This is a genomic window from Actinosynnema sp. NPDC050436, from assembly GCF_040655415.1.
Lineage (GTDB): Bacteria > Actinomycetota > Actinomycetes > Mycobacteriales > Pseudonocardiaceae > Actinosynnema.
Map to the genome: position 1 here is coordinate 862,276 of NZ_JBFAJV010000001.1, position 57,462 is coordinate 919,737.

Here is a 57,462-nt window from a genome sequence, read left to right on the forward strand (position 1 = left end):
AGGTCGCCACCCTGGTGGAGAAGCTCGTGGGGTGCGGCCGGTGAGGATCGCCTACCTGCTGACCCAGGACCGGGGCGGCCCGGTGGACGTGGCGGTGCGGCTGGCAGCGACGCTGGCCGCGTCCGGCGAGGCCGAGGTGCGGGTGTTCGGGCCGCCGCCGGCCCGGGGCGCGGACCTGGTCGCGGGCTTGCACGAGCCGGTCACCGTCGCCGGCAAGGGCGACCTGAGGGCCGGGCGGTTGGCGCGCGAGGCGCTGCGGGCGTGGCGGCCGGACGTCGTGCACGCCCAGGACCGCCGGGCGGGCCTGGTCGGTGCGGGGCTGGTCCGCCCCCGGGCGGGGACCCGGGTGGTGCAGACCTACCACGGTCTGCCGGACGACGTGGGCGAGGCGTGGTTCCGGGGCGCGGCGGGCGCGGCCGGGCCGTCGGCGTACACCCGGGCCGTGCTGGCGGCGGACGCGGGTGTGGCGCGGGTCGTGCACCGCACGGTCGTCCCGGCCACGTCGATGGGCGGGTTCCTGCGCCGCCGGCTGCGGGTGCCCGCGCACCGGGTCGCGCACATCGACAACTGCGTCGAGGTCGCCGGGGCGTCACCGCCGCGCGGCCCGGTGCGGCGGCTGGTGTTCGTCGGGCTCCTGGTGGAGCGCAAAGGGCTTCCGGTGCTGCTGGAGGCGTTGACCGGGGTGATGCCGGACGACGCGGTGCTGACCGTGGTGGGCGACGGGCCGCTGCGCGGGGCGGCCGAGGAGATGGCGCGGCGGCTGCTGCCGGGCCGGGTGGCGTTCCTCGGGTTCCGGCAGGACGTGGCCCGGTTGCTGCGCGAGCACGACGCCCTGGTGCTGCCGTCCCTGCTGGAGCAGCAGCCGCTCGTGGTGGCCGAGGCGATGGCGGCGGGCAAGCCCGTGGTGGCGACGGACACCGGCGGCGTCGCGGAGATGCTGGTCGACGGCGCGGGCCTGGCCGTGCCGGGCGACGCGGCGGACTTGGCGCTCCGCCTGGAGCACCTGTTCGCCCACCCCGACCCGGGCCGGTGGGGCCGGGCCTCGGCCGAGCGCGCCCGCGCCCGGTTCGCACCCGAGGTATGCGCCGAGCGCCACCTCGCCCTCTACCGGGACCTGCTCGCCGACCCCTGATCGGACTGGTCGAGCGGCGAGGTGTGGCGCAGGGCCGGGTGCCCGCCGAGGTGGCTCAGAGCGCGGGCGGCGGATTGGTCGACGTGGTCGGTGGTCGGGTGGTCGGCGAGCCGGCGGAGGTCGGCGCCGGCTGCGTCGGCGTCGGCTGCGCGGTGGTCTGCTGCGCGGTGGTCGGCTTCGGCGTGGTCGGCCGGGGTGCCGTGTTCGCGCTCGTCGGCGTGGCCGTGGGCCGGGCGGTGGACGGCGCGGTGGTCGTGGTGGCCGCCGGTTCCGGCTTCACCAGCACCAGGGCGTCGGCGGCGGCCACCTCGGTCGCGGTCGACGCCGGCGTGCCGTCCACGGTCAGCAGCCCGGCCGGCGCGGTCACCGACACCGCCTTGGCGGTCGGGTTCACCGCCACCCAGCCGTTGGTGAAACCGCGCGTCCACGCCCCGGAGGGCAGCCGGTTCGCCGCCTCGACCGCCTCGCCGAGGTCGGTGTCCTGGTAGACCGACCAGTCCGGGTCCTGGTAGTCGTGCGTGGACGCCCCGTGCCAGCAGGTGTAGGGCCCGGCGAGCAGGGCGGCGGTCGCGTAGCCCACGCGCTCCTCGCGGTGGCTCTTGGTCTTGGTCACCAGCAGCAGCCACGACTCGCCGAGCGCGGCCTGCGCGCGCAGCTCCTTGAACTCGTTGCCCTGGAAGGTGACCAGCTCGCCGCCGCCGCCGTCGCCGCGCAGGCCGAAGTTCTCCTCCATCGCGCCGTCGAAGCGCGAGTGCGCCGACCAGCGGCCCGGTGTCAGCTGGGACTCCGAGACGTTGGGCACGAGCATCTTGCCCGCCTTGTGCAGCGAGCTGCCCGCGACCTCCAGGAACCTGTCCATGCCGTCGCGGATGCGCCGGTCGGTCGCGGCGGCGTCCGGGGTGCCCTTGAGCACGGCCTTGGAGTAGTACTTCAGCGAGCTGAAGTCGTTGTCCGCCAGGACGCCGTCCCAGCCCTCGCGGACGACCTCGGCGGTCACCGCGTCGGCCCACGCCCGCTGGTACTTCTCGTCCCACACCGCCATCTGCCAGTGCTGCGGGTACCCGCCCCACTCGACGCGCTGGTCGGCGGTGTCGACCGCGAACCACTCGGGGTGGCGCTGCTGGGCGGCGAAGTAGCCGACGCCGCTGGGCAGCAGCGGCGCGTCCTGGCCGCCGACCACCGCGCCCGGGTAGTTGCGGGTGCTGGAGAAGTCCTTGTACACCAGCACCTTGATCTTCGGGTTGAGCCGGTGCAGCCGCTGCATCGCGGCGGTCTCGGTCGCGTTGAGCACCACCAGGTCGTAGTGCCCGGCGGCGAACTTGAGGTCGGCGTAGGTCGGCGGCTCGCCGATGCCGTACCACCACGCGCACGGCGCGGTCGGTCTCGGCGGCGGGCCGAGCGGGGCGACGCCGGAGGGCTCCCCGGCACCGCGCTCCGCGTCACCCCCCGCCGGGTCCGCCGCGAGCGGCGTGGCCGTCGTGCCGCCGTGCTCGCCGGCCGAGCTGGGCAGCACGGCCAGCCCCGCCAGCAGGGCCACGACGGCGCTCGCGCCGGCCAGCGCCCGCCGGGTGCGGTCCCGGTTCAGCGGTTCCTTCGACACAGCAGCTCACCCACCGTCAGCAACAGGATTCTCGCGTCCAGCCACAACGACCAGTTGGCGATGTAGTAGTTGTCGTAGCGGGAGCGGTCGACAATCGAGGTGTCCCCTCTCAACCCGTGCACCTGCGCGAGCCCGGTCAATCCGGTCGGCACCCGGTGCCGCGCCCAGTATAGGTCGTGGACCGCCGAGAATTCGCGCACGAAACCCGGCCTTTCGGGTCGCGGCCCGACAATGGACATGTCACCCTTCAGGATGTTCCACAACTGCGGGAGCTCGTCGAGCGAGGTGCGCCGGAGGAATCGCCCGACCGGCCCGACGCGCCGGTCGCCGACCACCGACCACCGGCTCTGCGAGTCGTCCTGCCCGGTGATCCGGACGCTGCGCAGCTTGAACAGGACGAAGGTGCGGTCGTCCATGCCGACCCGGACCTGGCGGAAGATCACCGGCCGGCCGCTCTCCAGCAGGACGGCCAGGGCGCACACCGCGATCACCGGGGCGAGCGCGACCAGCGCGAGCCCGGCGAGCACCACGTCCACCGCGCGCTTGACCCACCAGCTCGGCCGGCTGGTCGGCGCGGTGCTCAGCCGCACCAGCGGGTAGCTGCGCAGCCGCTCGACGTCGGGCCCGTCCTGGTACAGCTCGTACATCCGGGGCACGACGAAGATCGCGCAGCCCAGCCGGTGGGCCGTGATGGCGGCGTTGACCAGCGGCGAGTCGGCCGCCCGGGAGAACGCGAGCACCACGCTGCCCGCGCCGAGCCGGGTGATGGCGTCGGCCAGGTTCTCCTCCAGCAGCGGCACCGGCAGCACGTCCGGGTCGAGCGCGGGCGCGGGGTCGACGAACCCGATCGGGCGCAGGCCGTACCCGGGGTGCTGGAGCATCGAGGCGGCGAGCGTGGCCCCGACCTTGCCCGCGCCCACCACGATGGTCCGGTCGCAGCGGTGGAACCGGCGGCGGGCCCAGCGCCCGAAAGCGAACACGAACAGGCGACCAGGTTCACTCCACGCGGTGAACTTGAGCAGGGCCCACTGCACGTCGGCAGTTGTGTCCGGTGCCGTGCCCAGCACCAGCGTCACGGCCGTGACCAGCGCGAACGCCGTGCCGGTCGCGATCACCGAGCGGGGCACCTCGTGCAGCCAGGACAGCCACAGCCGCCGCCGGTAGAGCCGGCAGGTCGCCCGCACGCCCAGCAGCACCCCGGCGGCCCCGGCGACCCAGACCGCCGGCAGGCCCCGGGTCACCGCCCCGACCGCCACCGCGTCGACCACGACCAGCAGCACCGCGACCGCGTTGACCCGGCCGAACGGGTCGCGCCGGTCCTCGACCGGGGTCCCCGGCGCCGGCGGCGCAGCGGTCGTCGCACCCGCCCGGTTCACGACGAGCCGCCCTTCCGGACGACGACCCGGGCTCGTCTCCCCCGGCCCCGCAGGGCCAACTCCAGGCCACACCACATTCCGACGACGTCCTTTCCGCCGGCCGGCCACGCCGGGCGGTGTCCGCCCCTCGGGCCGGACCGCCACAACCGTAAACCGCCCGAGTTCACTCGAACGAGCAATTTGACTACTCACTGCATAAACCGACACTTGAGGCGTCTGCGCTTCACTCTTTCGAGATGCAGAAACCTCCAATCCGGCGATAGAACCAGCGTTTCGTGCGTGTTCCCGTCACCAACGCAGGTGCCCGGAACACAGGGGTGGGCGGAACCCGGGCGGAGTTCCCAGGCGAATAATTCTGGCCCGCTTACCCGCAACGACGGAAATGGGGTCGACTAGTGGCCGTAGACGAACGTGGGGCGCTCTCCGCGCCGGGCTCGATCCTCACCCGAGGACGCGCGCACGTCGTGCTGCCCGCGTACAACGAGGCGGCCTCGCTGCCCGCCCTGCTGCGCCGGATCGCCGAGGTGGCCCGGACCGAGGAGGTGACGGCCTGGGTGGTGGACGACGGTTCCGCCGACGGCACCGCCGAGGCCGCCACGCGGGTCGCCGGCCTGGACGTCCGCGTCGTGCGGCACCCGGACAACCTCGGCCTCGGCCAGGCCGTGCAGACCGGCCTGCGCTCCGTGCTGGAGGTCGCCGACCGCGACGACGTGGTGGTCGTGATGGACGCCGACGACACGCACGACCCGGCGCTGATCACCGCGCTGCGCGGCGAGATCGCGGCGGGCGCGGACGTGGTGATCTGCTCCCGGTTCGTGGCCGGCGGCGACGACGCCACCGCGCCCGCGCTGCGCCGGCTGCTCTCCCGGGGCGCGGCGGTGCTCTTCCGCCGGGTGCTGCGGGTCGACGGCGTGCGCGACTTCACCAGCGGCTTCCGCGCCTACCGGGTCAGCGTGCTGGACCGCGCCGCGAGCCACTGGGGCGAGCGGCTGGTCGAGGAGCGCGGGTTCGCGTGCATGGTCGAGCTGCTGCTCAAGCTCCGCCACTGCCGCCCGGTGATCACCGAGGTGCCGCTGCACCTCCAGTACGACCGCAAGCAGGGCCCGAGCAAGCTGCGGCTGTGGAAGACCATGGCGCAGTACGTGAAGCTGCTCGTCCGCGACCGGCTCGCCCCCGCGCCGTACCGGCCGCTGTGACCCGCAGCCGGCCGGACGCGCCGAGCGGCGCGGGCGGCGCACGGGTGGGGCGCGACGGGAGCGAGGACGTGGGCGGGGCAGAGGAGGCGGACGTGGACGCGGGGTTGCGCGGGACGCGGGTGGTCGTGCTGGGCGGCGGGGTATGCGGGTTGGCGCTGGCCCACCGGCTGGGCCGGGCCGGCGCGGTGGTGGAGCTGGTGGAGGCGAGCGGGCAGCTCGGCGGGCTGGGCACGTTCTTCCCGTGGCGGGACCGGTGGGTCGAGCGGTTCTACCACTGCGTGATGCCCACCGACGACGACCTGCTGGAGCTGCTCGACGAGGTCGGCGCGCGCGAACTGGTGCGCTGGCGGCCGACCCGGATGGGCATGGTGGTCGACGGGCGGCACTTCCCGTTCAACACGGCGGCGGACCTGCTGCGGTTCACGCCCCTGCGGCTGCACGAGCGCGTCCGGTTCGGCGTGGTGTCGCTGCTGCTGCGCCGGCTGGGCCGGGGCAGGGACCTGGACCGGCTGCGCACCGAGGACTGGCTGCGCGGCGTGTACGGCGACCGGATCTGGGAGCTGCTGCTCGCGCCGATGTTCGGCTCGAAGTTCGGCGCGCGGTTCGGGGACGTGCCCGCGCTGTACCTGTGGCAGCGGCTGGGGCGCGAGAGCAACGTCTCGGTGCGCGGCTACCCGGAAGGCGGCTACCGCGCCCTGATCGACGCGCTGCGCACGTCCGTGGAGGAGTCGGGCGGCGTGGTGCGCACGTCCTGCGCGGTGACCGGCGTGAGCGCCGGGGGCGCGGTGACGCTGGAGTCCGGCGAGGTGCGCACGGCCGACCGGGTGGTCTCCACGCTGCCGCTGCCCGCGCTGCGGTCGCTCGCCGACGACGACCTGGCGCGGGCGCTGCCCGACGTCCGGCTGCCGTACCAGGGCGTGGTGAACGCCCTGTTCTTCCTCAAGCGCCCGCTGTCGGGGCACTACTGGGCGCCGATCGTGCGCTCCGGCACCGAGTTCGACGGCGTGGTCGAGATGTCCGCGCTGGCGGGCGAGTTCGACGGGCGGCACCTGGTGTACGTGATGCGCTACACCGACCGGGACTCCGCGCTCTACCGCGAGGACGACGAGCGGATCGCCGCGCGGTGGACCGACCAGCTCGTGGGGCTGTACCCGGACCTCACCGCCGACGACGTGGACGAGGTGCGCGTGTTCAAGGCGCCGTTCGTGGAACCCGTGTACCCCCTGGGCTACCAGGCGCAGCAGCCGCCGGTCGTGGTCGACGGCACGCCGCTGCTGCTGGCCACCACCGCGCACGTCTACCCGTCGGTGACGAGCTGGAACTCCAGCGTGGGCCTGGCGAACCGCGTCGCCGGCGTGCTCGACGACGCGGTCCGGCCCGGCTCAGCCGACGGGCAGCAGCACACCGGGGCGCTGGTCGACCAGCTCCTCCAGGGCGGAGGCGATCCGCACCGAGGGTGAGCCGGTGCCGTACGGCGACGGGAGGGCGGCGAGGCGGGCGCGGTGGCCCGCCACGTCGTCCAGCCACCGGCGGACCTCCGCGCCGATCCCCGGGCCCGGCGGGACGAGCGTGCCGAACGTGCCCTCGATCTCGGGCCGCTCGGTGCTGCGCCGGACCACCACCACCGGCCGCTTGAGGACGCTGACCTCCTCCTGGATGCCGCCGGAGTCCGACACCACGACGGCCGCGCCGGCGGCCAGGGCCAGGAAGTCGGGATATGCCTGGGGTTCCACGACCCGCAGCCGGCGCAGCAGCGCGCCGAGGCCGAAGTCCCGGACCCGCTTGGCGGTGCGCGGGTGCAGTGGCAGCACGACCGGCAGCGGCAGCGCGGCCAGCTCGCGCAGCACGGTCTCCAGGGTCTCCGCGTCGTCCACGTTCTCCGGGCGGTGCACGGTGGCGACCGCGTAGTGGTCGCGGCGCAGCCCGTGCGCGGCCAGCACGGCGGCTTCCGCGTCCGGGCCGGGCAGCGCGGCCTCCAGCGCCTCCACGACGGTGTTGCCGGTCACCTCGATCCGGTCCGCCGGGACGTTCTCGGCCAGCAGGTTGGCGCGGTTGACCGGGGTCGGCGCGCAGCACAGGTCCGCGAGGTGGTCGATGGCGACCCGGTTGTGCTCCTCGGGCATCGCCCGGTCGTAGCTGCGCAGGCCGGCCTCGACGTGCACCAGCGGGACGTCGTTCGCGTTGGCCGCCAACGCTCCCGCGAGCGCCGAGGTCGTGTCGCCCTGCACGACGACGGCCGCCGGGCGGTGCGCCGCGAGCACGTCGTCCACCGCCTTGACGGCGAGGCCGAGCTGCGCGCCGCGCCGCGCGCCGCCGAGCGCGAACTCGTGGAAGCCGCCGGGTTCCGCGACGTCGCGGCGGATCAGCTCGTACATGGCGCGGTCGTAGTGCTGTCCGGTGTAGACGACGACCGCGCGCGGGCCCAGGAGCCCGATGAGCGGGGCGAGCTTGATCAGCTCGGGACGCGTGCCGCACACCAGAGTGACGGGTTCCACCGTGGGGGTTCTCCTTGTTCGACCGGATGACCGGTGCCGGATCGCGCGACACGTTAGGCCCGGCTCGGTGGAATTCCGTTGCACCTCAACCGATCGAGTGAACGAATGTGTCGGATCGGCGGGGCTGCCACTAGGTTGCGGGCGTGATGAGGAAATTCAAGGCCGCGGCAGCCGCCGCGCTGACCGCGGCGGCGCTCGGCGGCGCACCCGCCTCCGAGGGGCCGCTGCTGCCGGACCTCAGACAGGCACCGGTCGGCTGCCCCGGCGGCACCTCGGACGACCCGGCCCGGTGCGAGGCGTGGGACGTGTGCATGGTCGCCGACCGCTCCGCGCCCAACGGCACGTGCCTCCAGTCCGGCCGGGCAGGCGGCGTCCGCATCCGGTTCACCACCTCGGTGGACAACGTCGGCGACGGCCCGCTGCTCATCTACGGCAAGCGCGCGTCGACCAAGACGCCCACGATGACCTCGCGGCAGGCGTTCCAGTCCTCGCGGGACGGGTCGATCCCGGAGTCGTACGACCAGGCGGGCAACCCGATCCCGGCGACGATGTACTACGAGCCCGCCCCCGCGCACACCCACTGGCACCTGATGGACTTCGAGCGCTTCCAGCTCCGCAAGCCGGACGGCACGACCCTGGTCCAGGACCGCAAGAACGGCTTCTGCCTGGGCGACCGGTACGCGGTGCGGGACGCGGACGAGCTGGCGCACGCGCCGCGCAACCCGGACAGCGCCGAGGGCCTGCTCGCGGAGTTCCTGCGGGAGAACCGCTGCCGCCACCACGAGCCGCGCGCGCTGGAGGTCGTGGAGGGCATCTCGGTCGGCTCGGGCGACGACTACAAGTACGACGTCGACTACCAGTGGCTGGACCTGACCGACGTGCCCTCGGGCGTGTACGACGTGGTGAACATGGTCAACGTGGACCGCAGCTTCCTGGAGAAGAGCTACGCGAACAACGCGTCGTCCATCGCGATCTCGGTGCAGTGGCCGGGCGGGCTCGGCCGCCCGGCGGTGATCAGCAAGCCGCCGAAGGTGGAGCTGCTGCGCAGCTGCCCCGGCCAGGAGCGCTGCGCCGAGTCGTGACCGCGCGGGCCGTCGTGCGGCGGGTCCTGGACGGGGGTCCGCCGCACAGCTGCCGGCAGCGTGGTCGGCGCACCGCGCCGGCGACGTGATCGGCGCACCGCGCCGGCGACGTGGGCCGGTGACGCGCGGCGACCGGCGCGGCGGCGGTTCGCGGTGCAGGGCCGCCGTGCCGCTGCGGACCCGGGCCCGGGGCTCGACGTCCGGAGGTCGCGCGGGGCCCGGTCGCGGCCGTGGCATAGTCGTCGGGTGATCGGCCGACTGGTTCTCCCCGCCCTCCTGCTGGTCGTGACGGCGTGCAGCGCGCTGCCACTCCCTCCCGCGCCCACGTCGAGCCCGGCGGCGCCCCCGTGCCCCGAAGCCGGCGTGGAGATCACCGCGCTCAGCGGCGAGGCGGCGATGGGCCTGCGGGTGCTGACCCTGGAGATGCGCAACTGCGGCTCGGGCACCCAGCGGTTCCGGGGCTACCCGGACGTCCGGCTGCTGGACGAGGACGGGCAGCCGCTGGACGTGCGGGTCGAGCACGGCTCGGCGTCGATCTCGCCGATCGCGTCGTTCGAGGTGCCGGCGGCGGAGTTCGCGCTGGGGCCGGGCGACCGGGCGACGGCGGGCATCGTGTGGCGCAACACCTACGACGACACGACGAACCCGCCGCAGGTCGGCGCGGAGATCGACATCGCCCCGCTGGCCGGGCTCCCCCGCCAGGTGTTCACCCCGCGCCTGGACCCCGACGGCGGCACCCCGTCGCCGAACTCGCCCGCGACCACGATCGACCTCGGCAGCACCGGGCGGATCGGCCTGAGCCCGTGGAGCGCGGCCGAGGGGCCGGGCGACCGCCCCCGCCCCTGAGGCCGGCTCAGGCCGGCGCGACCGACCAGTCCCCCCGGCCGCTGACCTGGACCAGCGCGGGGCCCTCCAGGTCGATCACGCCGGCGAAGTCGCCGATCTCGTTCACCCGCAGGTCCGGCGACTGGTAGTCGCGGTCCAGCTCCACCACCCACACCACGAAGTTGCCCCGGCCCGTGAAGGACGCCTGCGCCGTCCGGGTCGGCCGGGTGACCAGGAACACCGCGTCGTCGGTTCCGGTGGCCACGCCGTCGACGGTCGGCACCAGGTCCATCCCGCCGACGGTCATCGTCCACGACCCGGTCACCTCGACGGTCAGCCTGGTGACCGGCGGGCCGGTGACGTCCAGCCAGCGCGTGCCGACGAACGGCCCCACCCGGTTGACCACCAGCGAGTCCGCCCCGTCCGAGCGGACCAGGGTGTGCCCGGAGCACGCCGGGCACTCGAACCGGACGGCGGCGAAACCCGGCGGCCGGTCGAGGGTGATCACGGCGTCGCCGGTCCCGGTGTACACCGACGGCGGCACGGTCGGCGGGGCGGGCACGGTCGTGCGCGGAACCCGCGAGGGGGTCGGCGGCGTGTACGGCGTCGGGTACGTCGGCGCAGCGGTGCGCGCGGCCTGCGTGGGCCCCTTGCGGGAGAACAGGTCGACGTGCGTGGCCGGGTTGCTCTGCACCACCGCCACGCCCACCGCCAGCAGCACCCAGGCCATCCCGACCACCGGCCACAGCCACCCGGGCGCCTGGCGGGAAGTCGGCGGCACGTGGACCCGGATCGGCTCGGGCGGCGGCGAGGCCGGCCATGTCTGGAACGGGGGCGCTGCGAACGGCGGCACCTGGGCTACCTGCGGCGGCACCGGAACGGCCACCGGCTCCGCGGCCACCGGCTCCGCGGCCACCGGTCCTGCGGCCACCGGTCCTGCGGCCACCGGTCCTGCGGCCACCGGCTCTGCGGCCGGAGGCTCGCCCGCAGGCGTCCCGGCGATCAGCGGTCGGTCCTGCCCGTGCTCCGGCTGCTCCTGGTCCGGCTGCCCCTGGTCCGGCGAGGGTGTGGATGGCTGCGTCACGATCGTCCCCAGAACTTCACCCCGGCACCCTACGAAAGGCCGCGTCGAACTCCCCAACCGATTCGGGGCTTTGCGGTGCCGCGCGAGACCGGGATCACGGGCCGCTGTGCACGAGGGTCGCCCACACGTCCGGGCGGTCCGGGAACTCGGCGCGCAGGCGTCGGGAGACCTCGCGGACGGCGTGCGCGGCGGTGTCGGCGGACGGGCTGTCGGGCAGCAGGTCGTAGAACGCCGTCGCGGCGCGGGCCGCCAGGGCGTCGTTGAGCGGCCACAGGCTGGCCACCACGTGCCGGAAGCCCGCCAGGTGGAACGCGGCGGCCAGGTTGAGCGGCTCGTCCGCGTGCCGGCCGCGCGCGGCGGTCGAGCACGCCGACAGGTAGGCCAGCTCGGCGTGCTCCGGGTGCAGCCGGCCGATCGCCTCGACCGGGAGTGCGCCGTCGGCCAGGTGCAGCACCGCCCGGGAGCTGGTGCCGGGGTCGGCGCCGGCGTGGCACGCGAAGTGCGCCCACGTGCACTCGCCCAGCGCCGCCAGCACCTGCCGGGTGGTCGGGTCCACCAGCAGCGGGTCGTCGGGGTGCCGGGCGTGCAGCGCCGCCGCCTCCGCCACCGTGCCGGGCAGCCGGGGCAGGCCGGCGGTGTGCTCGACGGCGACCGTGAGCTGCCGGCGCGTGGTGGGGCGGGGCCTGCGGCGGGCGTGCGGGAGGGTGCGGGCGGTCGGCAGGTAGGAGGACACGAGCCGGTCCAGGGCGTCGCCCGCCGCGTGGAAGGGCAGGTCGCCCAGCGGTCCGAGCGGCAGCCACCACACCCGCCCGCCGCCCACCACGTCGGCCACCGGGGAGACGGCGGCGAACCACAGCCAGTCCAGCAGCGCGGTGATCACCCGGCGGGCCGCGAGCACGCCGCTCGGCCGGGTCGCGGGCACCGCGTCGTGCAGCGCCGCCCGGTGCTCCGCCAGGCCGGCGGCCAGCAGCGGCAGCTCCACGTGCACCAGGCCGTCCCGGGTGGCGACCACCGCGTCCGCCCGGCCGGCGGCGGCGTTGAGCAGCACGACCGGGCCGTCCGCCGCGACCTCGGGCAGCGGCGCGGGCCGCAGGAACCCGGCCAGGCCGGGCACCGCGCGGGCCCCGGCGACGATCCGGTCGTGCTCGGCCCACAGGTGCGCGCGGTTGGTCGGGCCGACGGTGTCCAGCGCGGCGCCGGTCAGGTCGGCGAGCATCGGCTCGGTGAGCCGCCGGTGCACCTCGGCCAGCCGCCGCGCCGCGCGCGGGTCGACCCGCTCCAGCGCGGAGAGGTCGGCGCGGGTGTCCAGCTCGGCGCCGAGGACGATCGCGCGGCCCTGCTCGGCGACCTCGACCGCTCCCGCCGGGTCGCCGGCGGCCAGGTGGGCGGCCACCGCGTCGCCGGGCAGCTCCCGGTGCGCGACCAGGGCCTGCTCCTGCTCCGACCAGCCGCTGTCGCGCCACACCACCGCGCGCAGCAGGCCGACCGCGTGCCGCAGCACCCGCGCGGCGTCCTCCGGGCGGCCCAGGTCGAGGGCGAGCGCGCCGACCTCGTGGCCGGCCTCGGCGCGCAGCGCGGGCAGGTCGTCGTCCAGCGCCAGGCAGGCGGCGATCAGCGGTCCGGGGTCCGGCACCTCGTCGGGGGCCACGCGCCGCAGCCGGCGGCACGCGGCGGCGAGCGCGGTGAGCCGGGCGACCCGGACGCGCGGGTCGGGGTCGTGCGCCATCGCCCCGGTCGCGGCGGCCACCGCGCGGCGGGCGTCGGCCGGGTCGCCCAGAGCGTCGAACCGGTGTGTGCGCGCGCGGGCCAGCGCGACCAGGGAGGCGGCGGACGGCGGCGCGGCCTCGGCCTGGGCGACGATCCGGTCCAGGTCCTCGGCCCGGCCGTGCCGGGCGTGGCGCAGGCGCAGCACGCCGGGCGCGTCCGGGTCGAGCTCGGCAGCCCGGTCGAGGTGGGCGTCCACCCCGGTCGCCTCGAACGCGGCCAGGTGGGCGCGGACCAGCCGGGCGGTGACCAGCGGGTCGCCGCCGGCCAGGCCGGCCGCCCGTTCGTGCAGCGCGAGCGCGGTCGCCAGGTCGTCCGCCGCGCTCGACTCGGCGAACCGCAACCGGTAGACCTCGGCGAGCGCGCTCACGTCGGCGGCGTCGGTGGCGTCGGTGACCTGGTCGGCGAGGTCGGCGGCACGCCGGATGTCACCGGCCGCGCCCACCGCCTCGAACCGGCGGCGGTAGGTGTCGGCCAGCCGGATCAGGACGAGGTCGCGCACCGGGTCGTCGGCGTTGGCCGCGAGCGGCGTCTCGTCCAGGGCGAACGCCACGCCGTTGATCCCGAGCGCCAGCTCGCCGACGTCGATCAGCGCGTCGAGGGCCGCAGTGCCGGCACCCGCCGCGCCGGGGTCGGTCCGCTCCTGGTGGGCCAGCCAGAGCCGGCGCAGGCGTCCGCCCCGGCTGTGCGGCGGCAGGGCCGGGTCGACCAGGGGCAGCGACGCGGCGAACGCGGGCAGCGCGGCGTGCGCCGGGTCGTCCCGGCCGGCGTCGGCGGCCAGCTCCAGGTCGGCGACGTCACCGGTCAGGTCGAAGCGGGCCAGCGCCGCGTGCGCCACCCCCTCGGCCGACCCGATCCCGGTGAACAGCGCGAGCGCCCGGTCCAGGTCGGTGCGGGAGGAGCCGAACCGGAACCGGGCCAGGTAGGTGCGGGCGAGCTGCTCGGCGACCGCCGGCCGGTGGTCGGGTGGCTCGTAGCCGGCGGCGAACCCGTCCAGCACGCGGTCGAACGGGTGCCGGAACCGCCGCAGCCGCAGCCGCCCCCGGACCCGGACCCGCCGCACGGGTGCCGCCAGGGCCAGCTCACCGGTCTCGACGGCCTCCCGGATGTCGCCGATGCCGCCCGCGCCGACCCGCAGGCCGAGGCCGACCGCGACCGCGCCGGTGAACCAGGCCCGGTCGGGGTGGCGGCGCGGCAGCGCGTCCAGGCACGCGCGGGCGCGGTCGAGCAGCTCGTCCACGGCGCGCAGGTCGCCGCTGAGCCGGTGGACGCGCAGGTTGAGCAGGACCAGCACGCTCGCGTGGCGGGCGTGGTCGCGGTGCGAGGTGAGCCGGACCAGGTCTTCCAGCAGCAGGAGCGCCATCCGCGTGGTGAGCGGGTGGTCCTCCACCTCGGCGAACGCGAGGGCCGCGCCGAACTGGCTGTCGGGGTGGGCCTCCGGGCCGGGCAGCAGGCGGCGCAGCAGCGGCGGCCGGGGCAGGTCGGGCAGGGCGGCCCAGTGCCAGGCCACGGCGTGCGCGAGGTCGGTGATCCCGTGACCATGCTCGAACCGCAGGTGGAACAGCGTGGCGAGCAGCCGCCGCACCGCGTCGGACCCGTCCTCGCCGAGCCCGTCCTCTTCGGCGCTCTCCAGCAGCGCCCAGGTCTCGGCCTCGGCGTCGCCGGCGAACAGCGCGGACGGGTCGCCGGTCCGCTGGAACGCCTCGACCCGCTCCGCGAGCGCGGCGGCGGGTGGGGGTAATCGCACGGGTCCGACCCTAGAGGGTCAGTAACGCCCTCGGGGCTCGTAGTCGTCCACGTCGTCGTACTCCGGGCGGCTGTTCTTCGGCGGGCGGTTGGACCACGAGTCGAACAGCACCACCAGCGCCGCGACCACGACGAGGATCACCGCGACCACGGCCAGGCCGCCCCAGACCATCAGGCCCGCCAACAGCAGCATCGGCACGACGGCGAACAGGCAGAACGGGTCGACCCGCCCGAAAGCCGGTCGGCGCTGCCCCGTGGATCGACCGTACTGCCCCGCCATCAGACCGCCTGTCGCTCGTCACTCGTGTCCGAATCGCCGGACTTCCGGGACCCGGTGCCCCGAACAGCATAATTCCCGCCTCCTGAGGTGTACGGCGGGTCACGGGCACGCCCCCGACGGGGCGCGATCCGGCGATCCGCCGCACGTGACGGGCGGCGCGTCCCGCCGCCCGGTGCGCCGCGCGTGACGGCCGGCGCGCGGTGTCCGGCCCGGTCGCCGCACCCGCCCCGCCCGGTTGTGACCTTGGTCTCGACACGCGACCGACCCGGGGCGGGGTCGCGCCCGGGGTCCGGCACCCGGCGCGCGGGCTGGACTCGGCGGCGCACGACTGGCGTCGGGTGGGCCAACCACCGGGGAGTGCACAGCGAGTCGGCATCGCACGCCTGGGTGCCCCTCATTCGTTCCACCGGATGAGGAGTACCGCCATGCCGGCCACCGTGCTCGACGGCACCGCCGTGTCCCGTTCCCTGCTCGACGCCACCGCCGCGCGCGCCGCCGCGTTCGCCTCGGTCGCGGGCCGCCCGCCCACCCTGGCCACCGTGCTGGTCGGCGACGACCCGGCGTCCCGGACGTACGTGAAGATGAAGCGCTCCCGGTGCGCCAAGGTCGGCATCGGCTCGCGGGCCGTGGAGCTGCCCGCCTCGAGCACCACCGGGCAGCTCGTCGCGGAGGTCTCCGCGCTGTCCGCCGACCCGGCCGTGGACGGCATCCTCCTGCAACACCCGGTGCCCGCGCACGTCGACGAGCGGGCCGCGTTCGAGGCGATCGCGCCCGGCAAGGACGTGGACGGCGTCACCGTGCACAGCTTCGCCGCGATGGCGTTCGGCGAGCCCGGCTTCCGCTCGTGCACGCCCGGCGGCATCCTGCGGCTGCTGGACGCCTACGACATCCCGCTGGCCGGGCGGCGCGCGGTCGTCGTCGGCCGCAGCCCGATCCTGGGCAAGCCGGTCGGGATGCTGCTGCCGGCCCGCGACGCGACCGTCACCTACTGCCACTCCCGCACGGCGGACCTCGCCGGGGCGGTGCGGGAGGCGGACGTGGTGGTGGCCGCCGTGGGCAAGCCGGAACTCGTGCGCGGCGAGTGGATCAAGCCCGGGGCGGTGGTCGTGGACGCCGGCTACAACGCGGGCAACGTCGGGGACGTCGAGTACCCGGCCGCCGCCGAGCGCGCCGGGCACATCACACCCGTGCCCGGCGGCGTCGGCCCGATGACCATCGCGCTGCTGCTGGAGCAGACCGTGCGGGCGGCCGAGGCCGGCCGCTGACGCCGCAGGTCGGAGGCGTTCCGGAATGGATGTGAACCGGATGCACCTCCGCTGCGAACGTCTGGTGGCAGGCGGGGACCGGAGCGGAACCGGTCCCCGCCTTCCCTGCCGCCCCGGAGCACCGGGGCGGGCGCCCGGGTCACGCGGCGACCACCCCGTCGGCCAGCGCCAACCGGGTGCCCTCGAAGCGGGCCCTGGTCCGGCGGTCGTGGGTCACCACGACCAGCGCGCCGGTGTAGGACTCCAGGGCGTGCTCCAGGTCCTCCACCAGGGCCGGCGACAGGTGGTTCGTCGGCTCGTCGAGCAGCAGCAGGTCGACCGGCTCGGTGACCAGGCGGGCCAGCTCCACCCGGCGGCGCTGCCCGTAGGACAGCTCGCCGAGCCGCAGGCCCAGGTCGCGCGGCGCGAACAGGCCCAGGGCCAGCAACCCGTCCACGTGCTCGTCCGGGTGGCCCCGGCCGTGCGCGAACGCCTCCGCCACGGTCAGCTCCGACCGGTCCGAGACGTCCTCCTGCCGCAGGTGGCCGACCCGCGCCGGGGTGCTCACCCGGCCCTGGTCGGGCGCGAGCTCACCCGCCAGCACCCGCACGAGCGTGGTCTTGCCCGCGCCGTTCGGACCGGTGACCAGCAGCCGTTCGCCGGGCCGGACGGTCAGCTCCGGCACGTGCAGCCGGTCGGCCACCCGGACGTCGTGCAGCTCGGCCACCCACTCCGGCTCGGACGCGGCGATGCGCGCGGTGAACCGCAGCGGGTCCGGTGGCGGCGCGACGGGGCGCTCGGTGAGGCGGGCCACCCGCTCCTTGGCGTTGCGGACGCGGCTCATCGCGCCGTGCCCGCGCCCGCGCGCCCGGAACGGTCCGGCCGCGAACACCGCGAGCGGCAGCTTGCGCGGGATCGCGCCCAGGTCGGCCGCCGCCGACTCGGCGAGCCGGCGGTGCCGGGCCAGGTCGACCTTCCACTCCTCGTGCTCGCGCAGCCGGCGGGCCCGGTCGGCGGCCTTGGCGGCCAGGTAGCCGTCGTAGCCGTCGCCGTGCCGGGACACGGTTGCCTCGTCCACCTCCAGGACCGTGTCCGTGACGTTCTCCAGGAACACGCGGTCGTGCGTGATGGCGACGACGGTGCCCCGGTGCCCGGCGAGGTGCCGCTCCAGCCACGCCACGGCCTCGTCGTCCAGGTCGTTGGTCGGCTCGTCGAGCAGCAGCAGCTCCGGCGAGGACGCCAGCGTCGCGGCCAGCGCCAGCCGGGACCGCTCGCCGCCGGAGAGCGTGCCCAGCCGGCGGTCGCGGTCCAGGCCCGGCAGACCCAGGCCGTGCAGGGCGACCTCCACCCGGATGTCGGCCTGGTACCCGCCGCGCGCCTCGAACCGCTCGACCAGCCCGGCGTAGTGGGCGGGGTCGGGCAGCCCGGCGGCCTCCTCCCGGCGCAGCGCGGCCTCCAGTTCGCGCAGGTCGGCCAGGGCGAGGTCGACCGCGTCGGCCACGGTCGCGGTCGGCGGCAGGTCGAGGGTCTGCGGCAGGTACCCGGTGCCGCCGGGCGCGCTGACGGTCAGCTCGCCGTGGTCCGGGGCCAGCCGGCCCGCGATCAGCGCGAGCAGGGTCGACTTGCCCGAGCCGTTGTCGCCGATGACCCCGACCCGCTCACCCGGTTTGACGGTCAGCGTGACGCGGTCCAGGACCACGTGGTCGTCGTAGCTCTTGGTGACGTCGTGCAGTGACAGTTGCGCGGTGCGCAAGGCAGGCTCCTGTTCTCGGCCGACAGCGGACCGAGTCGATCGGGGGTGCGGGACGGGAGAAGTCGCGTCGCGGAGCGGTGCTCAACGCGGACGCGCGTCCGATCACAGGAAGTAAAAGATGCCCATATCGCCGATCATTGTAATTCGATCGGGCGATGATCCACAAGAGTGGCCGGCCCCACACCCGGGTCGGGCGACGAGGAGGGCACGAGGCTGCTCGCCGGGGTGCTGCTGGCCGTGTCCGGGGCGCTCGGGTGCGCCGCGTGGGCGTCGGCCCGTCTGCGACGGTCTACTTCCTGCAGGACGACGAGGGCCGGGACCGGGACTACGACGCGGACAAGGTGGTGCAGTCGGTGTCGGTCGCGGTGGCCGCCGGGCCGTCCCGGGCGTTCGCGGTGGTGCTGGAACCGGCCGGCGGGGTGCGGTCGGGGGCGGGGTTCGAGGCGCGGGCGCTGCACCGCGACCCGGGCGAGGAGGTGCGGGTGCCCGCCGGGCCGGTCGTGTCGGGCGACGCGCAGCGGTTCGTGTTCCGGGTGACCACCGGGCCGCAGACCGACGGGCGGCCGGCGAGCCGGTGGGCGCGGTGGAGGTGGTGCTGTCGACCCGGTACCTCGCCGTGCCCCGGTTCGACTTCGCGCAACGGCCGCTGACGGTGTCGGCGGCGGGCTCGCCGCGACCGCGCGGGTGGCGGTCGTCGGGTCGGAGGGCGGCGCGCTGCGGCCGGTCGCCGACTTCGCGGACCCCGCCGCGAGGCCCGGGACCAGCGACTGGTGTTCTTCTCCGGCCTCGCGGTGGGGTTGGCCTCGGCGGCGCTGCCGGCCGGCGTCCGAACGGCGCAGCCACCGGTACGACCCCGCCGTGTAACTTTGCGTAGCACCGCTGTCAACAAACGTGACTAAAGTCACCCCTAATGGGCGATCCCTTGCCCCTGCAAGTCACCAGCGGTTACGTTCCCGGCCGCAGATAACGGTTCGATCACCGGAGAGACACGGGCTCGTTTTCCCCCGGACGCGCCCGGCCTGGATCCCCCGCCAGGTTGTCGGTGATCGGGCTCCCCGACGCAGGAGGCCCCTCCCTTGGCTCGCCACAGGAAGCCCAGCGGGCAGCAGCCGACCGTGCTCACGGTCAGCGCCCAGGCTCCCGGCCACGTCGGCGCGCACCGCGCCGAACCCGACCGGACGCTGCCCAAGCGACTGTCCGCGTTCGCCGTCGCGTTCGGCGTCGTGACGGGAGCGGGCGCGGCGGCGCACGCGGTCACCAGCGGCACGCTCAGCCCCCTCGCGGGCGGTGCCGAGTTCGGCGGCGTGCCGGACCAGAACATCCGCACCGGCAAGGTCGACACCGTCCACTCGATCGACCTCGGCTCGGAGACCGCCCGGATGATCCGCCACGAGCAGCTCACCGCGCTCCAGGCGTTCAACCAGGCCAGCGGCGTCGCCCAGGACGGCTACGCGGTGCGCCAGAAGGCCGCCGAGGAGAAGGCCGCCAAGGACGCGAAGGACGCCGAGGAGGCGCGCAAGCCGCCCAAGCAGCGCCAGGTCGAGGGCTGGATCCGCGAGGCCATCGCCATCCTGGCCGCCAACGGCACCCCGATCGACGAGAACAGCGTGGACGAGATCTGGACGATCGTCCAGAAGGAGTCCAACGGCAACCCCAACGCGGTGAACACCTGGGACAGCAACGCCGCCCGGGGCACCCCGTCCAAGGGCCTCATGCAGTGCATCGACCCCACGTTCCAGGTCTACAAGCTGCCCGGCCACGACGACATCTACAACCCGGTGGACAACATCATCGCCGGCGTCCGCTACACCTACGCCCGCTACGGCGGCTTCGGCAACCACCCCGGCCTGGTGGGCATCAACAACGGCACCGGCTACCGGGGCTACTGAGCCCCGACCGGCGGCCCCGCGCCCGTCGACCGGTGACGTGCCCCGGCTCCGGCAGGTGGTGCGGCCTCGTGCAGGCGAAGCACGACGGCCCTGGTCGGTCCGCGCGGACCGACCAGGGCCGTCGTGCGCCGGCGGTGGTGCCGGCCCGGTCAAGCGACGGCGGAGCCGACCGGACCGGCGGACAGGTGGCGGGCGCAGTTCGGGCAGATCGGCCACTCGCGCCACAGGTGGCGCGTGCGCTCCGGCACGGGCAGGCACAGCGCCCGGCAGACCGCGCGGTAGCGGTCGCCGACGTGGGCCGAGTGGTGGGCCGGCTCACCGGCCGGCACCAGGTGGCGTTGCTCGGCGAAGACGCCCGGCAGCAGACGACCCGTTGTCACGATTCCTCCCGGTGGTCGTCGGGGAGGCCGATGGGACGCGCGGGACGGGTCCCCGCCCCGCGCGGTCGACAGGTGGTGCGCGAGGCGGTCCTCCCCCCTGAGCCCCCCCGAACCCCGGCGGACCGCCTCGATACGCAGTGTGTCCGAGCGATCGTGCAAAGCGCTTGCACAACGCTGCAATCCGCAGCTCAGAGGCACTTTCCGGGAGAGTTCCCGACGTGGGCGGTCGACCTCACCCCACGGTGGCGACCCGGCCCGGCGGCCCATTGTGCGGCAATCCCGGGCGCTCCGTCGCCCTGACGGGAAAACCCGCGCCGGGCGACACCGGGCGGTCGTGGACCGGGGCGGGTCAGTTCAGTGCGGCCAGCCTGGTGCGGAGGTCGTCCGCGCCCGGCACGTCCATCGTCTCGTGCAGGGCCAGCGCGCGTTCCCAGTGCTCCCGGGCGGCGGCCGGTTCGGCCTGGCCGAGGCCGGCCAGGGCCTGGGCCTGCTGGCACCGGTCGCCGGTGTCGCGCGCGACGGCCAGCGCGCGGCGGTAGCGGTCGGCGGACTCGGCCGGGTGCCCCAGGCGCAGGTGCGCCTCGCCCAGGGCCAGCAGGGCCTCCGCCTCGCCCGTGCGGAAGCCGTCGCGGCGCGCGGCGGCCAGGCCCAGGTCCAGGTGCTCCAGCGCCTCGTCGCACTCCCCCAGCCGCAGGTGCACCACGCCGATCCGGGTCAGCGAGTGGCCCTCGTCCAGCCGGTGGCCGTTGCGGCGGGCCATGGCCAGCGCCCGGCGGTGGTCGTCGAGCGCCTCCTCGTGCCGGCCCATGCCGTTCTGCGTCGCGCCCAGCTCGCACAGCGCGACGCCCTCGCCGACCCGGTGGCCGACCGTCCGGGCCAGCGCCAGCGCCTCGCCCAGGTACCGCAGCGCGCGCTCGTACTGGCCCAGCCGCCGGTAGGCCGACCCGATGTTGGTCAGCGCGTCCACCTCGCCCACCCGGTTGCCCAGCTCGCGGACGATCGCCAGCGCCTCCCGGTTCGCCGTGACGGCCGCCGCCGGCCGCCCGGACAGGCCGTGCAGCACGCCCAGCTCGCGCAGGGTGTCCGCGACCCGGTCCCGGTCGCCGAGGTCGGTGAAGATCGCCTTCGCCCGCTCCTGGCAGCCGCGTGCCTGGTCGTGGTGGCCCAGCCGGTGGTGGTCCGCGCCCAGCCGCTGCCAGACCCGGGCCTCCTCGGCCCGGTCGTGCGCCGAGGCCAGCGCCCACGTGTCCAGGGTGAGCGCGTCGGCCACCAGGCTGCGCAGGTGCAGGTAGCGGTGCAGGACGGGGGCGATCGCGCGCGGCTGGGTCGCGGCCAGCAGGTTGGCCCGCTCGGTGTCCAGCCACGCCAGCGCGCGGTCGTACTCGGCCGGGTCCTGCTCGTGCGGCGCGAGGCTGCGCGTCGCCTCCTCGGCGGCCCGGGTGTAGTGCTCGGCCAGCCGGCGCGCGGCGGCGTGCCGGTCCGCCTCGGCCTCGTTGCGGTGGGCCGCGTCGCGGGCGAAGTCGCGCACCAGGTCGTGGAACCGGTAGCGGCCCGCGCGGGGCTGGCCCACCAGGTGCACGTCGACCAGGCTCTCCAGCAGGCTCTCGGCGGTGTCGGCGTCGCGCTCGGCCAGCGCGGCGGCGGCCTCCGCGTCGAAGTCCGGGCCGGGGTGCAGGCCCAGCAGCCGGAACAGCCGGCGCTGCTCGGCGGTGAGGTTCTCGTAGGACAGGGTGAACGCGGCGGTGACCGCGTCCAGCGGCTCCCGGCGCAGCCGCCCGGTGAGGTGGGCGACGGTCCACGCCGGCCGGGTGCCCAGCCGGGCGGCGGCCAGCCGGATCGCCAGCGGCAGGCGCCCGCACAGGTCCACCGCCTCGGCCACCGACTCCGGCTCGTCCACGACCCGCCCGTCGTCCACGATCCGGGCGAACAGCCGCACCGCGTGGTCCTCGGGCAGCACGTCCAGCGACAGCGTCCGGGAGGCCGCCAGGTCCACCAGCCGGCGCCGGCTGGTGACCAGGGTCAGCGACCGGCCGGTGCCCGGCAGCAGCGGCCGGACCTGCGCGGCGTCCACCGCGTCGTCCAGCACGACCAGCGCGGCCCGGTCGGCGAGTTCCGCGCGCCACAGGGCGGCGCGGGCGTCCAGGCCGGCCGGGATGCGCTCGCCGGGCACGCCCAGCGAGCGCAGCAGGGTGTCCAGCGCGGCGAGCGGCTCGACCGGCCGGTGGCCGGCGACGTGCCCGCGCAGGTCGACGTAGAGCTGCCCGTCCGGGTGGCGGCCGGCGAGCCGGTGCGCCGCGTGCACGGCCAGCGCCGACTTGCCGACGCCGGGCGGCCCGTCGACCGCCCACACCGCCGCCGCGCCGGGGTTGGCGGCCCGCCGGTCGGTGGCCAGCAGCCGGGCCAGCTCGGTGTCGCGGCCGGTGAAGTCGGCGACGTCGCGGGGCAGCGTGTTGCGCCCTCGCGGCCTGGCCGCCGGGGCGGCCAGGCCGGCGTCGCCGCGCAGGATGCGCTCGTGCATCGCCCGCAGGTCGTCGCCCGGGTCCACGCCCAGCTCGTCGGCCAGCCGGCGGCGGGTGTCCTGGAAGACCTCCAGCGCGGCGGCGCGGCTGCCCGCCCGGTAGAGCGCGAGCATGAGCAGCGCGCCCAGCCGCTCCTCCAGCGGGTTCGCCGCCACCAGGCGGGTCAGGTCGGCGATGCCCTCCGACGTGCGGCCGAGGTCGAGGCTGATCCGGGCGTGCAGCTCCAGCGCGCTGAGGTGCCGCTCGCGCAGCCGGCGGCGCTCGGCCTCCAGCAGCGGGCCGCCCAGCCCGCTGAACGGGTCGCCGCGCCACAGCGCCAGGGCCGCGTCGACGTGCTCCGCGCCGGCCCGCACGTCGTCGTCCCGGTAGCGGGCGTGCGCCGCGTCCAAGTGCCGGTCGAACACCACCACGTCGAGGTCGGACGGGTCGCCCTGGAGCAGGTAGCCGCCCTCGGTGAAGACCAGCGGACCCGGCGCCTGCGGCACCCGCAGCACTCGGCGCAGCCGGCTGATGTAGGTCTGCACGGCGTTGCGGGCGTCACGCGGGCCGCGCTCGCCCCACACGCCGTCGACGATCCGGCTCAGCGGCACCGGCCGGTTCAGTTCAAGCAGCATCACGCCGAGCACGGCCTGCTGCTTCGCCCAGCCGAGCTCGATCTTCCGGTCCGCGCGCCACGCCGTGAGCGGGCCCAGCGCGGCGTAGCGGATCCCTGACAACACGCGCAGCCTCCCCGCACCGAGCCGCCCGGTCCAAGCCGAACAGCGTAGTCGCCCCTACTCCGGCAGGTCCAGTGCGACACGGTCCTGACCAGGCGCTAAAGCGGTGTGACAGTGCCACGCAGGTCTGCTCGCGCACCATTTCACCGTTCGTTGACGTGCTGCGCGCGCCAACCCGGACCGGAACTCGACTGGACGCCCACAGGGGGGAGCCGCCCAGCCGGACCCCGGTCCACGTCCGCCGTCGCCTCGGCGGTCGTCCGGTCGCGCCGCCGGTCGGCGAACCCGGAGGCGGTCGCCGTGGCTGTGCCGGCGCTGGCCACGGCCGACCCTCCGGTCATTCTGACCACCCCGTCAGGGGCGTGTCACCCGTTCCCGACGAATGAGGCCGCCCCCGCCGGCCGGTCGGTCCGCCGACCACCCGGCACCCGCCGGCGGCTACCGCCAGACGGTCCCCCGGCGCTCGTACTCCAGGACCACCTCCACCCGCTGGGCGAACTTCGCGCCCAGGAAGCGCTCCAGCAGCCACAGCGAGACGTCCAGCCCGGACGTGATCCCGCCGCCGGTGACCAGGGTGCCGTCGTCCACCACCCGCGCGTCCACGACGGTCGCGCCCTGCGCCCGGAGGTCCGCCTTCGCCCCGGAGTGCGTGGTCGCCGGCCGGCCCCGGGTCAGGCCCGCCGCCGACAGCACCATCACGCCGGTGCAGATGCCCACCGGCAGCGCCGACACCCCGGCCAGCCGGCGCAGGAAGCCCCGGTCGGCGATCAGCCGGCGCACGCCGGGCCCGTGCAGGTCGGTGTACCCGCCGCCGGGCACCACCAGCACGTCGGCGTCGTGCGGCGACCAGCCCGCCGCCACGTCGAGCCGCGTGCCGTAGGTGCAGGTGACGGTCGCCGGGCGGTCGGGCGTGACCAGGGTCGTGCGCACCGCGCCGCCCATCTTGGCGGCCAAGCCGAGCACTTCGACGGGCGCGGCGAAGTCCTGCTCCTCCACCCCGTCGTACACCAGCACCTGGACCCGCAACGGCTTCTCGGCGGTGGCGGGCTGCGCGTGGGCCGCACCGGCCGACGCCCCGCCGACCGACAGCGCACCGACCGACAGCCCGCCGGCGGACAGGGCCGAAGCGCGGATGAACGTGCGACGTTCCATGGAAGTCCTCCCGGGGTTCGCTGACGAACCGGTCGGACCGCCGCACGTCCCGGTTCCCGCCCACCGGAAGGGTGAACACCGGGGCATCGGGGAACCGAACGGGCCGCGCGGCCGACCACCTGGGCGGTCGGGTGCGTTCCCTTGACGCCACCCGAGTGCCCACGCCGGGCCGGTCCGCCGCTCCGACACGGCCACCGGCCCGGCGTCGTCCTCCGGCCCTGCCGAACGCCGAGGTCGACGTCCCCGCACCGCTCGCCGGGGGCCGGGCTGAGCGGCACTACCGCTGGAACCGGTAGCCCAGGCCGGGTTCGGTGATCAGGTGGCGCGGGTGGGACGGTTCGGGTTCCAGCTTCCGGCGCAGCTGGGCCAGGTAGACGCGCAGGTAGTGGGTCTGGCTGTAGTAGCCCGCCCCCCACACCCGGTCCAGCAGGTCGCGCACGCTCACCGGCGCGCCGCCCGCCCGGACCAGCACCTCCAGCAGCGCCCACTCGGTGCGGGTCAGGTGGACGTCCTCGCCGTCGCGCCGGATGCGCTTGGCGGTCAGGTCGACGGTGAACGACGCGGCCATCACGGGCGGTTCGCCGTCGAACCTCGGGCCGGTCCGGCGGACCGCCGCCCGCAGCCGCGCGAGCAGCTCGTCCATCCCGAACGGCTTGGTCACGTAGTCGTCCGCGCCCGCGTCCAGCGCCGCGATCTTGGCGCGGGCGTCGGTGCGGGCGGAGAGCACCACGATCGGCGTGGTGACCCGGTCGCGCAGGGCCGCGATCACCGCGACGCCGCCGAGGTCCGGCAGGCCGAGGTCGAGCAGGATCACGTCCGGGTGCTCCTCGACCGAGGCGATCGCCGACGCGCCGTCCGGGGCGGTCAGCACCCGGTACCCGTGCGCGGTCAGGGTGATCCGCAGCACGCGGACGACCTGCGGGTCGTCGTCCACGACTAAGACGGTGGTCATGCGGCTGCCACCTCCGCGACCGGCAGGGAGATGACGACGGTGAGCCCGCCGCCGGGCGTGTCCTCGGCGGCGATGTCGCCGCCCATCGCGTCCACGAAACCCTTGGCCACGTTCAACCCCAGGCCGACGCCGGGGGTGGCGTCGCGGTCGCCGAGCCGCTGGAACGGCGCGAACACGGCGTCGGCGGTGTTCTTCGGCAGCCCCCGCCCGTGGTCGACCACGCGCAGCTCCACCCGGTCGCCGTAGGCGCTGGCGCGCACCGCGACCTCCGGCTCGTCGGCGGTGATCGCGCCGTCGCCGTCCACGTCCACCAGCCGGCGCGGGGTCAGCCGCCCGTGCCGCAGGGCGTTGTCGATCACGTTGGCCACCACCCGTTCCAGCAGGCCGACGTCGGCGAGCACCTCGGGCAGCTGCTCCCCCACGTCCACCGACACCACCCGCCGGTCGTCGATGCCGGCCAGCGCCCGCGCGACCACCTCGTCGAACGTGACCGCGCGCAGCAACGGCCGCACCGCGCCGGTCGCCAGCCGCGACGAGTCGAGCAGGTTGTCCACCAGGCCGGTGAGCCGGTCGGCGGACACCTCGACGGTCTCCAGCAGCTCCTCGCGGTCCTCTCCGGACAGTGGCAGGGTGTCGTCGCGCAGGCTGCCGACGGCGGCTTTGATGGAGGTCAACGGGGTCCGCAGGTCGTGCCCGACCGCCGAGAGCAGCGCGGTGCGCAGCTCGGTGGTCGCCGCGCGGCGCTGCGCCTCGGCCGTCTCGGCGGCCATCCGCTGCTGGCGCAACGCCATCAGCGCCTGCCCGGCGGCGGCCTCCAGCGCCCGCTGGTCGCCTGCGGGCAGCGCCCGGCCGCGCAGCGCCAGGTGCACGTCGGCGGTCACCGGCACGTCCGCGTCGGCCTCGTCGGGTTCGTCGCACGGCCTGGGCCCGACGCAGGCCACCCGCGTCCACTCGCCGCCGCGCCGCTCCAGCAGCGCCACCGACTCCAGCCCGAAGTTCTCGCGCACCTTCTCCAGCAGCCGCGCCAGCGGGTGCGGGCCGGACAGCACGGTCCGCGCGTAGGAGGCGAGCAGCGCCGCCTCGGTGCGCGCCCGCGCGCCCTGCTCGGCCAGCCGCGCCGCCCGGTCCACGACCAGCGCGACCAGCACCGCGACGGTGAGCATGGCGACCAGCGTGACCAGGTTCTCCGGTGTGGCCACGGCCAGGCTGTAGTAGGGCGGGGTGAAGAAGTAGTTGAGCAGCCCCGCGCCGAGCAGCGCCGCGCCGACCGCCGGGCCCAGCCCGCCCACCAGCGCCACCGCGACCGTGACCAGGAAGAAGGCGACCAGGTCGGTGGAGAAGGTCACGGCGTCGCGGGACAGCGCGCCGAGCGCGGTCACCGCGAGCGGCAGCAGCACCGCGAGCGCCCAACCCAGCAGCACCCGGCCCCGGGTCAGCGGGCTGCGGCCGACGCTCCAGCGCGGGCTGCGGCGGGCCTCGTCGTGGGTGACCATGTGCACGTCGATCGGCCCGGACGCCTGGATCACCGCCGCGCCGATGCCCTCGTCGAACACCCGCGCCAGCCGGGACCGGCGGGACGTGCCCAGCACGAGCTGCGTCGCGTTGACCCCGCGCGCGAACTCCAGCAGCGCGGTGGGCACGTCGTCGCCCACCACGGTGTGGAAGGTCGCGCCCACGTCCTCGGCGATCTTCCGCAGCTTGCCGACCACCTGCGGCGACGGGCCGGTCAGCCCGTCGCCGCGCAGCACGTGCACGACGACCAGGTCCGCGCCCGCCCGCACCGCGATCCGCCGGGCACGGCGGATCAGCGCCTCGCTCTCGTTGCCGCCGGAGATCGCGACGACGACCCGTTCCCGGGTCTCCCAGGTGTCGGTGATGCGCTGCTCGGTCCGGTAGCGCTGCAACGCCACGTCGACCTGGTCGGCCACCCACAGCAGCGCCAGCTCGCGCAGCGCGGTCAGGTTGCCGGGCCGGAAGTAGTTGCCCAGCGCGGCGTCGATCTTGTGGGCGGCGTAGACGTTGCCGTGCGCGAGCCGGCGGCGCAGCGCCTCGGGCGTGATGTCGACCAGCTCGACCTGCTCGGCGCGGCGCACCACCTCGTCCGGCACGGTCTCGCGCTGCTGCACGCCGGTGATCCGGTGCACCACGTCGTTGAGCGATTCGAGGTGCTGGACGTTGACCGTGGACAGCACGTCGATGCCCGCGTCGAGCAGCTCCTCGACGTCCTCCCAGCGCTTGGCGCGGCGCGAGCCGGGCACGTTGGTGTGCGCCAGCTCGTCGACCACGGCGACCTCGGGGGCACGGGCCAGCAGCGCGTCCACGTCCAGCTCGCCGAACTCGACGCCCCGGTGTGCGACCGCGCGGCGCGGCACCTGCTCCAGGCCGTCGAGCAGCCGGGCGGTCTTCTCCCGGCCGTGCGCCTCGACCAGGCCGACCACCACGTCCGTGCCGCGTTCCCGCCGGCGGTGCGCCTCGCCGAGCATGGCGAAGGTCTTGCCGACACCGGGCGCCGAGCCGAGGTAGATCCGCAGCTCGCCGCGTTTGCGCTTCCCGTCCACCCGGACAGTGTGCTCGCCGGGCAGCCGCACCTCAGCGTGACCATCGAGACGCGCTAGGAACGCGTAAACGCCCGCATCCGGTGCTCGCGCCGCGCGTCGCGGGCGGGTGCGGCGGCCCCGGGCCGCGCCACCGCGAAACCGACTGCTCACCGGCGGTGCCGTGATTCGCCGAAATGGGGGTGGGGAAAGGGACCGGCCCATACGATCGGGCCGATGAGGGATCTTTCACGCGCGGTTCGGGTCGCGGCGGTGGTCGCGGTGCTGGCGGTGCTCGCCGGGTGCGGGACGACGTCCGGGACACCGGTCGGCACCACGGTCACCGCGCGGCCGGACGTCGGCGGCCTGGTCGGCGCGCTGGGCCGGGTGCGGGCCACCGCGCAGTCGACCCTCCTGGTCGAGTACGGCGACGTCGAGGCCGTGCGCGGGCTGGTCTCGTCGGACAAGCAGCGCTTCCGGAACCTGGAGGGTTACGGCTACTCCGACCTCGCGCCCCGGTCCGCGCTGCTGGGTGACGCGGTCGGGTTCGACCCGCGCACCGCGACCGGGGCGATCCGGGTCGGGAAGCCGCCGTCGTGGGCCGGGGTGCTGTGGCTGCCGGTCGATCTCCCCCTGGTGAACAGCAAGTTCGACCGCATCGGGGCCAAGCGGGCCGACGAGAACGGCGCGACCACGTGGATCACCGCAGGGGACGACGTGGCCGACCTCAAGGGCCCGTTCGGCGAGATGGGGATCATCACGGGGTTCAACAAGGTCCGGGTGTCGGCCGACTCGGTCGCCTACGGGCCGTCCAGCGCGACGCTGGCCTGGGTGGTCGAGCCGGGCACGTCGACGCTGGCGGGCGACAAGGCGGTGCGCGACCTGGCCTCGTGCCTGGGCGACGCCGTGGCGGCGCTGCTCACCACCGGCCCGACGCCGGTCGCGGCCGGGGTCCGGGTCGTCGGGGACCAGGTGGACGAGGTGGTGTGCGTGCCGGCGGGCAAGCCGGCCGAGCTGCGCGACCGCGTGCAGGCCAGGCTGGACGACGTGGCACCCGGGCGCGGCCCGGTGTGGGCGACGGTGCTGCGCGACGCGCGGGCCGAGATCCCGGACGACCACCCCGGCATGGTCCGCGTGGTGGTGCCCGCCGGCCCCGGCACGACGGCCGGCCGGGTGTTCCAGGCGTTCCAGCGCAACGACCTGCCCGCCCTGTTCGGCTGAGACCCGGCCTGCTGCTCCCGTCAGCCGGTGCCGGGTTCCGTCAGTCGGTGTTGGTGGCGATCACCACGGACGCGCGGGCGGTCCACCCCAGCGAGGTGTAGAGCCGCTCGCCGTCCGGGCTGGCCAGCAGGATGCCGGTGCGCGCACCCCGGTCCGCCGCCCCGGCCGCCAGCGCACCCATGACCACCCCGCCCAGCCCGCGCCGGCGGTGGTCGGGACTCGTCTCGATCCGGTCCGGCACCGCGTCGACCCCGACCACGGCGGCCACCCCGCTCGCGGCCAGGTGACCGGACTCGTGCCGCACCTCGACCGCGAGCACCGGCCCGGCGACGGCGGTCGCCACCCGGTACGGACCGGCCACGGCGCGCGCCGGGTGGTCCGCCAGGTCGCGGGTCATCAGCCACTCGCGGGACCCCTTCACCCCCAGCCCGGCGGCGCGGAGTTCGGCCGCGACCTCGTCGGGCCGCGTGGTGGGGACGGTCAGCCAGCTCGCCTCGCCGCACCCGGCGACCTCAACGGCCAGCGCGCCGACCGTGCCGGGCTCGTCGTCCGCGCACAGCGCCACGACCTCGTGCCACCGTCCCGGCAGGCCCAGCCGGAAGCGCAGCCCACCACCGGCCTCGCGCGGCGGCGCCCAGCCCCGGCACGCACTCCACCCGCGCTCCCAGCGCCGGACGAGGTCGGCGGTGCTCACGTCGGACGCGCGGCCGGTCATCGGCGAGTCCCCCAGGGTCGGTTCACCCGAGTGTAGGTCGTTCGCTGGGTCGAACGGCCTGGCCGACGGGGCGGCGCAAGGCGGAGCGGCAGAGCGGCGGAGCGGAACGGCAGAGCGGCGCGAGGCGGAGTGGCAGACCAGCAGCCGCGAAGCGGCGCAAGGCGAAGCGGCGGCGGAGCAGCAGCGAGGCGGCGGCTTGAGGGCGGCGGCGCGGCGGGCGGGGAGCGGGTTTTCAAGCGGCGCTCGCCGCGCGGCAGGCCGCCGGGGGAGGGCGTCGCTTCCTCCCGTATGGCCTGGTCGAAGACGACCACAGGCGTCAAGGGGATCGGGCTGCCGTTGTGGGTGCGTTGGCGGGCGATCCCCTTGACACCTGCGGTTCCCTGCGGGCAGGCCATACGGGAGGAAGCGCAGCTGGGGGTGTGGGTGGAGCCCTGCTCGGGAGGGGTCCGGTGGGTGGGTGCTGTGCGGTGGGTTGGGTGGGGGTCAGGTCTGGCCCTCGGCTTTGCCCAGCAGGTAGGTCCGCTCCACCTCGTTGCGGGTCAACGCCGCCGCGTCGCGGTACAGAGCCGCCGCCGACGTGCGTTCGCCCGTCGCGTCGAGCAGGTGGGCGCGGATCGCCGGGACCCGTTGCCGGGTGAGCGGGTCGTCCGCCAGGCCGTGCCGCCGGTCGAGGTCGGCCAGCAGGGCCAGGCCGCGCTCCGGCCCGTACGCCCGCGCCACCGCCACGACCCGGCTCAACCGCACCGGGTTGGTCGGGGCGAGCTGTTCCAGCCACAGGTACAGGGTCGCTATCTGCGGCCAGTCGGTCTCCTCCGGCGTGGCCGCCGCCGCGTGCACGGCCGCGACGGCGGCCTGGAGCCGGTACGGGCCGACGTCGCGGCGGCCCCACACCGAGTCGATCAGCGCGGTGCCCTCGTCGATCAGCTCGCGGTCCCACCGGGTCCGGTCCTGCTCCTCCAGGGGCACCAGGCCGTCCGCGCCGACGCGGCCGGGGCGGCGGGCCTCGGTGAGCAGTTCCAGTGCCAGCAAGCCGGTCACCTCGGGGTCGTCGGGCAGCAGGTCGTGCAGGGTCCGGGTGAGCCGGATCGCCTCGCGGGTCAGGTCGACGCGGACCAGCTCGGTGCCGGCCGACGCGGTGTAGCCCTCGTTGAACACCAGGTAGAGCACCTGCGCCACGGCCGCCGTCCGGCCGGCCCGGTCGGCGTCGGTCGGCGGGGTGAAGCGGGCGCCGGCACCGGCCAGTTGCCGCTTGGCGCGGCTGATCCGGGTCGCCATGGTCGTTTCGGTGGTGCCGAACGCGTGCGCGATCTCGGCGGTGGTCAACCCGCCGACGGCCCGCAGCGTCAGCGCGACCTGCGAGGTGGTGCTCAGCACGGGGTGGCAGCACAGCATCAGCAGGGTGAGGCTGTCGTCGGTGTCCGGCGGCGGGTCGGCCAGGCGGGACGGTTCGGCCATCGCCAGTTCGGCGACCCCCGCCTCCCACTCGCGCCGCTGCCGGGCCTGGTCGGAGCGCAGCAGGTCGACCATCCGCCGGTAGCCGATCCGGATCAGCCACGAGCGCGGGTTCTCCGGCACGCCGTCGACCGCCCACGCGCGGTTGGCCGCGACCAGCGCCTCCTGCACCGCGTCCTCGGCGACGTCGAACCGGCCGAACCGGCGGACGAGCGCGCCGAGCACCTGGGGCGCTTCGGAGCGCAGCAGGTCCTCCACCGCGCGGTCCCCGGTCACGCCGTGAAGTCCGCGCCCATGATCGGCCGGATCTCGATCGGCTCGCCCAGCACCTCGACCATCCGCGAGACGATCTCGACCGCGCGCTCGTGACCGGACACGTCGATCACCGCGAAGCTCGCCAGGACCTCCTTCAGCTCCGCGAACGGCCCGTCGGTCGCCACCACGCCGTGCCCGGTCCGGCGCACCGTGGTGCTCACCGCCGGGTGCCCGAGCCCCTCGCTGGAGACGAACTCGCCGGTGGCCACCAGTTCGCGCTCGAACTCCTGGTACGCGGCGAAGGCGGCCAGCGCGTCCTCCGACGCGGTGCCGGCGGTCGCTTCGTCCCAGGCGGTGGCCGGGGTGTAGCCCAGCAGCAGGTACTTCATCACGTGCTCGCTTCCTCGATCCCGTCCCGGACAGTACGCGGGATCGGCCCGTCCGCCGGGTCACGACCCCGGCGGGGGTGCACCCGAGCGCGCCGACCACCGCTCCCCCGGTACCTCGGAGCCCGGCGGGCGATCTCGACACCGCGACCGCGTGACGTGGCTCACGGTCCGGCGATGTCGAGACCGGGCGTCCGCCTCCGAGGTACCGGGCGAGCAGCCGACAGCGGCGCGCACGACACCAGGAGGACGACATGACCGAGAACGCCCAGCCCACCGCAGCGGTGGCGAACCTCGACCGGCTGGTCGGGAGCTGGTCGGTGAGCGGTGGCGCGGAGGGGACCGTGCGGTACGAGTGGATGCCGGGCCGGTTCTTCCTGTTGCAGCACGTCGACCTGGTCCAGTACGGCGAGCCGGTGACCGGCCTGGAGGTGATCGGGAACCTGCGGCCGTTCGGCGAGCCGGTCAGCGCGGACGTGGTCTCGCGCTACTACGACTCGGTCGGCAACACCTTCGACTACGTCTACGAGATCGAGGGCGACACGCTGATGATCTGGGGCGGCGTGCGCGGCGGCCCGGCCTTCTACAAGGGCACGTTCAGCGCCGACGACAAGACCGTCACCGGCGAGTGGACCTACCCCGGCGGCGGCGGGTACGCGTCCACCATGACCCGGATCTGACGCAGCACGCGGAGCAGCGGCGGGCCCGGGGCCGAACCCGGGCCCGCCGCCGGGGCACGTCCGGGCGGTCGCGCTGCTATGTTCCGAAGATCGCCGGACGACGGTCTGGAGGACCCCGTGAGCGACGTGTCCGGACAGGCGGCGGTGGTGCGGGAGGTGCTGCCCGTGGTGGCCGCGAGGTTCGCCGACCTCGTCACCCGCGTGCCACCGGACGCGCCGGCCACCCGGGACTGGACCGTGGCCGACACCGCCGCGCACGTCGCGGCCGTCGCCACCCGCTACCGCCGGACCTTCGGCGGCCCCGCCCGGCCGCCCGCCGCCGGGGTCGACGCGATCACCGTGGACACCATCGCCGAGATGAACAACCGGACGCTGCGCGAGTTCACCGAGCGCGACCCGGCCGTCCTGGCCGCCGCGCTCCGCGCCGACACCGACGCCGTGCTGGAGCTGACCGCCGACGCCGACCACGCGCGGCCGGTGCCGTGGCTGGGCGGCTCCCGGGTGCCGCTCGGCGGGGTGCTCGCCCACCTGCTCAACGAGTTGCTCGTGCACGGCTGGGACGTCGCCCGCGCCACCCGGAGCCCGTGGCCGGTCCCGCCGCGCGAGGCCGCGCCGTTCTTCGACCTGTTCGTCGTCGGCATGATCCGCAACGACGTCGGCCACCTGCTCGACGGCCCGCCGCCCGACGACCGGCGCATCGCCGTCGCCTTCCGGTCCGGCCACACCGCGCCGGTCACCCTGGTCCTGCACCGGGGCCGGGTCGGGGTCGGCGACCCCGGTGCGCCGACCGACGCCCGGGTGACCTTCGACCCGGCCACGCTCAACCTGGTGCTGTTCGGCCGGGTCTCCCGCGCCCGCGCCGCGCTCACCGGCCGGCTCCGCGTCACCGGACGCCGCCCGTGGCGGCTGCCGGCGTTCCTGCGCACCGTCCGGCTGCCCACGAACGCCGCCCCGCTGCCGGCCGGCTGACCCGCGCGGTCAGCCGTCGCCGAGGACCCCGGCGGTGAACCCGGCGGTCGCGGCCAGGCCCACCAGCTCGTCGGCGCGGTCGGCGGGCAGCAGGACCAGCGGGTAGCAGTCCGACTCGATGTCGAGCACGGCGAGCGCGGTGCCGCCGGCGCGCAGCGCGGAACCGGCCGCCACCAGGAAGTCGAAGGTGGGCACGGCGGTGTCGACCCCGTCCACCCGACCCCACGCGGCGTCGGCCGGGCTGGACCGCAGGACGCGGAGCTGGGCCAGCACCTCCTGCGGGTCCTCCTTCCAGTCGACCTCGGCGAGCAGCCCGTGGTCGGCGAGCGCGTCCACCAGCGCGATCCACGCCAGGTTCGGGACCGGCTCGTCGATGCCGCGCTCGTCGAGCCGGTCGGCGTGCGCGGCGAGGAACCCGGCGGGGTCGTCGTGGGCGGCCAGCACGCGCCCGCCGACCTCGGGCACGTCCGGCGCGAGCAGGGCGGCGAGGGCGGTCAGCGCGTCACGGGCGTTCGTCGGCATCGTCAGAACCTCCTGGGGTGACGGGAAATCGGTGATCACCCGACCTTAACCACCCCGCTCGCTCCCGCGCGCCCGCGTCGACTGGGGCGCGGGCTCCCGGCGGACCCGGCCCTCTGCCGCAGGGCCTGCGCGGTGTCGGCCCGAACGACGTCGTGGTCGGGCTCTGCGGGGCTGCCGACCTCGCCCCGGGCCGTGCGCAACCGGCCGAAGCCCAGGTCGGCGCCGGTCAGCGGGAGCCGGCGGTGCGTGCGACCAGGCGGCGTCCCGGCGGTTCCACGCCTCGGAGCGGGCCCGCTCGGGTTTTTCGGTGGTCCGGCCACGGCGTGGCCGGACCACCGGCTCGCCCTGGTCACTGTTCTCAATGGCGGGGGCGGGGGAGAAAAGTCTGCGCGCGCACTGTCGGAGGCGCACCGGCCGACGCATCCCGGCCGACGCATCCCGGAAGGCGTGTCCGGCAGGTGCAGAGCCAGGAAATCCCGTGGAGACCCGGAAACCCTCGTGCGTTCGACGGGCTCATGCTCGCCGATCCGGTCCGCCACCGTCAAAGGAATTTCCGATGTACGGTCCGAAAAGGACAGTTGACGGGCTCGTCGCGCCACGGTGCTCACCACGGTCCGAGCACGGCGGCGATCAGCGTCACCAGCAGCAGCACCGCGATCCCCCGCCACATCCGGTAGCCGTAGCCGGTCAGCGAGCGCATCAGCAGGCTCCACGCGGTGACCGCCGGACCGGCCCAGCCGACCGCGCGGGCCCGTTCCGCGTACCGCAGGCGCTGCTTCTCCACCAGGACGGTGGCCGCGTCCGCGTCCTGCCCGTCCGACCGCAGCACGGCGGCCAGCCGGTCGTAGGCGTCGGGGGTGAACCGCCGGGTCGCCGCGCGGAGCTGCGCCAGCCGGCGGCGCACGGCCGGGCCGTCCTCCAGCCGGGGTTCCAGGCGCAGGTAGTCGAACCCGGCCAGCTCGACGCCGCCGCCCGCGCCCCACAGGAACCGGTTGTCGTTGAGCAGCGCGCACCGCGCGTACCGCAGGTCGACGCGTCCGCGCGGCTCGTCCTCCACGGCCAGCCGCAGCTCCGCGGCGACCAGCCGGCAGGCGTCCAGCGCCACGGCCCGCGCCGCGAGGTGCGCGCCGCGCAGGTCCACCCGGCCGCGCACGGCCGCGCCGGACAGCACGACGGTGCCCTCCGCCGCCACGTCGGCCAGCCGCAGCCCGTCGCCGACGCGGGTGTCCCGCAGGTCGAGCGCGAGGCCGCCGGGGTCGTGCAGGGACGCGCCGGACAGGTCGACCCGGCCGCCGACGTCCATCCCGGACAGCCGCAGGCCGCCGTCGCTGCGGGTGCGGGCCAGGTCGACGTCGCCGGCGACGTGCGCGCGGGCCCCGGACAGGCCGCGCAGCTCGGCGTGCGGGGCGCGCAGGTCGCCGCCGATCCGGGCGTCCACCAGCCGCACCCCGGTGTGCACCAGGGCGAAGGCCAGGTGCACGTCCCCGGCGACCCGCGCGCGGTCCAGCGTCAGCGGCTCCTCCTCCACCTGCACCGCGCCCAGCACCAGCGACCCGCCGACCACCGCGCCGACCAGCGACAGCGACCGCAGCCGCGCCTCGGTCAGGTCGACGTCGCCGGTCAGCCGGGCCCGGTCGGCGACCAGGTCGGCCAGTCGCGCCTGGCGCAGCGCGACCGCGCCGGCGACCCGCGCGTCGGAGAGCACCACGGCGCCGGTCGCGGTGACGCCGATGCGCACGGCGTCCTCGCCCAGGACGCCGCCGCCGACCCGCATCCCGCGCCCGTCGAACGCGAGGCCGTCCGCGCCGTCGAGCACCGCGCCGGCCAGCACCAGGTCGCCGCCGACGGTCAGCCGGTGCGCGCGCACGGCGGCGATCCCGCTGTCCCGCAACGAGATCTCGCCGCCCACGGTCGCGTCGCCCAGTTCCACCGGGCCGTGCACGGACGTGCCGGACAGCACCAGGTCGCCCCGGCAGCGCAGGCGGCGGGCGTCCAGGCCGGGCAGCTCGCAGTCGTCGAACTCCAGGCGGCGCACGGCGGCCTCGCTCAGCACCGGGGGCGCGGCGAACCGGCAACGGGTGAACCGCAGCGCGCGCAGCGGTGTGTCGTGCAGTTCGAGCACCCCGGTGACGTGGGCGTCGAAGACGTCGACGTCACCGTCCCCCAGGTCCTCGGCCGGGATGTCCCCGGTCGTCATCGGATCCCCCTTCGCCCGGTGCCGGCGGCACCGGGGTGTGGGCGATGCTAACGGTGCATAGTCGCCTTTCCGTCCGCCCCGATGCGGAACCACCCGGCTGCCGGACGGGTGCCCCACCAGCGATCCCCCGCCGTGGCGGGTGCGCGGGCGGCCCGATCCGGACCCGATGCTGGGATCGGTTTGCCGTAGTGCGGGTGACTCCTCCCGGCCCACGCCGACCGGCCCACGCGCGTTCCGGTACCGACCGGGCCGCCCCGGAGCCGTGGCACGGCACCGCGAGCCACCCCGCGCCGCAGGAGGGCTTGCACGATCGGGTCGGAACCGCCCGCCCGACTTGACAGGCAAGTCTGCACTTGCCTATAACGGGGGTGTGGACGCAGACCCCGACCTGTTCAAGGCCATCGGCGACGCGACGCGGCGCACCATCCTGGACGAGCTGACCGAAAGGGACGGTCAGACGCTGTTCGAGATCTGCGGCAGGCTGACGATGAAGCACGGGCTGGCGTCCTCGCGCCAGGCCATCTCGCAGCACCTCGCGGTGCTCGAACAGGCAGGACTGGTGCGCACCCGGCGACAGGGCCGGTACAAGTTCCACCACCTCGACACGAGCCCCCTGCGCTCGATCCTGGACCGGTGGCCCATCGACCGAGAGGACTCGAACCCGTGATCCGCATCAACGTCACCAGCGTGCTGGTGGACGACCAGGCCAAGGCCCTCGCCTTCTACACCGGGAAGCTGGGGTTCACCAAGAAGACCGACGTGCCCGCCGGCGAGGCCCGCTGGCTCACCGTCGTCTCCCCGGCCGACCCGGACGGCGTCGAACTGCTGCTGGAGCCCGACGGCCACCCGGCGGCCGGCCCGTTCAAGAAGGCCCTCGTGTCCGACGGCATCCCCTACACCCAGTTCGCCGTCGAGGACGTCTACGCCGAGGTCGAGCGGCTCAAGGCGCTGGGCGTGGAGTTCACCCAGGAGGCGACCGACCTGGGACCGGTGGTGGTGGCCGTCCTCGACGACACCTGCGGCAACCTGATCCAGCTCGCCACCATGAAGTAGCGGTGTGGGCGCCGGGTGGGGTCGCCACCCACCCGGTGCCCGCGCGTGCCGTTCACCCGGAGGTGGGGCACCGGCGGTTCCGGCGGGCGCGGGCGACGCGGTGCTGGTGCGGTCGGGGGTGCCGGGGACGTCGTGGACCCGGCGGTCCCGCCCCGGCGGGACCGTGGCACCGCGCTCGGGAGCTGAGAACATGCGTGACCTGGCCCGCCGGTTGGTCGCCGTCCTGTCCGTCGTCTGCGCCGCCGCGCCGGCGGTCCTGTCCGCGCCGACCGCCTCGGCCGCCTCCAGGGCCGACGCCGTCCGGTGGGCGGCGCTGGGCGACTCCTACACCGCCGGGGTGTTCGTCGGCGAGCCGTCGCCCGCGTTGGGCCTCGCCGACCGGGACGGGTGCGACCGCACCACCGACGCCTACCCCGGGCTGGTCGACCGGGAGCTGGCCGAGTTCCCGCCGGGCAGGGCGGTGGAACTGACCGACGTGAGCTGCGGCGGTGCGGAGATCCGCCACGTCGCCCGCGACGCGCAGCAGCCGGGCAGCCCGGTCGACCCGCCCGCGCGGGCCGGGTGGCCGGAGGTGGACCCGCAGGTGAAGCGGGCCGGGCTCGACGAGGAGACCGACGTGGTCACCATCGGCGTGGGCGGCAACGACCTGCCCTTCGGCGGCCTGCTCGCCACCTGCGTCCAGCGCGGGGCGGCGGGACAGTCCTGCAAGGACTTCTACGAGAACCCGGCGGACGGCGGGGAGAGCATCGAGGACGAGCTCTCCCGCATCCAGGACGACTACATCGGGATGCTGGTCGAGGTGCACAGCGCCGCGCCGAACGCGAAGGTGATCACGGTCGGCTACCCCGCCGTGCTGCCCGACGACGCCGACGACTGCGCCACCGGAGACCTGACGGAGTTGGCGACCATCACGCCCGACGACGTGGACTGGCTGCGCGGCGTGCTCGAACGGCTCAACGGGACCGTGCGGCAGGTCTCGGGCTTCTTCGGCGACCGGTACGTCGACGTGCACTCCTCCAGCACCGGCCACGACGCCTGCCGACCGGCCGACGAGAAGTGGGTCGAGGGGATCTGCGGCGACGCCGGGGAGTTCTGGCCGGCCGAGCTGACGCTGCCCGGCGGGCTGTCCGCGCCGTGCCCAGAGGGCACCCGCGCCACCATCGTCCACCCCAACGCCCGGGGCCACGCCAACACCGCCGCGCACGTCGAACGCGCGATCCGCATCGCCCTGCTCGAATCCTGACCCGACCGCGCCGGACGCGCCGCCGGGCCCGACCGCGTCACGGTCGGGCCCGGCGGCGCGGTGCTCAGACCTTCGCCTCGACCTTCGGCTCCGCCAGGTCCAGGCTGGAGCGCAGGGTCACCGGCTTGAGCAGCAGGGCCGCGACCACGCCGACCACGCCGATGCACGCCGAGATCAGGAAGATGTGCCCGGTCGAGTCGCCGTACGCGGCGCGCACGACGTGCTGCACGCCCTCCGGCAGCGCGGTGAGGTTCAGGCTGCCGCCGCCCCCGCCGGTCGCCGGGACGCCGGCGGCGGCCAGGCCGGTGGCGATGCGGTCCTGGACGTCGCGGGCCAGCACCGCGCCGAGCACCGAGACGCCGATCGTGCCACCCAGCGAGCGGAAGAACGCCACGGTGGCGCTGGCCGAGCCGATGTCGCGCAGCGGCACGGTGTTCTGCACCGCCAGCACCAGGTTCTGCATGCTCATGCCGACCCCGACGCCGACCAGCAGCATCGCCCCGCCGACGAGCACCAGCGACGTCTCGTGGTCGATCGTGCCCAGCGCCGCGAAGCCCGCCACCAGCGTGATCGCGCCCGCCACGATGTAGGGCTTGACCCTCCCGGTGCGGGTGATCAGCCGGCCGCTGATGATCGACGCGCCCAGCACGCCCGCCATCATCGGGATGGTCAGCAGCCCGGCCTCGGTCGGCGTGTAGCCGCGCCCGATCTGGAAGTACTGGCCGAGGAAGACCGCGCCGCCGAACATCGCCATGCCGACCGCGACGCTCGCCAGGATCGCCAGCGCCGTCGTGCGCCGCTTCACGATCTCCAGCGGCACCACGGGTTCCGCAGCCCGCGACTCCACGAACACGGCGAGCGCGAGCAGCAGCAGCGAGCCGCCGACCATGGCACCGCTCTGCCACGACACCCAGGCGAACGAGCCGTCCACGAACGAGATCCAGATCAGCAGCACCGACACGCCCGCCGCGATCAGCGTCGCGCCCAGGTAGTCGATCTTCACGCCGGGCCGGCGCGTGGACGGCACCTTCAGCGTCGCCTGGAGCACGAACAGCGCGAGCAGCGCGACCGGGACGCCGATGAAGAAGCACCAGCGCCAACCCAGCCACGAGGTGTCCACGATCAGGCCGCCCAGCAGCGGCCCGCCGACCGTGGCGACCGCCATGACCGCGCCCAGGTAGCCGTTGTACCGGCCGCGCTCGCGGGGCGGGATCATCGCCGCGATCACGACCTGCACCAGGGCCTGGAGGCCGCCGACGCCGATGCCCTGGAACGCGCGGGCGGCGATGAGCTGCTCGGCGTTCTGGGCGAAGCCGCTGATGACCGAGCCGGCCGCGAAGATCACGATGGCGACCTGGACCATGGTCTTCTTGTCGAACAGGTCCGCCAGCTTGCCCCAGATGGGCGTGGTGGCCGTGGCAGTGAGCAGGGTCGCGGTGACGACCCACGTGTACTGGGTCTGCGACCCGTCGAGCGCACCGATGATCTGCGGCAGCGCGGTGGACACGACCGTGCTGCTGAGCATGGCCACGAACAGCACCAGCAGCAGCCCGCTGAGCGCTTCGAGGATCTGCCGGTGGCTCATCGGTGCGGTGCCTGCGGCAGGCGTGGCACTCATCGAGCTGCCTCCAAGGTGGAGCCCAGGGCCCCTTCGACGTCGGTGGTGAGGCGGCCGAGGGCCGAGGTCAGCGCCTCGACCTCGCCCGGCGACCAGTCCGCGAGCGCCCGGGTCATCAGGTCGTCGTACCAGCTCCGCGCCTCGGCGAGGACGGCGTGGCCGGCGTCGGTGACGACCAGCACGCTGGCCCTCCCGTCGGCCGGGTCGGCACGCCGCTCGACGAGGCCGTCCGCGACGAGCGCGGCCACCGCCCGGCTGACCGTGGACGGGTCGAGGCCGGTGCGCGCCGCCAGCTCCTTGGCGTGGCACCCGCTCGACCGGTGGATCAGGGTCAGCGTGGACACCAGGCCGGTCGGCACCGGCGGGTACCGGTCGGTGCGCTGGTGGCGCACCATCCGGACGAGCTTCATCAGCTCGCGCAGCCGCTCTACGAGTTCGCCGTGGTGCGGGCTGGTGTCCACGCTGACCCCTTCCCCGAATGCTTGCTTACTACAAGCATCTATCAAACTTGCCCGATGCGCAAGTTTGCCCACTGGGCAAACCTGTAACCTGGATCTCGATGGACCCCGGACTGCGCGAGCGCAAGAAGTCGGCCACCCGCCAGGCCCTGCACGAGGCCGCGGTGCGGCTGGCGCTGGAGCACGGCCCCGACCGGGTCACCGTCGAGGCCATCGCGGACGCCGCCGCCGTCTCCCGCCGCACGTTCTCCAACTACTTCGCGGGCAAGGAGGAGGCGATCTTCCACGGCGACCTGCTGCGCCTGCGCCGCCTGCTCGCCCTGCTCCGCGCGCGCCCGGCCGACGAGCCGCCGCGCGCCGCGCTCGCCGAGGCCGCCCGGCTGCTGCTGGCCGAGAGCGACCGGCCGGACCCGACGTGGGTGGCGCAGCGCCGCCTGCTGCGCGGGCACCCGAGCCTGGTCGCCCACCAGGTGGCCGCGTACGCGGCGGTGGAACGCGAGCTGGCCGCCGAGGTCGGCGCGCGCGGCCTGGACGAGCTGCGGGCCAGGGTGCTCGCCGCGACGTTCCTGGCAACGTTGCGCGCGGCCACCCAGCACTGGCTGGAGCACCCCGAGCGCGGGCTCGCCGAGTGGGTCACCGAAGCCCTGTCGTAAAAAAGCTGCACGACGTGCACATTTTGGTACCGTGAGTCACCACCACCCTGAGCAGCGGCCCGGTCACGCACCGGGTCGGGAACAGGACTCGCGGATGACCAGTCCCACCGCCTCCCCGGAGCGCCCGCCCAGCCAGGACCGACTGGCCCTGCGGCTGCCGCACCAGTACACCGAGCGCGCCCCCGGCCGGCCGTTCGACCCGGCCGCGCGCCAGAGCGAGCTGGGCCGGCAGGGGCCGGTGCACGAGGTGGCCCTCGGTGACGGCGACCGGGCGTGGCTGGTCACCGGCCACGAGCAGGCCCGCGCCCTGCTCGCCGACCCGAGGCTGAGCTCCGACCGGTTCCGCAGCACCCGGCTGGCCGCGAAGATCCCGCCGGAGCTGCGCGAGCGGATGCTCGCCCCGGCCAACCGCGCGGGCAACTTCCTCACCATGGACCCGCCCGACCACACCCGCTACCGCAAGCTGCTCACCGGGCAGTTCACCGTGCGGCGGATGAAGCAGCTCGCCCCGCGCGTGCACGAGATCGTGACCGGCCACCTCGACGCCATGATCGCCTCCGGGCAGTCCGCCGACCTCGTGCCGGCGTTCGCGCTGCCCGTGCCGTCCCTGGTGATCTGCGAGCTGCTCGGCGTGCGCTACGAGGACCGCGCCGAGTTCCAGCAGCGCACGTCCACGCTGCTGCGGCTCGACGCCCACGTGGACGAGATCGTCCGCGCGGCCGACGATCAGCGCGCGTTCATGCAGGCCCTGGTCGCGCGCAAGCGCACCGAACTGGCCGACGACCTGCTGTCCGGCCTGATCGAGACCGCGCCCGACCTGACCGACGACGAACTGGTCAACATCGCCAACCTGCTGCTCATCGCGGGCCACGAGACGACCGCCAACATGCTCGCGCTCGGCACGTTCGCGCTGCTGGAGCACCCGGAGGAGCTGGCCAGGCTGCGCGACGACCCGTCGCTCGCCGACGGCGCGGTCGAGGAGCTGCTGCGGTACCTGTCGATCGTGCACCTCGGCCCGATCCGGCTCACCCTCGACGACGTGGAGGTCGCCGGCACCACCATCCCGGCCGACTCCACGGTGATCCTGTCGGTGCCCGTGATCAACCGCGACCCGCGCACCTACCAGCGCCCGGACGAGCTGGACGTGGCCCGGCCCCGGGTGTCGCACCTGGCGTTCGGGCACGGCATCCACCAGTGCCTGGGCCAGCAGCTCGCCCGGGTGGAGATGACGGTGGCGTTCACCGAGCTGCTCCGCCGGCTGCACGGCCTGCGCCTGGACCTGCCCCCGGCCGAGGTGCCGCTGCGCAGCGACATGCTGGTGTACGGCGTGCACAGCCTGCCCGTGGCCTGGGACGACACCTCGGCCTAGCCGCACCTCCGGCACCGCGCAGCCGGGCACCGCGCGGCGTGAGCCCGTCGTGGTGCCGTCGGCCCGTGCGGTTCAGCGCGGGAGCGCGGTGCCGGTGCGGCGCGTGGGCGCGAAGCCGGTGTCCAGCCGGTCGACCATGGTCCCGATCAGGTCGGCCGGCGGGCGGCGGTCGCCGGTGTCCAGCCACCAGGTGACCACGACGCGGAGCGTGGCCATGACCGTCGCCGCGAACATCGCCGGGTACAGGTCGGCGGCCGGGTCCGCGCCGACCTTGGCCGCGACGGCGGCGGCCAGCGCCTCCTCCTGCGCGTGGAAGGCCGACATCAGGTGCGGCAGCAGCGACGGCGTGCGCCGCAGCACCTGCATCTGCTCCAGCTTCACCCGGTCGAAGCGCGCCGGCACGATCTCGACCAGGGCCTGCCGCAGCGCCTCCAGCACCGGTTCGGCGCTCGGGCGGCGGGCGAACGCCTGGACGAACGCCTCGGCCGTCGCCACGTCGCCCGCGACGACCGCCTCCTCCTTGGACGAGAAGTAGTTGAAGAACGTCCGCAGCGACACCCCGGCGTCGCGCGCGACCTGCTCGACCGTCACGCCGTCGACACCGCGTTCCGCGCACAGGCGCAGCGCGGAGTCGGCCAGGGCGACGCGGGTCGCCAGCTTCTTGCGCTCCCGCAGTCCGACAGGTCGAGTCACAGGGGACAATTTAAACAACACCGCGCCCGCGAGCGCGCCGTCCGTCCGGGCCCGGTTGCCCGCGCCCACGCCGCGCCAAGCCCGTGACCAGCGGCGGAACCCGGTCGGCCGGCAGGCCGCCGACACCCGTCCGGGGCGCTCCTGCCGGGCCCGTCCCGACCACCAGGTGGGACGCGACGAGGCCGCCGGTCGCCCGGCGGCCTCGTGGAGGTGGTGGGAACGCCGGGCGCCCCCGGCTCCCGGGTGGGGCTCAGTGGCCGGCAGCCGACTCGGCGGCCAGCCGCTCGTCGCCGCTGAGCGTCTTGAGCGGCTTCTCCTTGATGAACAGCACCGCGACCAGCGCCAGCACCGCGATCGGCGCACCGATCAGGAACAGCTCGGCGGTGGCGTCCGCGTAGATGCCCTTCACCACCGCCTGCACCTGCGCGGGCAGCTCGGACAGGTTGGGCACCGACCCCGACTCGCCGGCCGGCATCGGCCCGAACGCCTCGGTGGACTTCTCGGTCACCCGGTTGGCCAGCACCGCGCCCAGCACGCTGACGCCGATCGCGCCGCCGAGGGAGCGGAAGAACGTCAGGGACGACGTCGTCGCGCCCAGGTCCTTGGCCGGCACGTCGTTCTGCGCCACCAGCACCAGGTTCTGCATCAGCATCCCGACGCCGACGCCCAGCACCGCCATGTGCACCGAGACCACGAACACGCTGGTCTCCGCGCTGATCGTAGCCAGCAGGCCCATGCCCGCGACCATCACGGCGCCGCCGGCGACCAGGAACACCTTCCAGCGCCCCCACTTGGTGATCAGCTGACCGGCCACGGTGGAGCTCACCAGCAGGCCGAAGATCAGCGGCAGGCTCATCAGGCCCGCCTGGGTCGGCGTCTTGCCCAGGCCGATCTGGAAGTACTGGGACAGGAAGACCGTGCCGCCGAACATCGCCACGCCGACCAGCGCGCTGGCCAGGGTGGTGAGCGCGACGGTCCGGTTGGCGAAGATCGACAGCGGCACGATCGGGTCCGCCGCCCGCGACTCCACGAACACCGCCAGCGCCAGCAGCACCAGGCCGCCGACCACCATCACCGCGCTCCAGCCGGACACCCACTCGAACTGGTTGCCCGCCAGGGTCGTCCACACCAGCAGGGTCGACACGCCGGACACGATCAGCGCCGCGCCCAGGTAGTCGATCTTGACCTCCTTGCGCACCACCGGCAGCTTCAGCGTGCGCTGCAGCAGCGCGATGGCGGCCAGCGTGAACGGCACGCCGATGAAGAAGCACCAGCGCCAGCCCAGCCACGAGGTGTCGACGATGACGCCGCCGATCAGCGGGCCGGCCACCGTGCCGACGCCGAACACCGCGCCGAACAGGCCGGCGTACTTGCCCATGTCGCGCGGCGGGATCATGGCCGCCATCACGATGGTCGCCAGCGCGGTCATGCCGCCCGCCCCCAGGCCCTGCACGATCCGGCTGGCGATGAGCACCTCGACGTTCGGCGAGAAGCCCGCGATCAGCGAGCCGACCACGAACATGCCCAGCGAGAGCTGGATGAGCAGCTTGCGGCTGTAGAGGTCGGCGAGCTTGCCCCACAGCGGGACGGTCGCGGTCATCGCCAGCAGCTCGGTGGTGACCACCCAGGTGTAGACGGACTGCGACCCGTTCAGGTCCGCGATGATGCGCGGCAGCGCGTTGGAGACGATCGTGGACGCCAGGATGGCCATGAACATGCCCAGCATGAGGCCGGACATGGCCTGCACGACGTCTTTGTGCGTGGTCTCCGCGATCGGCGAGGTTTTCTCGCCGCTGGTCTCGACGGACATCGTTCCCCCCTTCGACTTGCTCTCGGTCATGGTCCCCCGGGCGCGGCCAGACCCGCGAACAGCAGGTCCAGGGCTTCACCCAGGAGGGTCAGCATGGGACGCCCGTCGTCCGGGTCGATCCAGCGGGCGAACGCGACGCGGCACGCCGCGCCCGCGGCGGCGACCAGCAGCATCGGGTACAGGTCGGTCGAGGACTGGCCGGACCGCTCCGCGACGGCGGACGCCAGGTTCCGCTCCGCTTCCTCGCCGCTCGCGAAGACCTTGGCGAGCAACACGGGATGCTGCTGCACGACGCGCATCCGGAGCAACCACATTTCGCCCTCGTCGGCGAGCCCCTCGGCGATCTCGTCGACCAGCGCGGCCCGCAGCGCCGCGCCCGGCCCCAGCTCGGCGGGCTGCTCCAGCACCCGCCGGCGCATCCGCGCCCCGGCCTCGGGGTCGGGTGCGACGATCGCGTCTTCCTTGCCCGCGAAGTAGTTGAAGAAAGTGCGCGGGGAGACGCCGGCGGCGGCGCTGATGTCCTCGACGGTGACGTTGTCGTAGCCGCGTTCGTGGGCGAGCGTGACGGCCGCGCGGCTCAGGGCCACCCGGGTCTGTCGTTTCTTTCGGTCACGAAGACCGGGCTCGCCGTTCACTCGATCAGCGTACGAGCAAAGGTGCAGTGGCTGCAAGTTTGCAGTGGGTGCACGTTTGTGATCCACCTCTCCACCCCTGGGGAAAACCACGTGCACGTCCGACGACCGGATCACTACCGTCGGGCCGGTGACCGACGAGGACTGGCTGCGGATCAACCGTGAGAACTGGGACGACCGGGTTGCCGTGCACGCGGGCAGCGAGTTCTACGACCTGCCCGGCTTCCGCGCCGGCCGGTCCACGCTGCGGCCGTTCGAACCGGACGAGGTCGGCGACGTGGCCGGCAAGAGCCTGCTGCACCTCCAGTGCCACCTGGGGCAGGACACGCTGTCCTGGGCCAGGCTGGGCGCGCGGGTGACCGGGCTGGACTTCTCCCCCGCCGCCGTGGACACCGCCCGCGCCCTGGCCGCCGAAACCGGTCTCGACACCGCCAGGTTCGTCCTCTCCGACGTGTACGACGCGCGCGAGGCGCTGGGCGACGAGCTGTTCGACGTCGTCTACACGGGGTTCGGCGCGCTGGTGTGGCTTCCGGACGTCGCCCGGTGGGCACGGGTCGTCGCGTCGCTGCTGGCCGACGGCGGCTTCCTGTACCTGGCGGAGTTCCACCCGCTCTCGTACGTGCCGGGCGAGGACGGCCGGTCGCTGGCCCACGACTACTTCCAGCCCGACGCCGAGACGTGGGACGACCCGCACACCTACACCGACGGCCCGGCGTTGACCAGGACGAGGTCCGTGCAGTGGCAGCACACCCTCGGTGCCATCGTGACGGCGCTCGCCCGCGCGGGCCTGCGCCTGGAGTTCCTGCACGAGCGCGAGCAGACCCTGTTCCAGGCCAACGAAGCCCTGGTCCGGGTCGGACCGGACGACTACCGCTTCCCGGCCGGCCACCCGCGCCTGCCGATGACCTTCTCCCTGCGGGCGACCAAGTCCTGACCGCGCGGTCAGGGCAGGCGCACGGTCCAGCGGTACGCGTACGCGGGCGGCCAGTGGTCGGGGTCGTTGTTGCCGACCACCACGCCGGCGTTGTTCAGGCCCACCGGTTCGGCCGAGACGTCCGCCGGCGTCCGGAGTTCGGTGAGCGTCCCGGTCCGCCAGTAGAACACCTTGTGCTTGCCGTCCGTGGTGTGCCAGCCGACGACGTCGCCCCGGTCGTTCACGGCCACCGCCTCGCCCTCCCCGGTGGTGCCGAGGTCCACCGGCTGCCCGCCGCGCCAGAGCGCCGCCTTGCGCACGCCGTCGACCACCCGCCACCCCACGACGTCCCCGCTCTCGTTGATCGCACGCGGGTTGTCCGCGACGCGCGCGTCGTCACCGGGCAGCGCGGTCACCCGGTCGCCGGCCCAGACCAGCGCTCGGGAGGGGCCGGGGTGGTCCGCGTGCCACGTGCCGGCCAGCACGTCGGATTCGTTGAGCGCCAGGACCTCGTGGTGACCGGTCGAGGACAGGCCGGGCAGCCGGGTGCAGCGGGTGGCCGAGCAGCGGAACGCGTAGTTCGCGCTGCCGTCGAGCAGGGTCAGCGAACCCGCCGTCGTGCCCCGGTTGTTGACGACCCGGTGGTCCACTCCCCTGGCCTTGGGCAGTGGCAGGTCGGCGTACTTCCCGCCGCGCCACGCGCCGGCTCGGGTCCTGGCGCCGTAGGGTGCCTCGACGTCGTCGAAGTGGCGGTAGCCCACCGGGATCACGCCGGAGTCGTTGATGTCGCGCGAGGAGATCTGGTGCGTCGTGCGGCGGTACGGCGTCCGGTCGACCTCCGCGCCGTTCTCCCAAGCGCTGAGCGAGTAGATCAGCGCACCGGCCGATTTGAGCGCCATGGCGTTCAGCACGTCGCCACGGGCGTTGACGCCGATCGGGCGGGCGCTGCCGACGATCGCCGGAACGGTGCCGCGAGCGTCCCAGCGGACGGAGCGGGGGCTGCGGTCCGGGGAGTTGAGGCGACCCGCCACCTGGCCCGACTCGTTGACCGCCTCCGCGATCGCGGAGGCGTAACCGAACCTGTGCAGCTCCTCGAACTCGACCGACGCCTCGGCAACCGGGGGGACGAGGACCAGAGCCAGGACAGCGGTCGGGACGGCCAGTAGGCGCATGGTTTTCCCGTCAGGTCGGCGTGGTGACACGTGGGCCTGCGAGAAAAGCGTAGCGGCGGAGTTCCGACCCGTGGTCCCACCGCGTGGTTCAACGCCGGCGACCCGTTCGGCGTCGGGGCGCGCCGACCACCGGCCGGGTCGCCCCCAGTCCACAATGGACTGATTTCGTCGCGTTCCGGTGACCGGGTTTCCCGGGCCGCAGGGAATTCAGCAGCACAGACCGACCGCTGTGCACCACAGGCTCGGGGGGTGGCGCGGCGGTGCCGACTCCGGGCCTGTCTCAACCGGGGTGGCGCGCTACCGCGCGGCGAACTGGCCGTGGAAGCCGAACGGGATCGCGTGCGGCACCTCGGCGCGGGCCAGCTCGGTGAACGTCGTCGCGTCCAGCACGAGCAGGCACGAGCGGCCGGCTGCGGCGTCCAGGACCACCGAGAGGACCACGCCGTCGTCCTCGGCGCGGGCGTCCGGCGCGGCGACGAACACCGGCTCGCCGGGGTAGCGGCCGGGTTCGTGCCAGGTCGTCGTCCGGCCGCTGCGGACGTCGAGCTTGACCAACTGGTTGAGGAAGTCGTGCCGGGCGTTGCCGTGCGCGCCGACGCCGTACGCGCACCGGTACTCGCGGCCGTTGTGCGCGCGGTAGGAGATCCGGGGCAGTTCCATCGCCTCGTCCGCCAGCCGCCGGGCGCGCACCGCGCCCCCGACCAGGTCGACGGTGTAGCGGGTGGGGAACGCCAGCGGCAGCTCCGCGCCACCGCGCACCCGGTCCAGGTACAGCGCGTCGACCACGGACGCGTCCGGGTAGGAGCAGATGTCCACGACCACGCGGCCGTCCTCGTCGTAGGCGTTGACGTGGTGGAACGCGAAGCACGCGGCGGTGCGGCCGTCCGCGACGACCGAGCCGTCCTCCTGGGACAGCACCACGAACCGGGTGCCCAGCTCCGGCCGCCACCGGTAGTTCTCGATGAACGGCTTGCCGCGCAGCAGGAACGACATCGGGTTGACCACGAACGGGAAGACGACCAGCACCACGTGCCGCTCGGTGATCGCGAAGCTGTGCAGGTAGCCGGGCCGGTCGGCGGGCACGGCGGCGAGCAGTTCGCGGGTGTCCCCGCGTTGCCGGTAGACCTGGTAGAGGCTGCGCCTGCCGAACTTGAGCACGTAGTTGACCAGGTCCCCGGTGCGCGGCGCGACGTGCGGGTGCGCGGTGGTGACCTGGCCCGCGATGGTGTCGTCGGACGGGGTCAGACCGACCGTGGCGAGGGTGTCCGGGTCGAACCGGACGGCGATGGGCGTCTCGGTGAGCGCCTGGTCGCGGTCGTCGCCGAGCAGCACGTTGACGTTGGCGTTGGCACTGGTCGCGGACCGCGCGAACAGCCGGGCGAAGATCGACCGGCAGGGGTCGGTGGCGAACTCGCCGAACGCGATCCTCCCCCGGTCCCGCACCGACCTGAGGCTGGGCGTCTCCAGGAACCGGTTGCGGTAGGCGACCCGGCCGCCGCCGAACGCGAACCGGTGCAGCATGGCCTGCCCGTCGAACCAGTGCCGGAAGGAGCGGTCGCCGCTCTCGAACTTGGCCGGGCCGTTGCGCACCAGCGTGCCCGACAACCACGGCGGCAGCTCTCCCCGCACCGCCAGCTCCGCGACCACCTCGCGGTCCAGACTCGTGAACCCTGCGCGCACGTCCACTCCCCCTCACCGATAACAACGTTACGAAACAACGTTATCGACCGTGCGTCAAGGGCGCCCGGCGAACCGCTAATCTATAAGTACTGTTACATCTTTGAAGGGGGCACGGATGTACCCGGAGATCGAGCCGTACGAGCACGGCTTCCTCGACGTCGGCGACGGTCACCAGGTGTACTGGGAGGTCTGCGGCAACCCGGGCGGGAAGCCCGCCGTGGTGCTGCACGGCGGACCGGGGTCGGGGTGCAACGCCAACCAGCGCCGCTACTTCGACCCGGCGGCGTACCGGGTGGTGCTGTTCGACCAGCGCGGGTGCGGGCGCAGCACACCGCACGCGGGCGCACCGGTCGCCGACCTCTCCACCAACACCACCGACCACCTGATCGCCGACCTGGAGCTGCTGCGCACCGCGCTCGGCATCGACCGGTGGCTGCTGTTCGCCGCGTCCTGGGGGTCGGTGCTGGCCCTGGCGTACGCCGTGCGGCACCCCGAGCGGGTGTCGGCGATGGTGCACGCCGGGGTGGCCACCGGCCAGTGGGCCGAGACCGAGCTGCTGGTGCGCGGGCTCGGGCCGATGTTCCCCGAGGCGCACGAGCGATTCCGGCAGGCGGTCGGCGACCCGGCGGGCAGCCTGACCGCCGCCTACCTGGAGCGGCTGACCGACCCCGACCCGGCGGTGCACCGGCCGGCGGCGGACGCGTGGTGCGCGTGGGAGGACGCCCTGGTCCCGCTGTCACCGGACAACTCGCGCTTCGACCCGCCGGAGTTCCGGCTGGCATTCGCCCGGCTGGTCACCCACTACTGGGCGCACGGGTCGTTCCTGCCGGACGATTTCGTCTACGACAACAGCTCGCGCCTGGCCGGCATCCCCGGCGTCATCGTGCAGGGCGAGCTGGACCTCGGGAACCTGATCGGCACGCCGTGGCTGCTCACCCGCGCGTGGCCGGACGCCGAGCTCGTCCTCATCCGCGACACCGCGCACGGCGGCAGCGCGGCCATGTCCGAGGCCCGGCTCGCCGCCACCGACCGGTTCCGGTGACCCGGCGGCCGGCGGTGCGGTTCCCCGCCACGGGGACCGCGCCGCCGGCCGGTCGGCGCGGTCAGGACCAGCCGGGCATCGGGTAGCCGGCCATCAGCTCCGCGATCTCGGCCGCGATCCGGTCCAGCGCCGCGTCGTCGCCGGCCGCCGCCACCGCCGCGTCGATCCACGCCGCGAGCTGCGGCATCTGGTCGGGGCGCAGGCCCCGGGTGGTGATCGCGGCGGTGCCCAGGCGCAGGCCGGACGGGTCGAAGGGCTTGCGCGGGTCGAACGGGACCGTGTTGTAGTTAGCCTCGATGCCCGCCCGGTCCAGAGCCTGGGCGGCCGGCTTGCCACCGATCGCCTTGCCGGTCAGGTCGAGCAGGACCAGGTGGTTGTCCGTGCCGCCGGAGACCAGGTCGAAACCGCGCTGCGCCAGGGCCGCCGCGAGCGCCTGGGCGTTGGCCACCACGTCGTGGGCGTAGGTACGGAAGCCCGGCGCGGACGCCTCGCGCAGCGCCACCGCGATCGCCGCCGTGGTGTGGTTGTGCGGGCCGCCCTGCAACCCCGGGAACACCGCCTTGTCCACGGCCTTCGCGTGCGCGGCGTCGGACAGGATCATGGCACCGCGCGGGCCGCGCAACGTCTTGTGCGTCGTGGTGGTGATCACCTGCGCGTGGCCGACCGGCGACGGGTGCGCGCCGCCCGCGACCAGGCCGGCGATGTGCGCGATGTCGGCCACCAGCACGGCACCGACCTCCGCCGCCACGGCCGCGAACGCCGGGAAGTCGATGGTGCGGGGGATCGCCGTGCCACCGCAGAAGATCAGCTTCGGGCGCTCGCGCAGCGCGAGGTCGCGCACCTCGTCCAGGTCCACCCGGCCGGTCTCCTTGCGCACGCCGTACTGGACGCTGCGGAACCACCGGCCGGTCGCCGACACGCCCCAGCCGTGCGTGAGGTGGCCGCCCATCGGCAGCGCCATGCCCATCACGGTGTCGCCGGGGTCCAGGAAGGCCAGGTACGCGGCCAGGTTCGCGGGCGAGCCGGAGTACGGCTGGACGTTGGCGTGCTCGACGCCGAACAGCGCCTTGGCGCGCTCGACCGCCAACGCCTCCACCGGGTCCACCCACTGCTGGCCCTCGTAGTACCGGCGGCCGGGGTAGCCCTCGGAGTACTTGTTGGTCAGCACCGAGCCGGTGGCCTCCAGCACGGCGCGGGAGACGTAGTTCTCCGACGCGATCAGCCGGATCTTCGCGAACTGGCGGCGGGCCTCGCCCTCGACCAGGCGGGCCAGCTCGGGATCCGAGGTGGTCAACGACGGCAGCGCGGGATCGTGCACGACAGCCTCCAACGCGCCGTGGCACCCAGGCGCGCGGTGCGGTCCGGCTCGTCGCTCCCCGGTGGTCGTTCCCACCCTCGTCACGCCAGTCGCGTACTCCCCCACTGTAGCCGGGCGATACGAGACGGGGTGTTGCCGGCCCGGACCACGAACTCCGATACTGCGTGGGAAAAGCACCAACACCCGTGGCATCACGTCAGCCGTTTCCCCTGCTTCGAAAGGAGCTGACGTGCTCGACCGTCGAACCTTCGTCCTGGGCGCGGCCCTCGCCGCCGCCACCACCGCCACCGCCCCATCCCGGGCCGGTGCCACCACCGCGCCGGTCAGGGCGGTCGGCGCCGCCGCGATCGCCGGCACCCCCGTCACCCTGGTGCGCTTAAACGGCGTGTGGGCGCTCGCCGACGGGACCGGCTCGGTGCGGATCACCACCGGCCTGGAGCACGCCGACGTCGTGGACCTCGCCGAGGACGGCACCGGCCTGGTCGCGGCCGGGTGCCTGGCCGACGACCCGATGGCCGCGCTGTGGACCTCGCCGGACGGCGTGGCGTGGCGCGAGGTCCGCCGGCTGCACGGCACCCGCGCCGGGTTCACCGCCGTCGCCGGTGCCCTGGCCCTGGGCTCGGTGCTGCGGGGCGAGCGCGCGTCGCTGGTCCGCGTCGCCGCCCGGCGCACCGCGAGCGGCTGGACCACGGTCCCGGTGCGGGGACTGGAACGCACCGACGGCCTGTTCGCCTCGGCGCTGGCCGAGGGCCCGGACGGCTGGGTGTGCGCGGCGGTCGGCACGTCCGGCACCCGCCTGCACTCCTCGCGCGACGGCGTGACGTGGTCGGAGCTGCCCGGGGTGCCCGGCGTCGCGGTGCGCGGACTGGTCGCGGACGCGCGCGGGATCCGGTGGCAGGGCAACGAGATCGCGGGTTCCGCGCCGCTGACCGGTGTGCTGGGCGGCGCGGCCGGCCCGGCCCCGGTCCCCGCCGACGCGAAGGCCCTGGGCCCGGCTTCGAGCCGGTTCGCCTGGCTGTCCGCCGGCCGCCTGCTGACCACCTGACCCCGGGAGCGATCATGATCACGTTCAGCACGATCGACGGCACCCCGGTCTACTACTGGCGTTCCTCGCGCGGCGACACCGCACCGCGCAACTGGCAGGCGACCCAGGACTTCCACGACACCCTGGTGCTGTGGCTGCGCGACCTGCGCTCCCTGTCGTCGGCCCTCGGGTCGGTGGCGTACCTGGTGTCGGCCGGGTTCTACGTCAACAAGCCGGGACAGCACGGCGAGGGCACCGCGATGGACCTCGACCACGTCCGCTGGTCGGGCGGCGCGGTCTGCTCGCCGCTGGACCGCGACCACGCGTCGGGCACCCTGGCGACGCGGCGGCGCTACCTGGCGGTGGACGCGGTGTGCCGCAGGAGGTTCCGCTACGTGCTCGACGGCTGGTACAACGCCGACCACGCGGACCACGTGCACTCCGACTTCGGCGGGCTCCCGGTGCGGTGCCTGAAGACCTCGGAGGCGGACACGAAGTTCACGCAGTCGCTGTGCAACGACTTCCTGGGCTCCGGCCTGGCGGTGGACGGGGTCTGGGGCGCGAGCACGGAGAACGCCTTCACCACCGCCAAGTCCCGCCTCGGCGTCGGCGGCGACCCGCACACCAGCACCGCCGCGTGGCAGGCGTTCCTCTCGGCAGCGGCCCGCAAGGGCTTCGCCAACCAGGCGTTCTAGGGGCAGGAGTCGGTGGTTCCGGTGTCGACGGGGTGGCGGGGGCGGACCCACCCGTCGAAGTCGAGCGGTCTCGGCACAGCGCTCAAGGCGACCCGGGCGGCGTCGGGTGCGCGCAGTTCCAGCCGGAACCGGGTGCACAGCAGGTAGGCCAACAGCACCAGTTGGACGCTTCCCAGCCCGGCACCGATGCACGCCGTGGGCGCCCAGCCGAACGGCACGTGGTAGTGGCCGCCGGGCGTGCGGTGCGGTGCCCCGGCCGACCACCGGTCCGGGTCGAACGTGTCCGGGTCGGACCAGTGCCGCTCGTCGTGGTTGACCAGGTAGGGGCTCACCAGGTAGTGCTGGCCCACCGCGAGCCGGTGGGCGCGGACGGTCAGGGGGATCCGGGCGCTGCGGGTCATCAGCAGCGGCGCCGACCACATCCGCAGCACCTCCTTCACGAACCGGTGCGCGGTCGGCGCGGACCTGGTGCCGGACCGCAGGAGCTGCTCGACGGGGTGGGCCGCGAACTCCTCGGTGAGGGTGGCCGCCCACTCCGGGCGCTTCGCCAGTTCGTACATCAGGCAGCCCGCCGCCGCACCCGGCGGCCCGGCGATCGCGGTCAGGACGGTCGTCACCGCCTCCAGCGCCCGGTCCGGGCCGAGAGCGGGCAGCAACCGGTCCACGACCGGCTGCGTCAGGTCGAGGCGGGTGCGGTCGCCGCGCGCCCGGCGGCGGATCTCCCGGCGCACCACCCGACCGGTCTGCACCTGGGCGACCACGGCCTCCCACCTCTGCCGGCGGGTCTGGCCGCCGGGCCCGGCGTCCAACCGGGTCAGCTTCGCTATCGCGTCGCGGGTGAGCCAAGCCTGCTCCACTGTGGACAGTCCGTCGACCACCACGGGGAGCAGGGCGCGGAACGCCACCTCGTGCGCCAGCCACGCGAAGTCCACGTGCCGGCCGAGGCTGCCGTCCAGCACCGAGGCCATGCGGCCGGTCAGCGCGCGCAACGGTTCCTCCGCGCCGAGCACCCGCAACTGTGACAGCCACAACGAGCGCACCTGCCGCCACGACACGACCGGGCTGCGCCGGCCGAGGAGCTGGTCGACGAACCGGTCGGGCAGCGTCAGGTCGGCGAAGTTCTCGGCGTTGGCCCGGCTCGCCGCGTCGGCGTCGAGCACCATCAACCGCCGGCCGCCGTGCCAGAACACCCCGTCGTGCTCGGCGTTGGGTGCGCGCAGGTTCGCCAGCACGTCCGGGTCGTCCCGCTCTGTCATCACGTGCCTCCCCGGAGGTGGGGGACGTGTTCCCACGCCCCCCACGCGCACCGATCAGATGTGGTGGTACACGTACCAGCGGTACTCGGCATCGCTCTTGCGGATGTTGAGAGCCACCAGAGCGGCGTGGATGATCCTGGCCATGGTCACCTCCTTCGACCCGTGCGGGCACCGTTCGTGCGCAAGGTGAAGTCCGGTGGTGCAAGCGCGGCGGCGACGTGCGGGCGCTGCCGGTGCGCCTCGACCCGCCACCGCCCGGCCGGCGGCAGCACCCGCAGCACGTCCTCGACCACCTGGACGGCGAAGCCCGCCGCCACGCAGGCGTGCGTGCCCCAGCCGAACGGGATGAACGCCTCCGCGCCGCCCTCCGGCACGCCGGCCGACCACCGCTCGGGGAGGAAGCGGTCGGGCTCGGGCCAGAAGCGGTCGTCCCGGTGCACGAGGTAGCTGCACACCACCACCTCGTCGGACGTCGTGACCTCGGTGCCGGCCAGCCGGTGCGGTTCGGCGGGCGAACGGCCGAAGTTCCAGGCCACCGGACGGAGCCGCAACGCCTCGCGCACGACGCCGGACAGGTCGCCGCCCGCCGGGGGCGCGGTGCCCAGCAGGTACACCGACCAGCCCAGCAGGAACCCCGTCGAGCCGGCGACCGCGAACAGGAAGGACAGGTACACCTCCGCCAGCCGCACCAGCACCGGGTGCGCGGGGCCGTCCGGCACGGCGGCGGCGAGCACGTCCAGCAGGTCGGCGGTCGCCCGCCCGTCCCCGGTGCGCCGGCGGGACAGCTCGGCGACCAGCGCGCGGCGGACCCGGCCGCGCAGCAGGGCCCGGGACAGCACCGACCGCCGGTCCCGCGCGCCGGCGAGCACCGCGTGCCGGACCACCTGGTCGACCAGCCCGCGCAGCCCGCCCTCCGGCACCAGCACCTCGCGGAAGCACTTGTACAGCAGCACGTTGCCCGTGTCCGGCCACCGGCTCTCCGGCCCGACCTCCCGCGCGACGGTCGCCGCCAGCCGGTCGGACTGCCCGTTCCAGTGGTCGCGCAGCAGGTTCCGCGCGACCCGGCCGACCTCCTGCTGCGCCGCGCGCGGCCCGAAGATCCCCTTGCCGGTGTGGAAGAAGTCGGAGTGCTCCCGGTAGCGCGACCCGGTGTTGGCGAGAACGGCCTTCGCCTCGGCGGGTTCGGCCACGTAGAGCACGCCCGGCCGGCGTTGGAAGATCGGCCCGTGCCGGGCACGGAGGTCGTCGAGCCGTTCCAGTTCGTCCACTCGATCGCCCCGTCCGGCCGGTCTTCCACGGACCAGTGCAGCTTCGCGCCGCGCGGGCCGGCGGGGCAAGCCACCGAATGGCCGGGCAGGTGCCGAGAGATGCCGGAACCCGGTACTCCGGCGGAGGACGGCGGTCGGCGGGCGGCCCGTGGACCTGCTCGGCGCTCCCCGTGCGCGGTGCACCACGTGCTTGGCGCTGCACGTCGTCCGGGCGGACGTGAAAAGGATTCCGCCGCAGGACTGCGCCCACGGCGTCGGCAGGATGCCACCCGAACGGATGATGCTCGGCGTTTTTCGTACCTGCGGGCGATCGCGGAGGACCTTTCAGCCGAGCGGCTCGACTCCGGTGAACGGGGGCTGGGAATCGGATGGATTTGTTGACCGCTATCACGTTGGGTGCGGCAGGCGGGGCCCTGGTAGAGGCCATCACGATATTCGCCCAGGTAGAAGCGTGGCAGGAGGCTCGTCGGCAGAAGCGGTCCAGGGGGCGGGCCAAGCTGCCGGCCTTCTCGAAGTTCGTGGACCTGCCCGCCCGGGTGGCGGCGGGTACCACCAGGCTCGTCCTCGGCGGCGCGGCGGGAGCGGTCTTCCACGACCAGCTCGCCGGCGTCGCCGCCGCGATCGCGGTCGGCGCGTCCGCGCCGGCCGTCCTCCAGCAGCTCGCGGCGTTCCAGACCGCGCGCCAGGCGATCGAGCAGAGCACCGACGCGGCCACCGTGCCCGGCGCCCGGCGCCCGGTGGACGAGCCGCTCGACCACCCGGGGGCGGGCCGGTGACCACTCGCCCGTCGTTCGCGGCCCGCTACTGGGCCGCCCTGACCGACTCCCACCCGCCTCGCCGGCCGGCGGCCGGGAGCGGCTTCGCGGACCGCTACCTGGCCGCGCTGGCCGGCCGGGTCGCGGCGGCGGCGACCGCCCGCGCGTTCCGGAGGCGGTGCGCGACCGTCGCGCTGGCCCTCGCGGCGGCGGTCGGCGCGCACGGCTCGCCGGCCTTCCCCGCCGCCGCGCCGCCCACCGGGCCGGACCAGCAGCCACCGGCGCAGGTCTCGGTGCTGGTCGACGTGTCACCGGGGGTGCGCCCGGAGGCGCTCGCCGAACAGCGGTCCACGGTCCGGCTGCTCGTCGGGCTGGACCCCTCGGCCGACACGGTGTGGGACGTGACCGATTACGGCGGAGCGCCTGGAACCCCGGTCGGGACTTCGTCCAGCGCTCCGGCCGGCACACCCGCCGACGCGGTGGCGCGGGCGATCGACCGGCTCGGTCCGGGTGCCGGCGGGACGCGGGTCATCTTCCTGCTGGTCGCCACCTCCGGCTTCCGGAGCACCTCGGCGCTCGACCGCGCCCTGGTGCGGGCGCGGTCCGAGCGGATCGCGGTCCGGCCGGTGGGCTTCGGCGACGCCGACCGCAGCGGGCTGGCCCGGTACGCGGTGGACGAGCAGCGGCAGGGCTG

50 protein-coding genes and 1 riboswitch (2 of these 51 cut by a window edge) are annotated in these 57,462 nt (G+C 74.8%); of the genes, 23 read left to right on the forward strand and 27 right to left on the reverse strand.

Annotated features, from left to right (window positions below; translation table 11 throughout):
- Positions 1–44 carry the end of a glycosyltransferase gene (locus tag AB0I60_RS03660; RefSeq protein ID WP_360725635.1) on the forward strand. The gene continues 1,045 nt to the left of window position 1, outside the view, so 44 of the gene's 1,089 nt are visible here — the last part of the coding sequence; its start codon lies beyond the left edge, outside the window; it ends in the stop codon at positions 42–44.
- Positions 41–1,132 (forward strand): glycosyltransferase family 4 protein, encoded by a 1,092-nt coding sequence (locus AB0I60_RS03665; RefSeq protein WP_360725636.1) that lies wholly within the window; start codon positions 41–43, stop codon positions 1,130–1,132. The genes AB0I60_RS03660 and AB0I60_RS03665 overlap by 4 nt, the downstream gene beginning before the upstream one ends.
- Before the next feature lie 55 nt (positions 1,133–1,187).
- Here the strand turns inward: AB0I60_RS03665 and AB0I60_RS03670 are convergent, their stop codons facing one another.
- Positions 1,188–2,732 carry a putative glycoside hydrolase family 15 protein gene (locus tag AB0I60_RS03670; RefSeq protein WP_360725637.1) on the reverse strand — a complete coding sequence of 515 codons (1,545 nt, stop codon included), beginning with the start codon at positions 2,730–2,732 and terminating at the stop codon, positions 1,188–1,190.
- Positions 2,714–4,108 (reverse strand): sugar transferase, encoded by a 1,395-nt coding sequence (locus AB0I60_RS03675; RefSeq protein WP_360725638.1) that lies wholly within the window; start codon positions 4,106–4,108, stop codon positions 2,714–2,716. The genes AB0I60_RS03670 and AB0I60_RS03675 overlap by 19 nt, the downstream gene beginning before the upstream one ends.
- Positions 4,109–4,503: 395 nt before the next feature.
- Here AB0I60_RS03675 and AB0I60_RS03680 point away from each other — a divergent pair, with 395 nt between their 5' ends.
- A complete protein-coding gene (locus AB0I60_RS03680; protein ID WP_360725639.1) occupies positions 4,504–5,304 on the forward strand; it encodes a glycosyltransferase in 801 nt (266 codons plus the stop codon).
- Between the two features lie 68 nt (positions 5,305–5,372).
- Positions 5,373–6,764, forward strand: coding sequence for an FAD-dependent oxidoreductase (locus AB0I60_RS03685; protein ID WP_360725640.1), 1,392 nt, complete (start codon positions 5,373–5,375; stop codon positions 6,762–6,764).
- On the opposite strand, the gene wecB is transcribed toward AB0I60_RS03685, so the two are convergent.
- Positions 6,687–7,799, reverse strand: coding sequence for a UDP-N-acetylglucosamine 2-epimerase (non-hydrolyzing) (gene wecB, locus AB0I60_RS03690; RefSeq protein ID WP_360725641.1), 1,113 nt, complete (start codon positions 7,797–7,799; stop codon positions 6,687–6,689). The two genes, AB0I60_RS03685 and wecB, sit on opposite strands and share 78 nt — an antisense overlap.
- A gap of 146 nt (positions 7,800–7,945) precedes the next feature.
- Between wecB and AB0I60_RS03695 the strand changes: the two genes are divergently transcribed.
- Together AB0I60_RS03695 and AB0I60_RS03700 are read left to right on the forward strand one after the other, a co-directional pair.
- A complete protein-coding gene (locus tag AB0I60_RS03695; protein ID WP_360725757.1) occupies positions 7,946–8,881 on the forward strand; it encodes a lysyl oxidase family protein in 936 nt (311 codons plus the stop codon).
- Positions 8,882–9,127: 246 nt separating this feature from the next.
- A complete protein-coding gene (locus AB0I60_RS03700; RefSeq protein ID WP_360725642.1) occupies positions 9,128–9,727 on the forward strand; it encodes a DUF4232 domain-containing protein in 600 nt (199 codons plus the stop codon).
- 7 nt (positions 9,728–9,734) lie between these two features.
- On the opposite strand, the gene AB0I60_RS03705 is transcribed toward AB0I60_RS03700, so the two are convergent.
- The 3 genes from AB0I60_RS03705 to AB0I60_RS03715 form a co-directional block, all read right to left on the reverse strand.
- Complete coding sequence (locus AB0I60_RS03705) at positions 9,735–10,790, reverse strand: hypothetical protein (protein WP_360725643.1); 1,056 nt, start codon at positions 10,788–10,790, stop codon at positions 9,735–9,737.
- 94 nt (positions 10,791–10,884) lie between these two features.
- Positions 10,885–14,301, reverse strand: a complete 3,417-nt coding sequence (locus AB0I60_RS03710; RefSeq protein WP_360725644.1) for a CHAT domain-containing protein — start codon at positions 14,299–14,301, stop codon at positions 10,885–10,887.
- 18 nt (positions 14,302–14,319) lie between these two features.
- Positions 14,320–14,580 carry a hypothetical protein gene (locus AB0I60_RS03715; RefSeq protein ID WP_360725645.1) on the reverse strand — a complete coding sequence of 87 codons (261 nt, stop codon included), beginning with the start codon at positions 14,578–14,580 and terminating at the stop codon, positions 14,320–14,322.
- Between the two features lie 314 nt (positions 14,581–14,894).
- Positions 14,895–14,976: riboswitch (ZMP/ZTP riboswitch) on the forward strand.
- Between the two features lie 29 nt (positions 14,977–15,005).
- Between AB0I60_RS03715 and AB0I60_RS03720 the strand changes: the two genes are divergently transcribed.
- A complete protein-coding gene (locus tag AB0I60_RS03720; RefSeq protein WP_360725646.1) occupies positions 15,006–15,845 on the forward strand; it encodes a tetrahydrofolate dehydrogenase/cyclohydrolase catalytic domain-containing protein in 840 nt (279 codons plus the stop codon).
- 139 nt (positions 15,846–15,984) lie between these two features.
- Here the strand turns inward: AB0I60_RS03720 and AB0I60_RS03725 are convergent, their stop codons facing one another.
- Positions 15,985–17,577, reverse strand: coding sequence for a TlrC/CarA/OleB/SrmB family ABC-F type ribosomal protection protein (locus AB0I60_RS03725; protein ID WP_360725647.1), 1,593 nt, complete (start codon positions 17,575–17,577; stop codon positions 15,985–15,987).
- 263 nt (positions 17,578–17,840) lie between these two features.
- On the opposite strand from AB0I60_RS03725, the gene AB0I60_RS03730 reads away from it, so the two are divergent.
- Entirely contained in the window at positions 17,841–18,227 is a 387-nt protein-coding gene (locus tag AB0I60_RS03730; RefSeq protein ID WP_360725648.1) for a hypothetical protein, read from the forward strand.
- Positions 18,228–18,653: 426 nt separating this feature from the next.
- Positions 18,654–19,466, forward strand: coding sequence for a transglycosylase SLT domain-containing protein (locus tag AB0I60_RS03735; RefSeq protein WP_360725649.1), 813 nt, complete (start codon positions 18,654–18,656; stop codon positions 19,464–19,466).
- Positions 19,467–19,615: 149 nt separating this feature from the next.
- On the opposite strand, the gene AB0I60_RS03740 is transcribed toward AB0I60_RS03735, so the two are convergent.
- From AB0I60_RS03740 to AB0I60_RS03760, 5 genes are all read right to left on the reverse strand, one after another.
- Positions 19,616–19,846 carry a hypothetical protein gene (locus tag AB0I60_RS03740; RefSeq protein WP_360725650.1) on the reverse strand — a complete coding sequence of 77 codons (231 nt, stop codon included), beginning with the start codon at positions 19,844–19,846 and terminating at the stop codon, positions 19,616–19,618.
- Positions 19,847–20,195: 349 nt separating this feature from the next.
- Positions 20,196–23,084: a BTAD domain-containing putative transcriptional regulator gene (locus AB0I60_RS03745; protein WP_360725651.1), complete on the reverse strand. Its 2,889-nt coding sequence runs from the start codon at positions 23,082–23,084 to the stop codon at positions 20,196–20,198.
- Positions 23,085–23,519: 435 nt separating this feature from the next.
- Positions 23,520–24,233 (reverse strand): DJ-1/PfpI family protein, encoded by a 714-nt coding sequence (locus AB0I60_RS03750; protein ID WP_360725652.1) that lies wholly within the window; start codon positions 24,231–24,233, stop codon positions 23,520–23,522.
- A gap of 277 nt (positions 24,234–24,510) precedes the next feature.
- Complete coding sequence (locus AB0I60_RS03755; protein WP_360725653.1) at positions 24,511–25,185, reverse strand: response regulator; 675 nt, start codon at positions 25,183–25,185, stop codon at positions 24,511–24,513.
- The gene (locus AB0I60_RS03760; protein WP_360725654.1) at positions 25,182–27,743 is read right to left on the reverse strand and encodes a sensor histidine kinase KdpD; all 2,562 of its coding nucleotides are present in this window, start codon (positions 27,741–27,743) and stop codon (positions 25,182–25,184) included. Before AB0I60_RS03760 ends, AB0I60_RS03755 begins: the two co-directional genes overlap by 4 nt.
- A gap of 213 nt (positions 27,744–27,956) precedes the next feature.
- Here AB0I60_RS03760 and AB0I60_RS03765 point away from each other — a divergent pair, with 213 nt between their 5' ends.
- A complete protein-coding gene (locus AB0I60_RS03765) occupies positions 27,957–28,940 on the forward strand; it encodes a hypothetical protein (RefSeq protein ID WP_360725655.1) in 984 nt (327 codons plus the stop codon).
- Between the two features lie 40 nt (positions 28,941–28,980).
- Here AB0I60_RS03765 and AB0I60_RS03770 read toward each other — a convergent pair whose 3' ends face one another.
- The 3 genes from AB0I60_RS03770 to AB0I60_RS03780 all read right to left on the reverse strand — a co-directional run bounded on the left by AB0I60_RS03770 (position 28,981) and on the right by AB0I60_RS03780 (position 31,751).
- Complete coding sequence (locus AB0I60_RS03770; RefSeq protein ID WP_360725656.1) at positions 28,981–29,655, reverse strand: GNAT family N-acetyltransferase; 675 nt, start codon at positions 29,653–29,655, stop codon at positions 28,981–28,983.
- A gap of 483 nt (positions 29,656–30,138) precedes the next feature.
- Complete coding sequence (locus AB0I60_RS03775; protein ID WP_360725657.1) at positions 30,139–31,383, reverse strand: DUF6596 domain-containing protein; 1,245 nt, start codon at positions 31,381–31,383, stop codon at positions 30,139–30,141.
- Positions 31,380–31,751 (reverse strand): YciI family protein, encoded by a 372-nt coding sequence (locus AB0I60_RS03780; protein ID WP_360725658.1) that lies wholly within the window; start codon positions 31,749–31,751, stop codon positions 31,380–31,382. The genes AB0I60_RS03775 and AB0I60_RS03780 overlap by 4 nt, the downstream gene beginning before the upstream one ends.
- A gap of 251 nt (positions 31,752–32,002) precedes the next feature.
- Here AB0I60_RS03780 and AB0I60_RS03785 point away from each other — a divergent pair, with 251 nt between their 5' ends.
- Both AB0I60_RS03785 and AB0I60_RS03790 read left to right on the forward strand, forming a co-directional pair.
- Complete coding sequence (locus AB0I60_RS03785; protein ID WP_360725659.1) at positions 32,003–32,428, forward strand: hypothetical protein; 426 nt, start codon at positions 32,003–32,005, stop codon at positions 32,426–32,428.
- A 117-nt stretch (positions 32,429–32,545) separates the two neighbouring features.
- Entirely contained in the window at positions 32,546–33,397 is an 852-nt protein-coding gene (locus AB0I60_RS03790) for a maleylpyruvate isomerase family mycothiol-dependent enzyme (protein WP_360725660.1), read from the forward strand.
- Positions 33,398–33,406: 9 nt separating this feature from the next.
- Here the strand turns inward: AB0I60_RS03790 and AB0I60_RS03795 are convergent, their stop codons facing one another.
- The gene (locus AB0I60_RS03795; RefSeq protein WP_360725661.1) at positions 33,407–33,919 is read right to left on the reverse strand and encodes a DUF6630 family protein; all 513 of its coding nucleotides are present in this window, start codon (positions 33,917–33,919) and stop codon (positions 33,407–33,409) included.
- Positions 33,920–34,523: 604 nt separating this feature from the next.
- On the reverse strand, positions 34,524–36,116 hold the full coding sequence (locus tag AB0I60_RS03800; protein WP_360725662.1) for a hypothetical protein: 1,593 nt from the start codon (positions 36,114–36,116) through the stop codon (positions 34,524–34,526).
- Positions 36,117–36,486: 370 nt separating this feature from the next.
- Here AB0I60_RS03800 and AB0I60_RS03805 point away from each other — a divergent pair, with 370 nt between their 5' ends.
- The 3 genes from AB0I60_RS03805 (at position 36,487) to AB0I60_RS03815 (ending at position 38,412) form a co-directional block, all read left to right on the forward strand.
- Positions 36,487–36,783 carry a metalloregulator ArsR/SmtB family transcription factor gene (locus AB0I60_RS03805; protein ID WP_360725663.1) on the forward strand — a complete coding sequence of 99 codons (297 nt, stop codon included), beginning with the start codon at positions 36,487–36,489 and terminating at the stop codon, positions 36,781–36,783.
- Positions 36,780–37,169, forward strand: a complete 390-nt coding sequence (locus tag AB0I60_RS03810) for a VOC family protein (protein ID WP_360725664.1) — start codon at positions 36,780–36,782, stop codon at positions 37,167–37,169. The genes AB0I60_RS03805 and AB0I60_RS03810 overlap by 4 nt, the downstream gene beginning before the upstream one ends.
- A 190-nt stretch (positions 37,170–37,359) precedes the next feature.
- Positions 37,360–38,412: an SGNH/GDSL hydrolase family protein gene (locus tag AB0I60_RS03815; RefSeq protein WP_360725665.1), complete on the forward strand. Its 1,053-nt coding sequence runs from the start codon at positions 37,360–37,362 to the stop codon at positions 38,410–38,412.
- A gap of 64 nt (positions 38,413–38,476) precedes the next feature.
- Here the strand turns inward: AB0I60_RS03815 and AB0I60_RS03820 are convergent, their stop codons facing one another.
- Positions 38,477–40,030: an MDR family MFS transporter gene (locus tag AB0I60_RS03820; protein WP_360725666.1), complete on the reverse strand. Its 1,554-nt coding sequence runs from the start codon at positions 40,028–40,030 to the stop codon at positions 38,477–38,479.
- Positions 40,027–40,491, reverse strand: coding sequence for a MarR family winged helix-turn-helix transcriptional regulator (locus tag AB0I60_RS03825; protein ID WP_360725667.1), 465 nt, complete (start codon positions 40,489–40,491; stop codon positions 40,027–40,029). The genes AB0I60_RS03820 and AB0I60_RS03825 overlap by 4 nt, the downstream gene beginning before the upstream one ends.
- 98 nt (positions 40,492–40,589) lie before the next feature.
- On the opposite strand from AB0I60_RS03825, the gene AB0I60_RS03830 reads away from it, so the two are divergent.
- Together AB0I60_RS03830 and AB0I60_RS03835 are read left to right on the forward strand one after the other, a co-directional pair.
- A complete protein-coding gene (locus AB0I60_RS03830; protein WP_360725668.1) occupies positions 40,590–41,141 on the forward strand; it encodes a TetR family transcriptional regulator in 552 nt (183 codons plus the stop codon).
- A gap of 94 nt (positions 41,142–41,235) precedes the next feature.
- Complete coding sequence (locus AB0I60_RS03835) at positions 41,236–42,510, forward strand: cytochrome P450 (RefSeq protein WP_360725669.1); 1,275 nt, start codon at positions 41,236–41,238, stop codon at positions 42,508–42,510.
- Between the two features lie 72 nt (positions 42,511–42,582).
- Here the strand turns inward: AB0I60_RS03835 and AB0I60_RS03840 are convergent, their stop codons facing one another.
- The 3 genes from AB0I60_RS03840 to AB0I60_RS03850 all read right to left on the reverse strand — a co-directional run bounded on the left by AB0I60_RS03840 (position 42,583) and on the right by AB0I60_RS03850 (position 45,600).
- Positions 42,583–43,203 (reverse strand): TetR family transcriptional regulator, encoded by a 621-nt coding sequence (locus tag AB0I60_RS03840; protein ID WP_360725670.1) that lies wholly within the window; start codon positions 43,201–43,203, stop codon positions 42,583–42,585.
- Positions 43,204–43,453: 250 nt separating this feature from the next.
- Entirely contained in the window at positions 43,454–45,013 is a 1,560-nt protein-coding gene (locus AB0I60_RS03845) for an MDR family MFS transporter (RefSeq protein ID WP_360725671.1), read from the reverse strand.
- 26 nt (positions 45,014–45,039) lie between these two features.
- Positions 45,040–45,600 (reverse strand): TetR family transcriptional regulator, encoded by a 561-nt coding sequence (locus tag AB0I60_RS03850; protein WP_360725672.1) that lies wholly within the window; start codon positions 45,598–45,600, stop codon positions 45,040–45,042.
- A gap of 175 nt (positions 45,601–45,775) precedes the next feature.
- On the opposite strand from AB0I60_RS03850, the gene AB0I60_RS03855 reads away from it, so the two are divergent.
- On the forward strand, positions 45,776–46,579 hold the full coding sequence (locus tag AB0I60_RS03855) for a class I SAM-dependent methyltransferase (RefSeq protein WP_360725673.1): 804 nt from the start codon (positions 45,776–45,778) through the stop codon (positions 46,577–46,579).
- 8 nt (positions 46,580–46,587) lie between these two features.
- Here the strand turns inward: AB0I60_RS03855 and AB0I60_RS03860 are convergent, their stop codons facing one another.
- On the reverse strand, positions 46,588–47,730 hold the full coding sequence (locus AB0I60_RS03860) for a hypothetical protein (RefSeq protein ID WP_360725674.1): 1,143 nt from the start codon (positions 47,728–47,730) through the stop codon (positions 46,588–46,590).
- A gap of 297 nt (positions 47,731–48,027) precedes the next feature.
- The gene (locus AB0I60_RS03865) at positions 48,028–49,410 is read right to left on the reverse strand and encodes a carotenoid oxygenase family protein (RefSeq protein ID WP_360725675.1); all 1,383 of its coding nucleotides are present in this window, start codon (positions 49,408–49,410) and stop codon (positions 48,028–48,030) included.
- A gap of 115 nt (positions 49,411–49,525) precedes the next feature.
- Between AB0I60_RS03865 and pip the strand changes: the two genes are divergently transcribed.
- Positions 49,526–50,452 (forward strand): prolyl aminopeptidase, encoded by a 927-nt coding sequence (gene pip / locus AB0I60_RS03870; protein ID WP_360725758.1) that lies wholly within the window; start codon positions 49,526–49,528, stop codon positions 50,450–50,452.
- 61 nt (positions 50,453–50,513) lie between these two features.
- On the opposite strand, the gene glyA is transcribed toward pip, so the two are convergent.
- The gene (gene glyA / locus AB0I60_RS03875; protein WP_360725676.1) at positions 50,514–51,770 is read right to left on the reverse strand and encodes a serine hydroxymethyltransferase; all 1,257 of its coding nucleotides are present in this window, start codon (positions 51,768–51,770) and stop codon (positions 50,514–50,516) included.
- 229 nt (positions 51,771–51,999) lie between these two features.
- On the opposite strand from glyA, the gene AB0I60_RS03880 reads away from it, so the two are divergent.
- Positions 52,000–52,815: a hypothetical protein gene (locus AB0I60_RS03880; protein WP_360725677.1), complete on the forward strand. Its 816-nt coding sequence runs from the start codon at positions 52,000–52,002 to the stop codon at positions 52,813–52,815.
- Between the two features lie 14 nt (positions 52,816–52,829).
- Complete coding sequence (locus AB0I60_RS03885) at positions 52,830–53,489, forward strand: extensin family protein (RefSeq protein ID WP_360725678.1); 660 nt, start codon at positions 52,830–52,832, stop codon at positions 53,487–53,489.
- On the opposite strand, the gene AB0I60_RS03890 is transcribed toward AB0I60_RS03885, so the two are convergent.
- Positions 53,486–54,745, reverse strand: coding sequence for a cytochrome P450 (locus AB0I60_RS03890; RefSeq protein WP_360725679.1), 1,260 nt, complete (start codon positions 54,743–54,745; stop codon positions 53,486–53,488). The two genes, AB0I60_RS03885 and AB0I60_RS03890, sit on opposite strands and share 4 nt — an antisense overlap.
- Before the next feature lie 146 nt (positions 54,746–54,891).
- A complete protein-coding gene (locus AB0I60_RS03895; RefSeq protein WP_360725680.1) occupies positions 54,892–56,013 on the reverse strand; it encodes a cytochrome P450 in 1,122 nt (373 codons plus the stop codon).
- A 377-nt stretch (positions 56,014–56,390) separates the two neighbouring features.
- Here AB0I60_RS03895 and AB0I60_RS03900 point away from each other — a divergent pair, with 377 nt between their 5' ends.
- Positions 56,391–56,789, forward strand: coding sequence for a hypothetical protein (locus AB0I60_RS03900; protein WP_360725681.1), 399 nt, complete (start codon positions 56,391–56,393; stop codon positions 56,787–56,789).
- Positions 56,786–57,462, forward strand: partial view of a hypothetical protein gene (locus AB0I60_RS03905; protein ID WP_360725682.1) — the 5' portion only. It continues 280 nt past the right edge of the window; the window shows 677 of its 957 coding nt (coding positions 1–677); it begins with the start codon at positions 56,786–56,788; its stop codon lies beyond the right edge, outside the window. The genes AB0I60_RS03900 and AB0I60_RS03905 overlap by 4 nt, the downstream gene beginning before the upstream one ends.

Bases quoted from the DNA above. Each gene is read 5' to 3' on its own strand.
- AB0I60_RS03755 (WP_360725653.1), bottom strand. From the start codon at position 25,185: ATGACCACCGTCTTAGTCGTGGACGACGACCCGCAGGTCGTCCGCGTG.
- AB0I60_RS03715 (WP_360725645.1), bottom strand. From the start codon at position 14,580: ATGGCGGGGCAGTACGGTCGATCCACGGGGCAGCGCCGACCGGCTTTC.
- pip (WP_360725758.1), top strand. From the start codon at position 49,526: ATGTACCCGGAGATCGAGCCGTACGAGCACGGCTTCCTCGACGTCGGC.
- AB0I60_RS03890 (WP_360725679.1), bottom strand. From the start codon at position 54,745: ATGACAGAGCGGGACGACCCGGACGTGCTGGCGAACCTGCGCGCACCC.
- AB0I60_RS03800 (WP_360725662.1), bottom strand. From the start codon at position 36,116: ATGACGACCGGGGACATCCCGGCCGAGGACCTGGGGGACGGTGACGTC.
- AB0I60_RS03885 (WP_360725678.1), top strand. From the start codon at position 52,830: ATGATCACGTTCAGCACGATCGACGGCACCCCGGTCTACTACTGGCGT.
- AB0I60_RS03815 (WP_360725665.1), top strand. From the start codon at position 37,360: ATGCGTGACCTGGCCCGCCGGTTGGTCGCCGTCCTGTCCGTCGTCTGC.
- AB0I60_RS03860 (WP_360725674.1), bottom strand. From the start codon at position 47,730: ATGCGCCTACTGGCCGTCCCGACCGCTGTCCTGGCTCTGGTCCTCGTC.
- AB0I60_RS03750 (WP_360725652.1), bottom strand. From the start codon at position 24,233: ATGGAACGTCGCACGTTCATCCGCGCTTCGGCCCTGTCCGCCGGCGGG.
- AB0I60_RS03845 (WP_360725671.1), bottom strand. From the start codon at position 45,013: ATGTCCGTCGAGACCAGCGGCGAGAAAACCTCGCCGATCGCGGAGACC.
- AB0I60_RS03785 (WP_360725659.1), top strand. From the start codon at position 32,003: ATGACCGAGAACGCCCAGCCCACCGCAGCGGTGGCGAACCTCGACCGG.
- AB0I60_RS03780 (WP_360725658.1), bottom strand. From the start codon at position 31,751: ATGAAGTACCTGCTGCTGGGCTACACCCCGGCCACCGCCTGGGACGAA.
- AB0I60_RS03820 (WP_360725666.1), bottom strand. From the start codon at position 40,030: ATGAGTGCCACGCCTGCCGCAGGCACCGCACCGATGAGCCACCGGCAG.
- AB0I60_RS03695 (WP_360725757.1), top strand. From the start codon at position 7,946: ATGAGGAAATTCAAGGCCGCGGCAGCCGCCGCGCTGACCGCGGCGGCG.
- AB0I60_RS03795 (WP_360725661.1), bottom strand. From the start codon at position 33,919: ATGCCGACGAACGCCCGTGACGCGCTGACCGCCCTCGCCGCCCTGCTC.
- AB0I60_RS03720 (WP_360725646.1), top strand. From the start codon at position 15,006: ATGCCGGCCACCGTGCTCGACGGCACCGCCGTGTCCCGTTCCCTGCTC.
- AB0I60_RS03830 (WP_360725668.1), top strand. From the start codon at position 40,590: ATGGACCCCGGACTGCGCGAGCGCAAGAAGTCGGCCACCCGCCAGGCC.
- AB0I60_RS03765 (WP_360725655.1), top strand. From the start codon at position 27,957: ATGAGGGATCTTTCACGCGCGGTTCGGGTCGCGGCGGTGGTCGCGGTG.
- AB0I60_RS03770 (WP_360725656.1), bottom strand. From the start codon at position 29,655: ATGACCGGCCGCGCGTCCGACGTGAGCACCGCCGACCTCGTCCGGCGC.
- AB0I60_RS03835 (WP_360725669.1), top strand. From the start codon at position 41,236: ATGACCAGTCCCACCGCCTCCCCGGAGCGCCCGCCCAGCCAGGACCGA.